The sequence below is a fragment of the Monashia sp. HAY1-2A genome, assembly GCF_056755315.1.
This window is the reverse complement of record NZ_JBNDHY010000017.1, coordinates 1-44,456: the sequence shown is the minus strand read 5'-3', so window position 1 is coordinate 44,456 and position 44,456 is coordinate 1. Positions and strand designations below refer to the sequence as shown.

The following is a 44,456-nucleotide window of genomic DNA, read 5'->3' as shown; positions in this document are numbered from 1 at the left end:
CGCCGACACCGTCCTGTTCATGGACGGCGGCCGCATCGTCGAACAAGGCCCCCCCACCCAGGTCCTGGGCAACCCGACGGAACCCCGCACCCGCAAGTTCCTCGACAAGGTGCTCTGAACCCACCAGCCCCGGACAGGAGGGGCACCGAACCACGGGCGTCCCGCGTGGACGTCCGTGGTTCGGCATGTCCGGCCGGGCCGGTCGCCCCGGGCCCGGTCCGGGATCAGGTCAGGGATCGCACCGTCCTGACGACGCGCCGGGCGGTGCGGCGCGCCGTCCGCCGCAGGCCCGCCCGGAGCGCCCGGCCGCGTGCACCGACCGGCGCGGCCTGCGTGTCGATGGTGGGGTTCCAGTAGGCCGTCGACTTCCTCAGAGTGGACGCGTCCGGCTTGCGCCACGGCTTGGTCAGCGTCAGGTGCGGACGCTCCCAGGCGATGTCACGCTTGACCACCCGTGCCGGGACGCCCGCGGCGATGACGTTGTTGGGGAGCCGACGCGTCACGATCGAGCGCATGCCGACGACGGTGCCGTCGCCGATGACCGCGCCCCCCAGCACGCACGACTGGAGGCCGAGCCAGACGTGGCTGCCGATGGTGATGTCGCGTGGCGTGTTGACCCGCCTGCCCGTGCGCACGTCGAAGATCGGGTGGCCGTCGTCAGCGCGCACCTGGACGTCGGAGGCGATCATGACGTCGTCGCCGAGCGTGATCGTCGCCCCTTCGGCAGCCGACATCGACACCGTGGTCGTCGTGGAGACGTTGCTGCCGAGGCGGACCGTCGCGCCGTCACCCACGCGGATGGCGCCCATGAGCGCGGGAACACCCTGGCTCGGCCCGATCTCGCACAGGCCGTCGTCGCAGTCGAAGTCGACGACCAGCTTGCCGATGCGGAAGGGAGAGGCGATGCGCAGGGTGTTGTTCGACCCGGTGAACTTGATCTTGACGTTCGCGTCGACGCGACCCTCGAACTCGATCCGGTTGCCCCGGTCGTCCTGCCAGGTCTCGAGCACGGTGACGACAGCCATGGCGGGGAGCATAGTGGCGCGGCCGAGTCGCCCCGCAGGCACGGCACGACTCGCGGCTCAGCCGCCCGCGCGGCCACCGCGCGAGCGGGCCCCGGCTCGCGCCTCCGCCCGGGTGCGTGGCGGGGCAGGGCCGCTCACGGCGCGCTCGATGGCGACCGCGCTCGGACCGTGCGCCCCTGTCCCGTCGCGGTCGTCCACCGCCGGCGAGGGCGTGCCGGCCGGCTGATCGGCGGCACCGACGGTGAGCGCGGCGATGGCCGTCGTGACGGGAACGGCGAGGACGAGGCCGATCGCCGACGCGAGCGTGCGCACGACCTCCTCCGAGAGCGACTCGGTCTGCAGCAGGTCGAGGACCGGCCGCTCATAGAGGAAGAGGAGCATGAGCACCGGCAGCGCGGCACCCGCATAGGCGAAGACGATGGTGTAGATGGTCGAGGCGATGTGGTCCCGACCGATGCGCATCCCGGAGCGGAACAGCTCGCGACGCCCCATCCCCGGCGCGGCGGCACGCAGCTCCCAGACGGCGGAGGACTGCGTGATCGTCACGTCGTTGAGGACGCCGAGCCCGGCCACGATGATGGCGCACGTCAGCAGCTCCTGCGGGTGCAGGGTCGTGACGAACGAGGACAGCGTCGCGCCCTCGTCGTCGGCGACGCCGCTCAGGCGGGCCAGGTCGACGCCGAGCAGGCCCAGAGCGGCCGTGATGCCGACGCCGAAGAGCGTGCCGGCGAGGGCCGTGCTCGTGCGAACGGACAGCCCGTGCGCCAGGTAGAGGACGACGAACATGATCGCCGAGCTGCCGACGACCGCCACGAGGAGGCCGGACTGCCCCTCGAGCAGAGCCGGGAGCATGAACCGGGCCACGACGAGCCCGCCGACTCCCAGCCCGACCAGGGCCAGGACGCCTCGCCAGCGCGCGACGACCGCGACCACGAGCACGAAGAGGCCGAGCATGAGCGAGAGCGGGGCACCCCGTTGGACCTGCAGGAACGAGAAGCCCTCCGGCTGGCCCTGCGCAGGGGGAGTCCTCAGCAGCTGCACGGTGTCGCCGGCGCGCAGCCCCGACTGGGACACCGCCGGAGGTACGGCGACGGTCACCGTCGGATGAACGTCCCCGGACGACGCGGTCGGGTGTTCCAGCTGCACCCGGACGGCCCCGCAGGTGGCGCCTGCCTCGGCGACGTCACCCCCCTGCCCGGCCGCCGGCCGGGCGCCGGTGGACGCGTCCTGACCCTCACAGGCGGGCAGCACCTCGAGCACCTCGGCCAGCGGGAAGGTGACCCCCGGCGCGGCGAAGTCGGTCGTGCCGACACGCCCCAGGGCACCGTGGTCGGAGGGCCAGAACCGCACGATGCCGAAGAGCGTCGCGGCCGCGGCGAGGACGACGAAGGTCGTCAGCGCGACACGGGCGAGGACGCCGACGGACACGTCCTGCTGCCGCTCGGGGGTACCTGGAAGGGCGCTGTGGCTGTGACCGCCGGACATGGTCCGGAGTGTCGCACAGCGTGTCCGGATCGATGCCGAGCGTGGCGCGCCGGGCCCGAGGGTGCCCGTTAGGCTGACCGCCGTGGGTGAGCAGAAGGACGCGGCGGACCGCGCGCACGTCGTGTCGAACGAGCTCCTGACCATCCCCAACGCGCTGTCCGTGTTGCGCCTCCTCGGGGTCCCGGTCTTCCTCTGGGCGATCCTCGCCGGACGCGACGGGCTGGCCCTGCTCCTGCTCGCGCTCTCCGGGATCACCGACTACCTCGACGGCAAGATCGCCCGGTCGTTCGACATGGAGTCGCGCCTCGGCCAGTTCCTCGACCCGATCGCCGACCGGCTCTACATCCTCACGACGCTGCTCGGGCTGGCCTGGCGCGATCTCATTCCGTGGTGGGTCGTCATCGTGCTCCTCGGGCGCGAGGCCGTCATGGGCGTCATGCTGCTGTTCCTGCGACTCCGCGGGCAGCTCGGCCTACCGGTCCACTACGTCGGCAAGGCCGCGACGTTCAACCTCCTGTACGCCTTCCCGCTGCTGCTGCTCGCCAACCGCGACGACTGGCTCGGTGACCTCGCCCGGCCGATCGGCTGGGGTTTCGCGTGGTGGGGCATCACGCTCTACTGGCTGGCTGCGGTGCTCTACGGCATCCACGCGCGGATCGTCCTGCGCGAGCGTGCCCGGGCGGTGAGCACGTGAGCACCGGCGCGCGGCGGCCCGACGCCTCGATGACGCTGATCACCTCGATGCTCGAGCGACCCCTCGACCCGGGGTACCAGCAGGCCGCCGAGCGACGGGCCGCGCAGGGACTGCCGAGGTCGACCTCGTACCGCACGCCTCTCGTCGTCGTGCTGGCCGTGCTCACCGGGTTCCTCTTCGCTGTCGCCGCCCTGTCGCTGAGGCCCAAACCCACCGCGGCGGCACAGCTCAAGGCCCAGCTCGTCAGCCGCATCGAGGACTTCCAGAAGCAGGCCAACGCGCAGGAGACCGCGATCACGACGCTGACGCGGCAGGTGCGTGACTACGAGGCGCTGGCCCTGCAGCAGAGCGGCGGCGGTGACCTCAGCGGCCAGATCGCAGCGCTCGAGGTCCAGGCGGGCACCGTGGCCCTCACCGGGCCCGGGCTGACGCTGACCCTCGACGACGCCGCGTCCACCGAGGCGGGCGGCGATGCCGGGTCGCGCCCGAGCAGCGGCTTCGAGCAGGGCCGGGTGACGTCGGCCGACCTCCAGATCATCGTCAACGGGCTGTGGGGGTCCGGCGCGGAGGCGATCTCGGTCAACGGACACCGGCTCAGCTCGACGGCCGCCATCCGGTTCGCCGGTCAGGCGATCATCGTCGACTTCCGACCGCTCGCCCGTCCCTACGTCGTCACCGCGCTCGGCGACGGCACCGGCATGCAGCAGCTGTTCGAGCAGTCCTTCGCGGGGGTCTACCTGTCGCAGCTGACCCAGGAGTTCAAGATCCGCTCGGTGCTCAAGGTCGCCGACAGCCTCACCGTCCCCGCCGACTCCGCGTCCCACCTCGAGGTCGCCCGGCCCCTGACGCCGTCGGGCTCGGCCACCACCTCGACGCCTGGCGTCACGCCACAGCGCAAGGCCGCGGCCGGCACGCCGCCGGCCGGCCCGGGCGCGGGCACCGACCGACCCGGCGGCATCGCCACCGATCGATCCGCCGTACCGACGACGAGCCTCGGCGGCAACAGTCAGGAGACCCCGTGATCCCCGTAGTCGGACTGCTCGCAGGCCTGGCGATCGGTCTGTTCCTGCACCCGTCGGTGCCGGTGTGGCTCCAGCCGTACCTGCCCATCGCCGTCATCGCGGCACTCGACGCGGTGTTCGGGGCCATCCGGGCCGTCCTCGACGGGATCTTCGACGACAAGGTGTTCGTCGTGTCGTTCCTGTCGAACGTCGTCGTCGCCGCCTTCATCGTCTTCCTCGGCGACCAGCTCGGCGTCGGCGCGCAGCTGTCGACCGGCGTGGTCGTCGTGCTCGGGGTGCGGATCTTCTCCAACGTCGCCTCGATCCGGCGGCACCTGTTCAGGGCCTGACGATGAGCCGTAGCCAACGCCAGCCCGACGGGACGCCCGAGTCGTCCCAGCCGTCCGCGTCGACTCCCGAGCCGGCAGCGGTCCCGGAGGCACCCGAGCCGGCCCCGGCAGCCGGGGCAGAGCTCGTGCCGGAAGCGCCTGAGCCGCCCGCTCCGCACGGTCTTGGCACCGGGACGTCGGCGGTGACCACCGAACCGGCCCGTCAGCCCGTCGAGGGCAGGGCGGCCTGGCACCGCCTCTTCGCGATGTCCCGCCCACGGGCCACGCGAGCCAACCTCCTCGGGGCCCTGCTCGCCGTGCTCCTCGGCGCCGGCATCGCGGCCCAGGTGCAGCTGACCAACGAGCGGGGACTGGACCAGCTGAGCCAGACCGACCTCGTCCGCGTCCTCGACGACATCTCGGTCAAGTCCTCGCGCCTCGACCAGCAGGTCCGCGAGCTGGAGGCGACCCGCGACCGGCTCAAGAGCGGGACCGGCACCGCCGCGGAGGCCCTCGACCAGGCCCAGAAGCGCGTCGACACGCTGGGGATCCTCGCCGGCACCATCGGCGCCACCGGCCAGGGCATCATCCTGACCGTCTCGGACCCCGACAAGCAGGTCACCGGTCCGGTCGTGCTCGACATCATCCAGGAGCTGCGCGACGCGGGTGCCGAGTCGATCGACGTCGGTGGCGTCCGCGTCGTCGCCTCCTCGTTCGTCGGTGACGCCGGCGGCGACCTGCTCGTGGACGGCAAGGCGATCACCCGCCCCATCGAGATCAAGGCCATCGGCGACGCCAAGACGCTCTCGTCCGCGATGACCATCCCGGGCGGGATCGTCGAGACGGTTCGCCAGAAGGGCGCCAACGCGAGCGTCATCGAGTCGGAGTCGATCCAGATCACCTCGGTCCACGAGCCGCGCCCGCTGACGCACGCGAAGCCGGTCGAGTGACCGCCCGGTCGCTGACGCGTCGCGGGCGACGTGGCATCCTCTCCCTTGCCGGTGGAGCGACGACACGTGTGCCTCACCCCCTGACCACCTCAGCGACGAGCTAGGAGCGACATGAGCGACCTCGAGTACCCCGCCGACCTGCGCTACACCAGCGACCACGAGTGGGTCCGGGTGGGCGACGACGGGGTCGTGCGCATCGGCATCACCGCCTTCGCGCAGGACGCCCTCGGGGACGTCGTGTACGTCTCGCTCCCGGCCGTCGGTGACTCCGTCGCGTCCGGGGACTCGTGCGGAGAGGTCGAGTCGACGAAGTCGGTCAGCGACATCTACGCCCCGCTCGACGGTGAGGTCACCGCCGTGAACCCGGCCCTCGACGCCTCGCCCGAGCTCATCAACTCCGACCCGTACGGCGAGGGCTGGATGTTCGAGATGCGCCCGAGCGACGCCGCGGCCGTCGACGGCCTGATGGACGCCCCGGCGTACACCGCCTCGCTGTCCTGACGTCCCACGTGCCCCACCGGAACGACCGGTAGCATCCGCGACACCCGCACGCCCCCTCACGTGCGGCCCGTCATGCCCGTCACGCCCGACCGGCCTGTACGCACCGACCGGCCCGTACACGCCGGTCGGTGTCCGGCAGGCGCGTCGGCGGGCGCGACGGGAACAGGCGTCAACTAGAGTGGTGACGCCCGCTTCGCCCCCACGACGGAGGAGGACGGCATGTCGAGCGACGACGATCACGGCACGCCTGACCGGGACGCCCCGAGCTCCGACTCCCAGAACCAGGAGGACCGCATGTCGAGCGACCACTTCGACTCCGACGACACGAACGTCGAGCCGCGCACCATGCGGTTCCAGGGCGTCCCGGCCCAGGACGCCGAGCACCTGGACCCGCGCGGGCTGACCGCCGAGGACCAGGCCACGATCGAGGCGCTGCGCCCGGGTACGGCCCTGCTCGTCGTCCTGCGCGGCCCCAACACCGGTGCGCGCTTCCTCCTCGACGACCAGGAGGTCGCGGCGGGGCGCCACCCCGACTCCGACATCTTCCTCGACGACGTCACCGTGTCCCGCAAGCACGCCCTGTTCGTCAAGCAGGGTGAGCGCTACGTCGTGCGCGACGCCGGGTCCCTCAACGGGACGTACGTCAACCGCGAGCGCATCGACGAGGCACCGCTGCACACCGGCGACGAGGTGCAGATCGGCAAGTTCCGCCTCGTCTACTACGCCGCCTGACCGACGGGATGCCCACGGGGACGACGGGCGAGGCCGACCCGGCCTCGGGGCCACGCCTGACCATCGGCAAGGTCATCGCCGCGCTCTCCGAGGAGTTCCCCGACGCCACGGCGTCCAAGATCCGCTTCCTCGAGGCCGAGGGCCTCGTGACGCCGCACCGCACGGCGTCCGGCTACCGCACCTACTCGGAGGCGGACGTCGAGCGGCTGCGGTACGTCCTCGCGGCCCAGCGCGACCGGTTCTGGCCGCTCAAGGTCATCCGTGAGGCGCTCGACGCGCTCGACCGTGGCCTGACGGACGCCGGCACCGGGGGAGGGCGGCCCCGCCCGCCCGAGTCGGTCACCGACCCCGACGTGCCGGACGCATCCGTCCTCCTCCCGCGATCGGGGGTCACGCTCACCGGGCCGGAGCTGCGTGAGGCCACCGGCATCGACCGGGCGACGATGCACGCCCTCGAGTCCTTCGGCCTGCTCGTGCCCGACGCCTCGGGGCACTACGCGCAGGACCAGCTGGCCGTCGCGGCGGCCGCGAACGCGCTGGCCGCGCACGGCCTCGAGCCCCGGCACCTGCGGCCCTTCCGCACCGCGGCCGACCGCGAGATCGGGCTCGTCGACCAGGTCCTGGCCACCCACCGCGACGACGACACCCGCCCCGAGCGGGCGGCCGAGATCGCGGCCTCGTGCATCGCCCTGCACGTCGCGCTAGTCAAGGCGGGCCTCGCCCGCTGAGCCGCCCGGAGCGGCTGGTCGATGGGCCGGTGCACAGTCTCTCTCACGCACATCGGCGGGTGGATCGGCTTGTGGCAGCGCGCCCGTGATCCCGCCGCCGACCCTCAGGACCCCCCGACGCGAGGGCACGCGCGGGGTACGGTGGAGGAGTGAGAGAGGTCGATGTCCTGGGCGTCCGGGTCGAGATGCCGACGAACAACCCGATCGTGCTGCTGCGCGAGCGCGACGGAGGCCGCTACCTGCCGATCTGGATCGGTGCTGCCGAGGCTGCGGCGATCACCTACGCCCAGCAGGGCGTCGTCCCGCCGCGCCCCCTGACGCACGACCTGCTTCGTGACGTCCTGGCAGTCCTCGGCCACGAGCTGACCGAGGTGCGCATCGTCGCCCTCAAGGACTCGGTCTTCCACGCGGCGCTCATCGTCGACGGCTCGATCGAGATCAGCTCTCGGGCGAGCGACGCCATCGCCCTCGCCCTGCGCACCGGGTCACCGGTGCTCGTCGACCCTGCGATCCTCGACGAGGCCGCCATCGTCGTCAGCTCCGAGGAGGACGACGAGGTCGAGCGGTTCAAGGAGTTCCTCGACCACGTCTCGGCGGAGGACTTCGACGGGCCCGCCGGCGACGAGCCGGGTGGGGACCCCGACCGGCCGGGGCAGCCGGGCCAGGGGGAGTGACCAACCTTCACGTTGAGGTCGAAGGTGAAAGTGGTCGACGGCAACGGCGACACGCCGACGCCGCAGCCGCCCGGTGATTGACGCCCACCTACCCGAGTCCTACCGTCGGATAACGACGTGTGTGTAGTTATCCCGATGTCGTCTGCGCACGTCGCGCAGGCTCAGCCCGAGGAGGACGGCATGGCCGCCATGGAGAACGCACCCGAACCGGGTCGCACGGTGCCCAGCGGCGCCCAAGGTCTGCTCTTCACCGACGACCTGCCCGTCCTCGCCGAGGACATCGGCTACCGCGGCCCCACGGCCTGCCGAGCGGCCGGCATCACCTACCGGCAGCTCGACTACTGGGCCCGGACCGGCCTCGTCGAGCCCTCGGTCCGCAGCGCGACCGGTTCCGGCACCCAGCGCCTCTACGGGTTCCGCGACATCCTCGTGCTCAAGGTCGTCAAGCGGCTCCTCGACACCGGCGTCTCCCTGCAGCAGATCCGGGTGGCCATCGGCCACCTGCGCGAGCGCGGCGTCGAGGACCTCGCCCAGATCACCCTGATGAGCGACGGCGCGTCGGTCTACGAGTGCACGTCCGCCGACGAGGTCATCGACCTCGTCCAGGGCGGGCAGGGGGTCTTCGGCATCGCCGTCGGACGCGTGTGGCGCGAGGTCGAGGGCGAGCTCGCCCAGCTGCCGAGCGAGCGGCCGGACGACGACGCCCCGGCCGAGCACCCCGGTGACGAGCTGACCGCTCGCCGCCACGCGCGCCGGATGGCCTGAGGGCGCGGCAGGCACCAGGCACCCCAGCACGTCGCGCCGTCCACGAGGGCCCACCCGGCACGTCCGGGACGGGCCCTCGGGCGTCGGCTGCTAGATTTGGTGTGCCGATCACCCTGCGTGGGAGAGTCCTCGAGGTGTCAACACCTGCGAGGCGCCGAAGGGGCAACATTCCCCGGAACCTCTCAGGCGCCAGGACCACGCGGGCCAGGCACCTCTGGAGCTCTCGGGCGACAGACGGGGAGCGTGTGTCATCCGCTCATCCCCACCAGGAGCCCCGCATGTCGACCGACCAGCTCGCCGCCGCGACCCCGACGCCCACCACCCCCGCCGACGGTTTCGCCGACTTCATCGGCCGGCACGTCGGTCCCCGCGCGGACGACGTCGCCCGGATGCTCGACGTGGTGGGCCAGCCGAGCCTCGACGCCCTCTGTGACCGGGCCATTCCCGGCGCCATCCGGGAGCAGACCCCGCTGCGCCTCGAGGCGGCCGCCAGCGAGAGCGCCGTCATCGACGAGCTGCGTCGGTTCGCCTCGCGCAACACCGTGCTCACCTCGCTCATCGGCCTCGGCTACTACGGCACCGTCACCCCGCCGGTCGTGCGCCGCAACGTGCTCGAGAACCCGGCCTGGTACACCGCGTACACCCCGTACCAGCCGGAGATCTCCCAGGGCCGGCTGGAGGCCCTGCTCAACTTCCAGACCGTCGTCACCGACCTCACCGGCCTCGACGTCGCCGGCTCGTCCCTGCTCGACGAGGCCACCGCGGCGGCCGAGGCGATGTCGCTGATGCACCGGGCCACCCGGGCCAAGGCCGAGGCCGTCGTCCTCGTCGACGAGCTCGTCTTCCCGCAGACCATCGCCGTCATGCGCACCCGTGCGGAGGCCATCGGGCTGCCCCTCGTCGTCACCGACCTGCGCTCGGTCAGCGATACCGAGGCGCTGGCCACGGCGGCCGGCGGCGCCCCGGTGGCGGGCGTCGTAGTCCCGTACCCCGACGCGTCCGGGCAGCTGCACGACTGGTCGACGCTCGCGGAGGCGGTGCATGCCGCGGGTGGCCTCGTCAGCGCGTGCGCGGACCTGCTGGCCCTGACGCTCGTCGCGGCTCCGGGGGAGTGGGGCGCGGACATCGCCGTCGGGAGCGCCCAGCGGTTCGGCGTGCCGATGGGCTTCGGCGGCCCCCACGCCGGCTACATGTCGGTCCACCGGGGTCTCGAGCGCCAGCTGCCCGGTCGCCTCGTCGGCGTCTCCGTCGACGCCGACGGCCACCAGGCCTACCGCCTGGCGCTGCAGACCCGCGAGCAGCACATCCGACGCGAGAAGGCGACCTCGAACATCTGCACCGCGCAGGTGCTGCTCGCCGTCATGGCGAGCATGTACGCGGTGTGGCACGGTCCGGCGGGCCTCGTCGGCATCGCACGCCGCGTCGGCGGCCTGACCGCGGGCCTGCGCGCGCGCCTCGTGGCCGGTGGCGTCGACGTCGAGACGACCGCCTTCTTCGACACCCTGACGGTCGTCGTGCCCTCCCGCGCCGACGACGTAGTCACCGCCTTCGCCGACCGGGGCATGAACGTGCGCCGCGTCGACACCGACCGTGTCTCGTTGAGCCTCGACGAGACCTCCACGGCCGCAACGGTGTCCGCCGTCCTCGCCGCTCTCGGCCTCGACGCGTCCGACGTCGCCGAGCCGGCATCGGACGGCGACGCCGGCGTGGCGACCGGTGTGCCGAGGCAGCTCGAGCGCACGTCCGAGTTCCTGACCCACCCGGTCTTCCATGCGCACCACTCGGAGACCGCGATGCTGCGCTACCTGCGCCGCCTCGCCGACCGCGACTTCGCGCTGGACCGCGGCATGATCCCGCTCGGTTCCTGCACGATGAAGCTCAACGCGACCACCGAGATGGAGGCCATCACCTGGCCGGAGTTCGCGAACCTGCACCCGTTCGCCCCGGCCGACCAGTCCGAGGGCATCCGCGCCCTCATCGACGAGCTCGCCGCGTGGCTGTGCGAGATCACCGGCTACGACGCCGTGTCGCTGCAGCCGAACGCCGGCTCGCAGGGCGAGTTCGCCGGACTGCTCGCGATCCACGCGTACCACCAGGCACGGGGCGAGGGCCACCGCCGGGTCTGCCTGATCCCGGCGAGCGCCCACGGCACCAACGCCGCGTCGGCGGTCATGGCCGGACTGACGGTCGTCGTCGTCAAGACCGCCGCGGACGGCACCGTCGACATGGACGACCTGCGCGCCAAGATCGAGGCGCACCGCGACGACCTCGCCGCGATCATGGTCACCTACCCCTCGACGCACGGGGTCTACGAGGACACCATCACCGAGCTGTGCGAGCTCGTCCACGACGCGGGCGGCCAGGTGTACGTCGACGGCGCCAACCTCAACGCGCTCGTCGGCCTGGCCCAGCCCGGCCGGTTCGGCGCCGACGTCAGCCACCTCAACCTGCACAAGACGTTCTGCATCCCGCACGGCGGCGGCGGCCCGGGCGTCGGACCGGTCGCCGTGCGCGCCCACCTCGCGCCGCACCTGCCCAACCACCCGCTCGCACCCGAGGCCGGTCCCGCGACCGGGGTGGGCCCGATCTCGGCGGCGCCCTACGGCTCGGCGAGCATCCTGCCGATCTCGTGGGCCTACGTCCGGCTCATGGGGGGTGCCGGCCTGCGGCACGCCACGCAGACCGCTGTCCTCAACGCCAACTACGTCGCCGCTCGGCTGCGTGAGCACTACCCGGTCCTCTACTCCGGCACCGACGGCCTCGTCGCGCACGAGTGCATCCTGGACCTACGGGCCCTCACGGCCCGCACGGGTGTCACGGTCGACGACGTCGCCAAGCGCCTCATCGACTACGGCTTCCACGCGCCCACGATGAGCTTCCCGGTGGCCGGCACCCTCATGGTCGAGCCGACCGAGTCGGAGAACCTCGACGAGCTGGACCGGTTCTGCGACGCGATGGTCGCCATCCGCGAGGAGATCGAGCAGGTCGGTCGCGGCGAGGTCGCCGTGGCCGACAGCGTGCTGCGGCACGCCCCGCACACCTCGATGCGCCTCGCGGGCGAGTGGGACCACCCGTACGACCGCGCCACGGCTGCCTTCCCCGTCGGCGTGTCCGCCCCGGACAAGTACTGGCCGCCGGTGAGCCGCATCGACGGCGCCTACGGCGACCGGAACCTCGTGTGCTCCTGCCCGCCGCCGGAGGCGTTCGAGGGCTGAAACACCCCGGGGGAATTTCTCGCGTCGAGCCCGCGAGTGTGGTTGTCTCGGCTCGTGGGCGCCGACGTCGAGCAGGCCAGGTACACCCGGGAGCAGCGGCAGCAGTACCGGGAGAAGGTCCGCCGCGACCTCGACGTGTTCGAACGGATGCTCGGCAAGAGCGAGTTCGAGTTCGACCGGCCCATGACCGGGCTCGAGATCGAGCTCAACCTCGTCTCCGAGGACCTCGGGCCCAAGCTCGACAACAAGGTCGTCCTCGAGCAGATCGCCGACGAGAACTTCCAGACCGAGCTCGCCCGCTACAACATCGAGCTCAACGTCCACCCGCGCCCGCTGCCCGGGGACTCGGCGCTCGAGCTCGAGCAGCACCTGCGCGAGTCGCTCAACCAGGCCTCGGCGCGCGCGGCCGACCTCGGCGTCGGCATCGTGGCCATCGGCATCCTGCCGACGATCATGGCCGAGCACTTCGAGGGCGACTGGATCAGCGAGAACATCCGCTACGCGGCTCTCAACAACGCCGTCCTCGACGCGCGCGGCGAGGACGTCTGGCTCGAGCTCGAGGGCCCGACCGGCGAGCGCATCGCCCGCTACTCCGACAGCCTGGCGCCGGAGTCGGCGTGCACCTCGATCCAGCTGCACGTGCAGGTGCAGCCGGAGCGGTTCGCCGACCACTGGAACGCCGCGCAGGTCCTCGCCGGCCCGCAGCTGGCCCTCGGCGCGAACTCGCCGTTCTTCCTCGGGCAGCGGCTCTGGGCGGAGACCCGCATCCCGCTGTTCACGCAGTCCACCGACACCCGTTCGGTCGAGCTGAAGAACCAGGGCGTCCGGCCGCGGGTCTGGTTCGGGGAGCGGTGGATCACCTCGATCTTCGACCTCTTCGAGGAGAACGTCCGCTACTTCCCCGCCCTGCTGCCGGAGATCTCGGACGAGGAGCCCGAGGAGGTGTTCGAGCGCGGTGAGGTGCCCGCGCTCAAGGAGCTGCGCCTGCACAACGGCACCGTGTACCGCTGGAACCGACCCATCTACGACATCGTCGGCGGCCGCCCGCACCTGCGGGTCGAGAACCGGGTGCTGCCGGCCGGGCCGAGCATCGCCGACGTCCTCGCCAACGCGGCCTTCTACTACGGGACGCTGCGCTACCTCGCCGAGGAGGACCGTCCGGTGTGGACCCGGATGAGCTTCTCGGCCGCGGAGGCGAACTTCGAGGAGGGCGCGCGGCTCGGGATCGACGCCCGGACGTACTGGCCCGGCTTCGGTGAGGTGCCGACGACCGAGCTGGTCCTGCGCCGGCTGCTGCCGATGGCCCACGAGGGCCTCGACCGCTGGGGCGTGTCGGCGGCGGTCCGCGACCGGTACCTGACGATCATCGAGCAGCGCTGCCTCAACGGCGTCAACGGCGCCTCGTGGCAGACCGAGTGCGTCGCCCGGCTCGAGGCGCAGGGCCTGACCCGCGACAAGGCGCTGCGCGAGATGCTCGCGCGCTACATCGAGGGGATGAGCGCCAACGCGCCGGTCCACACGTGGGAGCTGCCCTGACGCGTGGGCCTCAGGCGTCCTTGAGCAGCCGCCAGGGCGAGAGGTTGAACGAGCCGATGCAGCGCGTCGACCGGTGGTGGGTCAGGACGCTCATCGACCCGGCGTCGAGGACCAGCTGCTGGCCGAAGCGCGGGTCGACACCGAGGTAGACCGCGGTGAGGACGCGCAGGGCGTGGCCGTGCCCGAAGAGCGCGACGTTCCCCTCCTGGAGGTCGGGCCACACCTTGTCGATGACCTGCTGGCCCCGTGCGGCGACCTGCTCGACGGTCTCGCCGGGTGTGACACCGGGCTTCACGCCGTCGACGAACACCTCCCACGGGTGGCCGACCTCGGCGCTGATCTGCTTCGTCGTGATGCCCTCGTAGGCGCCGTAGTCCCACTCGCGCAGGAGCGGCTCGACCTCGAAGTCGCCGAGGCCGGCGAGCTCGGCCGTGCGACGGGCGCGCTGCAGCGGCGAGACGAGGACCCGCGTGAAGGTGCGCGCGCGGAGGATGTCGGCGAGCTCGCAGGCCGCCTGCTCACCCTCGGGCAGGAGCGGCAGGTCCGTGGTGCCGGTGTGCTGGCCGGTGAGCGACCACTCGGTCTCGCCGTGCCGGAACAGGTAGAGGTCGCCGGGAACGGCGCTGTCGCGCTGGGCCATGGGCGCCATCCTCGCACCTGCTCGGGCAGACTCGCCCCATGGACCTGCCGTTCGAGCTGCTCAACGTCTTCGCCGTCGAGGGCGACCCGTTCTCGGGCAACCCCCTGTGCGTCTTCACCGACGCCGGGGGCCTGGGGGAGGCCGCGATGCAGCGGTGGGCCCGCCAGTTCAACCTCAGCGAGACGACGTTCGTCACGGGGCAGGACGGCGCGGGCGAGGCGTCGGTGCGGATCTTCACCCCCGACCACGAGATGCCGTTCGCCGGCCACCCGACGCTCGGTACCGCGGAGGTCGTCGCCGGGCTCGTCAGCGGCCGTCCGCCGAACCGGGTCGACCTGACCATGCCCGCGGGGCGCATCCCGGTCGAGCGGGTCGAGGGCGGCTGGCGCCTCGACGCACCGACCGCCCGGACCCGTCCGGTCGACGCGAGCCCGGCCGACCTGGCCACCGCCCTCGGGCTCGAGCAGGCGGCCGTGGTCGAGGCGTCGTGGGTCGACGCCGGCGTCGAGCAGCTCATCGTGCGCCTGCGCGACGTCGAGGACGTGCGGGCCTGCGTCGCCGACCCGCGGCTCATGGCCCGGCACATGGCGTCCCCGGGTCACCCGCCGCACGTCTACGTGTGGGCCTGGACCGGCCCCGGCAGCATCGAGGCCCGGCTCTTCTTCACCCAGGGGTCTGCAGTCGCCGAGGACCCCGCCACCGGCTCCGCCTGCGCCAACCTCGGCGGGTGGCTGGCCGAGCAGGGCCGGCGCGACGCGGTGATCGAGGTGAGCCAGGGCGCCGCGGTCGGGCGTCCGTCCCGGCTCGTCCTCGAAGTGGACGCCGCCGGAGGGGTGCACGTCGGTGGCCGCGTCGAGCGGGTCGGCGCGGGCGCGTGCCGCGACGCCACCGCGGCGGGACGGGAGCGCTGAGGTGGGTGTCTACATCGGCTTCCTGCGGGCCGTCAACGTCGGCAAGCGCCAGGTGCGCATGGAGCGACTCCGACAGGTGCTGTCGGAGCACGGCTTCCGCGACGTCGAGACCCACATCCAGACCGGCAACGTCAAGGTCACCTCGCCGATGCGCAGCGCCGCCAAGGTCGAGAAGGAGCTGCACCGACTCATCAGCGACGCGTTCGGGTTCGACGTGCCCGTCGTCGTCCGGACGCCGGCGCAGCTGCGCCGGCTCGCCGAGGAGGCCGAGCAGCTGGACTCGCCCATCGCGCCCGACGCCCGACGCTACGTCACGTTCATGACCGGCGACCTGGATCCCGACGGCGTCGAGGCGCTGCACGCCTGGGACGTACCGACCGAGGCGGCCCGCGTCCTCGGCACCGACATCGTGCTGTTCCTGTCCGACGGCGTGCAGGGCGCCCGGCTGACCCACGCCCGCATCGAGCGGCTCACCGGCGCCGTCGGCACCGCCCGCAGCATCACCGTGGTCCGGGCCCTCGCCGACAGGTGGTGCCCCTGAGGCCCGACCGGCGCGGTTGCGCCTGAGCCGTGGCGCGCGTCAGAGGCGCGACCGGCGGACCAGCTCGAAGCAGACGACCGCCGCGGCCGCCGACACGTTGAGCGACTCGACCCCCGAGGCCATCGGGATCGAGACCCACGTGTCGACGAGCCGCGCGACGTCGGGGGACAGGCCGGCCGTCTCGCTGCCGAGGACGAACGCGACCGGCGTGGGCAGGTGCGCCGCGAAGAGGTCGTCGTCACCGGACGCGTCGAGCCCCACGACGTGGAAGCCGTGGTCCTTGAGGGTGGCCACGGCCTCGGCGGCTGTGGCGGTCTTGAGGATCGGCGCGCGGAACGCGACGCCGGCCGAGGCCTTGACGACCAGCGGGTCGAGGGAGGCGACCCCGCGACGGGGGACGACGACGCCGTCCACCCCGGCGGCCGTCGCGGACCGCAGGATCATGCCGACGTTCGCGGGCGTGGTGATGCCGTCGAGGACGAGGACGGCGCCGAGCGTGGTCGCGGGCTCCCCGAGCGCGCCGGCCGGGAGGCCCTGCCCCCCGACGAGCGCGGCGAGCGCCGCGCCGAGGGGACGCATCCGCGGCGCCACGACGTCGGCGAGCACACCCTGGTCCTGGCGCCCGTTGCCGGCCAGCTTCTTGACGCGCTCGGCGCTGGCCCGCTGAACCGGGACGCCGCGACGGCGGGCGGCCTGCTCGATCTCGCGGATGCCGGATCCGCGGACCCCCTCGGCGACGACGACCTTGTCGACGTGCAGGCCGGCGTCGAGGAGCACCTCGTGGACCGGGTTTCGCCCGTAGACGGTGATGAACCGGTCCTTGGGGGACACGGGCTCGGCCTGCCCCGGGTGGCCGGTGCCCGGGCGGGTGGTGCGTGGGTCCTGCGAGCTCACGGCGTCAGGATGTCACAGGCAGGGTGAGGGCCCGGCGCGTTCGGCACGGTGCCGGTGCCCGGCCCGTCCGTGGAGGCCGCCGACGCAGGCATGATGGGCCCGGACCCGAGGCCGGGAATGGGCCGGGGAGGTCCCGCGTTCTGCAAGTTGAATTCTCAACAACCAAGGAGCTGGGAGCCATGCAGTTCGGGATCTTCACCGTCGGCGACGTCACGACCGACCCCACCAGGGGACGGACGCCGACCGAGCACGAGCGGATCAAGGCCACCGTGGCCATCGCAAAGAAGGCCGAGGAGGTCGGGCTCGACGTCTTCGCCACCGGGCAGCACCACAACCCGCCCTTCGTCGCCCCGGGCAACCCGCCCGTGCTGCTGGCCAGCATCGCGGCCCAGACCGAGCGGATCATCCTGTCGACGTCGACGACCCTCATCACGACGACCGACCCCGTGCGCATCGCCGAGGACTACGCGATGCTCCAGCACCTGGCCGAGGGCCGCGTCGACCTCATGATGGGCCGTGGCAACACCGGCCCGGTGTACCCGTGGTTCGGCAAGGACATCCGCGAGGGACTGCAGCTGGCCATCGAGAACTACGCGCTCCTGCACCGGCTGTGGCGCGAGGACGTCGTCGACTGGCAGGGCAACTACCGCACCCCGCTGCAGGGCTTCACGTCGACGCCGCGCCCGCTCGACGGCGTGCCGCCGTTCGTCTGGCACGGCTCGATCCGCAGCCCGGAGATCGCCGAGCAGGCCGCGTACTACGGTGACGGCTTCTTCTCCAACCACATCTTCTGGCCCGCGAGCCACACCGCCCAGATGGTGCAGCTCTACCGCCGGCGCTTCGAGCACTACGGCCACGGCACCGCCGACCAGGCCATCGTCGGCCTCGGCGGTCAGGTGTTCATGCGCAGGAACAGCCAGGACGCGGTCCGCGAGTTCCGTCCGTACTTCGACAACGCGCCGGTCTACGGCCACGGGCCGTCGCTCGAGGACTTCACCGCCCAGACGCCGCTGACCGTCGGCAGCCCGCAGGAGGTCATCGAGCGCACCCTCGGGTTCCGCGACTACGTCGGCGACTACCAGCGCCAGCTCTGGCTCATGGACCACGCCGGCCTGCCGCTCAAGACCGTCCTCGAGCAGCTCGACATCCTCGGCGAGGAGGTCGTGCCCGTCCTGCGCCACGAGTTCGCCGCCCTGAAGCCGGCCCACGTGCCGGACGCCCCGACCCACGCCGGCCTCGTCGCGGCCGCGGGTGGCGCGCACGACGCCACCGTGTACGCCCCCGCCGACGACGTCACCGGCGCCTCGCCCGACGCGGCGCACGCCCAGCCCACCGAGACCACCGAGCCCACCGAGACCACCGTGGAGGTGACCCGATGACCACCCGTCCCACCGACCTGCGCCGGCCGGTCCACCTCGCCGTCGTCACGGCCGGACTGACCCAGCCGTCCTCGACGCGGCTGCTCGCCGACCGCCTCACCGAGGCCGTCGTACGCGCCCTCGCCCCCCGCGAGGTCGTGGTGGAGGTCGTCGAGGTGCGCGACATCGCCCACGAGCTGACCGACAACGTCCTCACGGGCTTCGCGGCGCCCGAGCTGCAGTCGCGGCTCGACGCCATCGCCGGGGCGGACGCCGTCATCGTCGCCACGCCGGTCTACGCAGCCTCCTACAGCGGGCTGTTCAAGATGCTCGTCGACGTGCTGCCGAAGGACGCCCTGCGGGACACGCCGGTCCTGCTCGGCGCCACCGGGGGCACGGCCCGCCACTCGCTGGCGATCGACCACGCGCTGCGGCCCCTCTTCGCCCACCTCGGCGCCCTCGTCGCCCCGGTCGCCGTCTTCGCGGCGTCCGAGGACTGGGGCAGCGTCGAGGCCGGCCGGCTCGGCGAGCGCATCACGCGCGCGGGTGCCGCCTTCGCCGGGCTCGTGTCGGGCGCGCCGCGACGCGAGCGCGTCGACCCCTTCGAGGACGTCACGCCGTTCGCGGCGCTGCTCGACGGGTTGAGCGCCTGAGGGCCTGACCGCCGAAAGCGGTGGACGCACGCCGGAGCCGCGGCCCACGACGGGTCGCGGCTCCGGTGCGTCGGCGGGACGGGCCCGGCCCATTCGGCGCAGAGGACGCGGGAACGGGCAGACTCGGGCCGTGACCTCCATGCCGGCGAGCCGACCCGGGCCCGCCCTCGCCCGCCGCCTGACGACGACCGACGCGACCCTCATCGGCGTCGGCTCGATGGTGGGCGCGGGCCTGTTCACCGCGTTCTCGCCTGCCGCCGCATCGGCCGGCTCCTGGCTCCTCGGTGCGCTGCTGCTGGCGGGGCTCGTCGCCATCTGCAACGCTGCGTCGTCGGCCCAGCTGGCGGCCCAGTACCCCACGTCGGGCGGCACCTACGTCTACGGCCGTGAGCGACTCGGACCGTGGTGGGGCTTCGTCGCCGGCTGGGGCTTCGTCGTCGGCAAGACGGCCAGCTGCGCGGCGATGGCGCTCGCCTTCGCCGCCTACGTCGTCCCACCCACCTGGCAGCGCCCCGTTGCCGCCGTCACCGTCGCCGCGCTCGTCGGCGTCAACTACCGCGGCATCACCCGCACGGCCGCCCTGACCCGCGCGCTCGTCACGGTCGTCCTCGTCCTGCTCACCGTCGTGCTCGTCTCGGCCGCCGTCCTCAGGTGGGACGCGCCGCCCGTCGACTCAGCACAGGTTGCCTCCGGCTCCGCCGGCCTCGGCGGTGTGCTCCAGGGCGCAGCCCTGCTCTTCTTCGCCTTCGCGGGCTACGCGCGCGTCGCCACGCTCGGCGAGGAGGTGCTCGACCCCTCGCGGACGATCCCGCGCGCCGTCGCCTTCAGCTTCGCCGTCGTCGTGCCGATCTACGCGCTCACCGGCGCGCTGCTGCTGCACGTGCTGGGACCGACCGCCACGGCGGCGTCGCCGGCACCCGTTCGCACCGCGGCTTCGGTCGCGCAGGGGCCGGACGGGTGGCTCGTGTGGGTCACCGCTGCCGCGGCCGCCGTCGCGACGCTCGGCGCGCTGCTCGCCCTCGTCGCCGGGGTCGGCCGGACGGCGCTGGCGATGGCCCGGGAGGGGGACCTGCCCCGCCGGCTGTCGGCCGTCCACCCCCGCTTCGCCGTGCCGCACGTGGCGGAGCTGACCCTCGGTGCCCTCGTCATCGCCCTCGTCCTGCTCACCGACCTGCGCGGCGTCATCGGCTTCTCCTCGTTCGGCGTCCTGACCTACTACGCCGTGGCCAACGCAGCGGCGCTGACCCAGACGTCGGAGCACCGGCGGTATCCGCGGGCCGTGGCGGTTTTCGGCCTCGTGGGCTGCCTCGCCCTCGCCTGGGCGGTCCCGCTGGGCTCCCTGGTCGCCGGTGTCGGGGTGCTCGCGGCGGGCCTGCTCGGCCGGCTCGTCGTGGTCCGCGCGAGGCGGGCCGGACCCTCCTGAGCGTCGTGCACGCCCAGGCGGCGACCGGATGGCACACGCCGGGGACCGCTCCCCATGGACCCGTGACCCCCGGGGCCCTAGCGTGACCGCACCGCTGCTGGAGGAGGTGCGTGCCGTGCTCTACCGCAAGGGGGCCGACCCGGAGGCGCTCGACCGGGTGGCCGTCGAGCTCGCCCGTAGTGCACGAGACGTCGACGGGGTCCGCATCGACGCGTCCCGTGCGGTCTCGATGCTCGGGCAGGCCTGGGGCGGCGACGACGCCGACCGCCTGACCGAAGACTGGCAGCGCGCGGCGGCCCAGCTGTCCCTGCTCGGGACGCGGCTCGACGACCTGGCGACCAGGCTGCGCGACAACGCCCGGGGCCAACGCGCCGCGAGCGGTCCAGCCGGACCGAGCACTGCCGGCGGTGCCATTGGTGCCGGAGGCCGCACCCCGTGGCCGCCCTGGCCGTTCGGTGGTCTCGGGCCGACACCCGGGCCCCCGCCGACCGGGCCGGGTGGACCCGAGCCACGGCCGCTCGCCGAGGAGACGCGCGGCACCGAGCCGCGTCCTGTCGACCTCGAGCTGGCCCGGCTGGCGCGGGGCGTCTACGACGGGACGGGCACCGAACGGTTCGTCGCAGTGGCCGACGACGACCTGCGCGCGCTCGGCATCGACCCGTCGCGGCTCACCGGACCGGGTGGCTTCCAGGCCCAGGTGTACGCCGACAGCGACGGTGGCTACGTCCTCGCGTTCGCCGGCACCGACCCGACGAGCGTCGGCGACTGGGCCACCAACATCCAGCAGGGCACCGGGCAGCTGAGCACCCAGCACCTGCAGGCCATCGGCCTGGCCCGGGACCTCGACTCCGCCGTCGGGCCGGACCACCTCGTCCTGACCGGGCACTCCCTCGGCGGCGGGCTGGCCAGCACGGCCGCGGCGGCCACGGGACAGCCCGCCGTCACCTTCAACGCCGCCGGCGTGCACCCCAACACGCTGCTCGCCGCCGCCGCGCTCGGGGGCGGGCACGTCGGCATCGCCCCCGACCAGGTGCGCAACTACCACGTGCGCGGTGAGCTGCTCACGACCCTGCAGAACCCGCTCGGCTCCTTCGTCGACCACGTGCCGTTCGGCATCGGCGACAACGTCCTGGCGCCCGACGCGCTCGGCACCCAGATCGCGCTCGACCCGGCCGAGCGGCCGCGCGTGTCCGTGTCCGGCTGGGCGGCCGTGAGCCCGGTCGTCGGTGTCGTCGACGTCGCCGTGGACCTCGGCAGCTGGTCGGTGCACGAGCACCAGGCGCCCTCGGTCATCGAGGCCATGGAGGCGAGCACCTGGTTCGGCAAGCAGTGAGCCCGCCGCCGCACGCGTGGTCAGGTCAGGCCGAGGCGGTCGACGACGAGGTCGGCGATGGCCAACGACGCGGTGGCGGCGGGGGAGGGCGCATTGCGGATGCAGAACACCGGGCCCACGCGGCTGAAGCGGAAGTCCTCCACGAGCGAGCCGTCGGCGTCCATGGCCTGTGCCCGTACGCCGGCCGGGGCCGTGAGGACGTCCGAGGTCCGCAGCTCGGGCACGTACCGACGGACCCGGGCGACGTACGTCCGCCGGCTGAGCGAGCCCGCGAGCTCGTGCAGCCCGGTGCGCACGTTGGCACGCGCGAAGCGCCGGAACCCGGGTGATGCCGCGAGCCGGCGCAGCTGGTCGAGGTCGACGTCGCCACGACGATAGCCCTCGCGGGCGGTGGCCAGGACGGCGTTGGGTCCGAGGAGCACCTCGCCGTCGGTGCGCCGCGTGAGGTGCACGCCGAGGAACGGGTACCGCGGGTCGGGGACCGGGTAGACGAGGCCCTTGACGAGGTGGCGCGCCTGCGGACGGAGGCGCAGGTACTCGCCACGGAAGGGCACGATGCGCGGGTCGGGGCCGTCACCCGCGAGCACCGCGAGCCGGTCGGCGCCCAGACCGGCCGCGAGGACCACGACGTCGGCGGTGACCACCCGGCCGTCGGGCGCGGTCAGCCGGACCGGTTCCGAGCCCCCTCGGCGCACGTCGACGACGTCGAAGTCGGTGACGAGCGTGGCACCCGCGCGCGACGCGTCCTCGAGGAACGACCGCGCGACCGCGCCGAAGTCGGTGACGGCGGTCGTCGGGGACAGCAGGGCGGCGCGTCCGGCGACGTGCGGCTCGACGGCTCGCAAGCCGTCGGGCCCCAGACGCTCGAGGCCGGGGACGCCGTTGGCGCGGGCCCGTCGCTCGAGCTCCCGCAGCCGCAGCTCCTCCTCGGCGTCGAGCGCCACGACGACCTTGCCCAGCTCGTCGTAGGGCAGGCCGCGCTCGCGGCAGTACGCGGAGAGCCTGCGCACGCCCTGACGCGAGAGGCGTGCCTTGTCCGAGCCCGGCGCGTAGTAGACGCCGGCATGGACCACCCCGCTGTTGTGGCCGGTCTGGTGCCGGCCGGGCGTGGCCTCCTTCTCGACGACCGTGACCACGGGACGCGGGGCGAGCGAGACGAGCCGGCGCGCCACCGCGGCACCGACGATGCCGGCGCCGACGACCGCGACGTGCGTCCGGCTCACACTCCGGTCACCCGCTCTGCTCGACGGCCTCGATGTCGGCCCGCGTGGCCGGGACGACGTGCGCCGCGTACGGCTCGCGGTGCCGAGCGACCCAGGCGCGGATGTACGGGCACAGGGCGACCACGACGCGTCCGGACTCGATCGTCGCGTCGAGGGCCGTCCGCGCCAGCCGGCTCGCCAGGCCGTGGCCCTCCAGCTCGGGGCGCACCTCGGTGTGGAAGAAGACGACGCGGTCGGGACGCCCGTCGTGGCCCGGCACGACCTCGTACTGGGCGATGCCGACGACGCGCTCACCGTCGCGCACCTCCCAGCGTCCGGCGGCGGTCGCGTCGACGACGGTGAAACGGTCGGCATCGACGTCCGGAGGTGCCGGTGCCGGGTCGGTGGCTGCGACGGGGCGGCCGTCCTCCGGGGGGCTGGCAGGCTCGGTCATGGGCCCAGCATGGCAGGGTGGCGTCATGGCGAAGTACTTCGACGTCCACCCGGTGGACCCCCAGCCTCGAGCCATCCGCCAGGCCGTCCAGGTGCTGCGCGACGGCGGCCTGGTCGCCTACCCGACCGACTCCTGCTTCGCCCTGGGCTGCACCCTCGACAACCCCGAGGGCAAGGAGCGCATCCTGCGGATCCGGCAGCTCGACGACAAGCACCACTTCACGCTCGTCTGCGCGGACTTCGCGCAGCTCGGCCAGCTCGTCCACCTCGACAACGCCGTGTTCCGCGCCGTCAAGGCCGCGACGCCCGGGCCCTACACCTTCATCCTGCCGGCGACCCGCGAGGTGCCGCGCCGCCTCCTGCACGCGAAGAAGAAGACCGTGGGCGTCCGCATCCCCGAGCATCCCGTCGTGCGCGAGCTGCTCCGCGAGCTGGGCGAGCCGGTCCTGTCGAGCACCCTGCTCATGCCCGGCGACGACGAGCCGATGACGGACGGCTGGCAGATCAAGGACCGCCTCGACCACGTGGTCGACGCCGTCATCGACTCGGGGGAGTGCGGACTCGAGCCGACCACCGTCGTCGACTGGTCCGAGGGCCACCCCGAGGTGACGCGGGTCGGGGCCGGTGACCCCTCGCCCTTCGAGTGAGCGCGTGCGGCGCGCTCCGGTCGCCGCTGTCGCGTTGCCGTCGACCCCGCCGAGACCAAGGACCTGGCTGCGGACCTGGCTGCGGACCTGGCTGCGGACCTGGCTGCGGACCTGGCTGCGACACGGGCCGCGCTCGCGTGGTCCCCACTGTCGCCGCGTCGCCGCGTGGGGTTCAATCGGGCCATGAGCCACGCGCCGACGAAGGAGTCGATGACGGCACTGCTCGCGGGGCTCGACCCTGCCGAGCGGGAGACGATCCGGCTGCGGCTCGACCGCTGGACCGACGACCTCGTCGCGGCGCTCGCCACGCTCTACCCCGGGCGCGACGTGTCCGCGCTGGCGCTGCGGCTCATCGGGCGGGCCGTCGCCGGCTTCCGCGACCGTGACCCCGAGCTGCGGCGCCTCGACCAGAAGCGCCTCCTGCGTCCGGACTGGCTCCAGCAGCCGGACATGTTCGGCTACGCCTGCTACACCGAGCGGTTCGCCGAGGACCTGCGCGGCCTCGCCGGCCACCTGGACTACCTGCGCGACCTCGGCGTCACCTACCTGCACCTCATGCCCTTGCTCCTGCCGCGTGACGGCGACAACGACGGCGGCTACGCCGTCGCCGACTACCGACGCGTGCGACCCGACCTCGGCGACGTCGAGGACCTTCGCGAGCTGACCCGCGCCCTGCGCACCGAGGGCATCTCGCTCGTCCTCGACCTCGTCCTGAACCATGTCGCCCGCGAGCACGAGTGGGCCCGGCGCGCCCGAGCGGGGGAGCAGCACTACCGCGACTACTTCCACATCTACCCCGACCGCGTCATGCCCGACGCGTTCGAGCGCACCCTGCCCGAGGTCTTCCCCGACTTCGCGCCCGGCAACTTCACGTGGGACGACGAGCTCGGAGCGTGGGTCTGGACGACGTTCAACGAGTGGCAGTGGGACGTCGACTGGGGCAACCCCGACGTCCTCGTCGAGTACGCGGAGATCGTCCTGCACCTGGCCAACCTCGGAGTCGAGGTGCTCCGGCTCGACGCCATCGCCTTCACGTGGAAGCGCCTCGGCACCAACTGCCAGAACCAGCCGGAGGTGCACGCGGTGGCCCAGGCGCTTCACGCGGTGGCGCGCATCGCGTGCCCGGCGCTCGCGTTCAAGGCCGAGGCGATCGTCGGCCCGCGCGACCTCGTCCAGTACCTCGGCCTGGGACCCCACGCCGGCCGGGTCAGCGACCTCGCCTATCACAACAGCCTCATGGTCCAGGTCTGGTCGATGCTCGCCACGGGCAGCACGACGCTGGCCCGGGTCGCGCTCGCCGCCCTGCCGCCGACGCCCCCGAGCGGCACGTGGATCTGCTACGTCCGCTGCCACGACGACATCGGCTGGGCCATCGACGACGAGGACGCCGCGCGGGCCGGGCTCGACGGCTTCGCGCACCGGCGCTTCCTGTCCGACTGGTATGCCGGCGAGTTCCCGGGGTCCTGGGCGCGCGGCCTGGTGTTCCAGGCCAATCCGCTCACCGGGGACAAGCGGATCAGTGGCACCGCCGCCGCCCTGACCGGGCTGCAGGCCGGGGAGGACGACGGCGACCGGCTCGAGCGAGACCTCGGCCTGGCGCGTCTCTTCCTCGCGCACGCCGTGGTGGCCGGCTGGGGAGGTATCCCCGTCGTGTGGAGCGGTGACGAGCTCGGCCTGCCCAACGACCCGCTGTGGGACCTCGAGCCGGGTCACAAGGATGACAACCGCTGGGCGCACCGTGAACGCCTCGACTGGGAGGTCGCCGCCCGGCGGGGGGATCTGTCGACCGACGCGGGGAAGGTGTTCCAGGGCCTGCGACACCTGGCCCGGGTGCGGGCCGGGCTGCCGCAGCTGCACGCCTCGGCGCCGGTGACCGTCGTCGCCGACACCGACGACGGTGTGCTCGTCGTCGTCCGTTCGCACCCGAGCGGGCCGATGGTCGGCGTCTACAACGTGACGCCGACGTGGCGCACCGTCGAGGTGCGCCACCTGCACGAGGCGGGCATCGCACAGCCGGTCGACGCGCTCGGCGGGCACCCCGTGTACGCCGGGCCGGACGGCATGGCCGCGCTGAGTCCGTATGCCGCGTGGTGGGTCGTCGACGCGTCCGTCTGAGGGCTCGCCGCCGCCGGGTGGACGCTGACCCCTGGCCACCTCCTTGGTAAAGGTTGTCCGATAACCTTTACCAAGGAGGTGGCGACATGGCGGTCAGCTGGCCCGCGCTCGGGTGGCGCAGCGTGCCCTGGCAGCCGATCGAAGGGCTGCTCGACCTGTCGCGCCGGGCGCTGCGAGCCACGCCCCGCACCTACGACGCGGCCCTCGTCCCGGCCGTGGCGGCCGCCACGCTCATGCTGCCGGGGGACCTGGCCGCGGACCTGGACGAGGCGACCCGGCTGCTGGCCGCGTTCGACGCCGGCGGAGCGGGGGAGATCGCCCCGTTCGCCGCGGTTCTGCTGCGCTCGGAGAGCGCCGCGAGCTCGCAGATCGAGAACCTCACGTCCTCGGCCCGAGCCCTCGCCGAGGCCGAGATCGGGGAGGGCGACCGCGCGAACGCCTCGCTCATCCTCGGCAACGTCCGGACGATGCAGGCCGCTCTCGACCTCGCCGGCCGCCTGGACGAGTCGGCGATCCTCGCGATGCACCGGGCCCTCATGGCCCAGCAGGTCCGCCACGCGGCAGGGGAGTGGCGCACCGAGCAGGTCTGGGTCGGCGGCTCACCCCTGCACCCCGGCCGGGCCGACTACGTGCCGCCCGTGGCCGCGGACGTCCCGGGCCTCGTGGCCGACCTCGTCGCCTTCATGGACCGCGACGACCTGCCGCCACTGGCCCAGGCCGCCCTCGCGCACGCCCAGTTCGAGACGATCCACCCGTTCACCGACGGCAACGGCCGGACCGGTCGGGCCCTGCTGCACTCGGTGCTGCTGCACACCGGCGCGATCCACCGGGTCACGGTGCCCATCTCCGCCGGCCTGCTCGCCGTCCGCGACGAGTACTTCTCCGCCCTGACCGCGTACCGGGCCGGTGACGCGGAGCCCATCCTGCGGTGTGTCGCCGGTGCCGCGCGCAGCGGGGCCCACATCGGCGAACGACTCGTCGGGGCGCTGCGAGACGTCCGTACGGAGTGGGAGGAGCGCCTCACGGCCCGTGCGGGGTCCACCGCTCGGGCAGTGCTCGACCTCCTCGTCCGCCAGCCCGTCGTCACGGCGCGCGTCGTGGCGCGCGAGCTCGGCGTCACGGCGCCGACCGCGCAGTCCGCGATCCAGCGACTCGTCGGCGACCAGATCGTCGTGGAGTCGACCGGACACCGGCGCAACCGCGTGTACCGGGCGCCTGATGTGCTCGCCGCGCTCGACGACTACGCCGCCGGCCTTGGCCGTCGGGTTCCGTGATCGAGTTCCATTGCGCCACAACATGATTCGCCCATAATCGACATTATGATGTTCGCTGGCAGGCGAACTCGAGGCTCACCAGGCGTCGATCCACGTGCCGTGCGGGTGCCCGACACCGAAGACGCTCGGCCGACCCTCGGCGCCGTCGACCCAGCATCGCAGTCCGAGCACCGTCGGGCCCTCGCCGCCCCGCGGGTCATCGGGCAGGCCGGGCACGCAGCCCGGCGGCTCCGCCGTGAACCACGTCAGCCGCGGGACCGACCCGGCGATCCGGGCCAGCTCGGCGCCGAGGGCCGCCCGCCGCTCGCGCTCGACGTAGGTCAGCGCCCACGAGCTGAACACGACGACGTGTTCGGCGACACCCGCGTCCGAGCCGGCGCGCGCGTCCTCCAGCGCCGCGCCCACGGCCCGGGCGACGTCCTCGACGATGTCGCCCCGCAGGACGAGGGGAGGGTCCGCGCGCAGCACCTGTCGGGCGGCCTCGAACCGCTCGACCCGGCCCGGCACGTCCGGCCACAGGCACGCGAGCAGCCAGCGCACGGCGTCCTCGTCCTCGAGCCCGACGGGGTCGCGGTCGAGGCCGGCGCGCCCCGCCACCTGCGGCAGCGGTCCGAGGGCCGGCCGGCGGGCCGAGCGGTCCAGGCCCTCGCACCGGACGCGCGACGCGGCGTCGCCGACCGTCGCACGCGCACCGTCCCGGGTGGTCGTCGTCACGGCGTACCGGTCGACACCGAGCAGCAGCCCAGCGCTCGCCCCGAGCTCGACGAGTGCCACGCGACCTGGTCCGGCCGCCTCGCGGGACCGCGGACCCGAGCTGCCCGCCGCTGCAGCGAGTCCCGCTGCCACGTAGACGCAGCGGTTGACCTCGTTGGTCTGCGTCGTCCGCGTGGCGACGGTCCGACGCAGCTCGTCGGCGTGGTCGAGGACGGTCTCGCGCACGTCGGGCCACGGGTCACCGGTGGCGACGGCATCGCGCCCGACCACGCTGGCGTACCACCGTGCAGCCGGCACGTCGGGCCGCTGCAGGACCAGGTCGTGCAGAGCCGCGAACCACAGCACGGGACGGGCCTGACCGGGCTGGGCCGCCACGAGCAGCCCGGCCGTCTGCGGGTCCTCCGCGACGCGTCGGCTCACCGTGCCGTACAGCGGCAGGGAGGCGTACTCGGCACCGAACTCGCGAAACCGCCGACGCACCCGGTCGAGGCGCTCCACGTCGGTCCCGCCGTCCTCGTCGCGCGCCCGGCCCGGCTCAGAAGCCGGTCGCACCGTCGACCCGTTCCCGGACGAGGTCGGCGTGCCCGTTGTGGCGGGCGTACTCGCCGATGAGGTGGAGGTAGACGAAACGCACCGAGAAGGGCTCGCCGCCGGAGGGCACGACCTCCTCGAGGTCGTGCACGGCTGCCACGGCGTCGGCCTCGCGCCACTCGTCGAGGAGGGCGGCGTAGTCGTCGGCGGCGCCCTCGGGGTCCAGCTCGTCGAAGTCGCGGTCGACGCCCTCGCCGAACCCGTGGAGGGGCGCGACGTCCTGGCCACCGACACGCTGGCGCCACCAGACCCGCTCCACCTTGCGCAGGTGGCGCAGCAGGCCGAGCAGGCTGATCCCGGACGGGTCGACCGCGCGGATGGCCAGCTGCTCGCCGGTCAGGCCGGAGCAGATCGCGAGCAGCGTGGTGCGGTGGTGGTCCAGCAGACCGGCGAGCAGCTCCGGCTCGCGCGCCACGAGCGAGCCGTCCGGCCGCTCGACGACCGGTGCCCTCCACGGGGCGTCGGCGCTCGTCGATGTCGTCGTCACGGGGCCTCCGGGGGTCAGGGTGCTCGCTCGAGCAGGACGGCGACCTCGTGGTGCGAGGTCTGCGGGAACATGTCGAAGAGGCGCGCCTCGCGCGGGCGCAGGGACGGCATCGCGGCGAGGTCACGGGCCAGGCTCTCGACGTTGCAGCTGGAGTACACCACGTGCGATGCCTCCGACGCCTCGAGCCAGGCTGCGAGCCGGGGGCCGATGCCGCGCCGGGGCGGGTTGACGACGACGAGCGAGGCGGAGGCCGGGGTCGCGGGCAGCAGGTGCACCTGCGTGGCGTCACCCACGGTGAACGCGAGGTCGGCCCGCGCCGCTCCCGACGCGGTGAGCCGCTGGGCACTCCGCCGAGCCGACGCGACGGCCTCCGGCGCCACCTCGACGCCCCGCACGACGCGGTCCCGGCGACCCGGCGCGACGGCTGCCTGGAGCGCGAACCCGCCCACGCCGCAGTAGAGGTCGAGGACGACCGCCGGGTCGACTCGCGCCACCCAGCTCCGGGCCTGTCGGTACAGGGCGCCGGCGACCCCGGTGTTCGTCTGGAAGAAGCTCGCCGGACGCAGGAACAGCTCGATGTCGTCGAGGCGCATCGGCAGGACGTCGGCGTCGGTCAGGATGATCTCTACCTCGCCCTCGGTGACGGCCTTGTGCTCGGGCTGGAGGTTCACGGACACGACGCGCACCCCGGGCAGGGCATCGAGGATGACGGGTAGCCGGGACCGCAGCAGGGCCACGTGCTTCTGCGAACGCAGGACGAAGCGGAACATGACCTCCCCGTCGGGGGAGTGGGTCAGCAGCACGTGCTTGACCTCGCCCCGCCGGGCGGGCACATGGTAGGGCTCGAGGCCGAGGGCGTCGAGGAGGTCGGCGACGCGCGGCACGAACTCGGCGAGCCCGGGCTCGTAGAGGCCGCAGTGGCGCAGGTCGACGCCGTGTCCGTCGCGGTCGAGGATGCCGACGGTCGTGGCACCGGGGGAGCCGCCGACGACGAGCTTGGCCTTGTTGCGGAAGTGTGACTCCGGGCCGGCGTGTGAGGGCAGCCACCGGACGCCCGGGGCGAGCGGAGCCAGGACGCCGGCGACGTGCCGCTGCTTGTCCGCCAGCTGGTCGGCGTACGGCAGGCCCATGAGGCTGCACGAGCGGCAGCGCGCGGCGTCGAAGTAGTCACACTGCATCGGGGTCAAGGCTACGGTCGCGGGCGGTGGTCTACCGCGAGGGGTAGAGGACCCGATCCTCTGAAGTGACATAATGTCGATTATCGGCGTTATGGGGTGGTCGTCGGGCATGCCGAGGTGGGCGTCAGGCGTGCCCACCCGACCCGACGACGCGAAGCCACGTCCGCAACGAGCGCTCCAGGGCGTCGCGCTGCCCGGGCGTCAGCCCGGCCAGCAGGGCGTCGTCGGCCGCCATGACCCCGCCGATGATCTCGTCGACGCGCTCGCGGCCTCGTGGCGTCAGCCGCACGTGCACGGTGCGTCGGTCCGGCTCCTCACGGACCCGCTCGACGAGCCCCAGCCGCTCCAGTGCCGCCACGCGCTGCGTCGTCGCGCCCGGCGTCACCCGGCAGCGCCTCGAGAGCTCACCGGCCGTCAGGCGGTACGGCGCGCCGGCCCGGCGCAACGTCGCGAGGACGTCGAGGTGGCTCTGGTCGAGCTCGTGGGCGGCCAGCGCCCGCGACCTGCCGTCGGCGACCATCGCGGCCAGGCGCACGAGCGGCGTCACGATGCCGACCGACGACACGTCGACGTCCGGGCGCTCACGCCGCCACGCGTCGACGACCGCCTCGACCTCGTCCCCCGTCACGTCCTCCACCACCAATACTTTAGCGCTAAATCGGCTGGCGGGCGCGGTCTCGCGGTGCGAACGTGCGTCGGCACCAGGCGTCAGGCCCCCGTCGGGGCCCGACGCACGAGGGTGATGCGGCAATGGAGCTGGCGACCTCCTACGCCGTCGTCTCGGCCACGTGCTTCACGCTCGTCGGCGCGGGAGACGGCTCCGCGGCCCCGTGGCCCGACGGCGTGTTGAGGCGGTGCCGGGGTCCAGCCCCGCCGCGTTGTGGGACGCTCCTGCCATGTCCGACGTCGCCGTCAACGCTGCCCGACCGGAGACGCGGGAGCAGCGGTCCTGGTACTGGTACGACTGGGCCAACTCTGCCTACGTGACGACCACGGCCACCGTGCTCATGGGTCCCTACCTCACGGCCATCGCGAAGCAGGCCGCCTGCCCGGGCATCGCCGACGGGGTCGACTGCACGACCGACCTGTCCGTCCTCGGCATCCCGGTGGCGGCGGGGTCGCTCTACGCGTACACCGTCACGGTCTCGACGATCATCTCCGCGCTGATCCTCATCGTCATCGGCGCGATCGCCGACCGCAGCGCCCACCCGACGCGGCTGCTGACCGCCTTCGCCTGGGCCGGGGCCGTCGCGGCGAGCCTCATGTTCCTCGTCGCCGGCACCAGCTGGCAGCTGGGCGTCCTGCTCATCCTCGTCGCGAACCTGTGCCTCGGCGCGTCCCTGGTCATCTACGACTCCATCCTCATCCGCATCGCCAACGAGAACGAGCGCGACCGGGTCAGCTCCAAGGGCTGGGCGCTGGGCTACCTCGGCGGCGGCATCCTGCTCGCCCTGAACTTCGGCCTGCTCACCTTCGCCGGGACGCTCGGCATCAGCGAGGGCACGGCGGTGCGCATCAGCCTCCTGTCCGCCGGCCTGTGGTGGGGAGCCTTCACGGTGATCCCCTACCTCGGCCTGCGCCACCTCACAGGAACGGTCACGACGCCGGTCGACCGTCCGGCCGGCGTCGTCGGGGGCAGCCTCAAGCAGCTCGCGAGCACCTTCCGGGACCTGCGCCACTACCCGCAGACGCTGCTGTTCCTCCTCGCCTACCTCTTCTTCAACGACGGCATCCAGACGGTCATCGGCAGCTCGAGCCTCTACGGCCAGGAGGAGCTCGGGTTCGGGCAGAGCACGGTTCTCGGCGTCTTCCTGTTCGTCCAGTTCGTCGCCTACGGCGGTGCGCGCCTCTTCGGCCTGACCGCCGCCCGCATCGGAGCCTGGCGGACCGTGCTCTACGGCATCGCGCTCTGGACCGTCGTGGTCGTCATCGCGTTCTTCGTACCGGCCAGGCAGCTGGTGCTCTTCGTCATCCTCGCGCTGCTCATCGGCATCGTCCTCGGCGGCACGCAGGCGCTGTCGCGCTCGCTGTACAGCCAGCTCATCCCGCGGGGGCGCGAGGCCGAGTACTTCAGCCTGTACCAGGCCATGGAGCGCGGCACGAGCTGGCTCGGCACCCTCATCTTCGGTCTCGTCTACCAGTTCAGCCACAGCTACCGCTGGGCCATCGTGGCGCTGGTCGTCTTCTTCGTCGTCGGTGGCGTCCTGCTCTCCCGGGTCCGGATGCGCGAGGGCATCGAGCAGGCCGGAAACCCGGTTCCGGCGGTCATCTGAGGCCCACCTACAATTCGCGACCCGGCGGGAACAAGTCAACCGTTTCGGTCGTTCATGCGTCTGTGAGGGTAAGACACCTGCAGGGGTGTCGTCAGAGGCAGGATGTCTGGAGGGGTCCACATGGCCGATCGAGCACTTCGCGGTTCCAACCTCGGGGCGAGGAGCATGGAGTCGGACGACAACGTCGTCCCGAGTGAGCGACAGATCACGGTCTACGTGTGCCCGGAGGGCCACCGTACGGAGCTCCCGTTCTCCATCGAGGCCGACGTGCCTGCGACGTGGGAGTGCCGCTGCGGCCTGGACGCCAAGCTCCAGGGCGGCGGCCCCGAGCCCGAGGCGAAGCCGGTCAAGCACCAGCGCACGCACTGGGACATGCTCCTCGAGCGTCGCTCGATCCCCGAGCTGGAAGAGCTGCTGGAGGAGCGCCTGACGCTGCTGCGCGAGTCGCGCGGTGAGAAGCCGCGGCGGCGCAAGAGCGCCTGACGCCCTCCCGCAAGGACCACCGAGGAGCCCGCCCCGTTCGTGGGGGCGGGCTCCTCGTCGCGTCGACCGTCAGCGGTCGTCGTCGATGATCTCGCCCTCGACGACCTCGTCGCTCGAGGTCGAGCGCGTCGGGCCCGTCGGTGGTGCCGTCGTGCCCCAGCCGGGCCGGGCCGTGACCGCCGGGCCGCCGAAGCGCTCCGCCGAGGCGAGCAGGTGACGGCTGACGACCGCCTCCACCAGGCGCCGGGCCACCGGCCGCGTCACGGGCAGCACGAGCAGGAGGCCGATGACGTCGGTCACGAACCCCGGCGCGAGCAGCAGCGTCCCGCCCACGAGGACGACGACGCCGTCGGCGAGCTCCCGGGCGGGCATCCGGCCGCTGCGCAGCGCGCGTACCAGGGCGTGCCAGGCCCGCGCGCCCTCGCGCCGGATGAACCACACCCCGAGCAGGGACGTCGCGAGCAGGAGCAGGAAGGTCCACCAGCCGCCGATGGCGTGGCCCACCGCGACGACGACCGCGATCTCGACGACCGGCACGACGAGCAGCGCCGCGAGCGCCACCCGGGAGGGACGCAGACGGCGACCGCCACCTGCACGGCCACGCGGCGGGGGCGTCACGTCCGCTCCCCCACCGGAGCCGGCGTCTCTCGACGGGCGGAGACGAGCCCCCGCACCTGTCCGACGCGGTGCTGGATCCCCCAGCGGGTCACCGACGTCAGCGCTTCACGGACGATGTCTCGCCCCATCTTCGACACGCCCACCTCGCGCTCGACGAAGGTGATCGGCACCTCGACCACCCTCAGGCCGGTCCGGACCGCGCGCAGGGTCAGGTCGATCTGGAAGCAGTACCCCTGGGACTGGACGCCGTCGAGGCCCATGGCCTGCAGCGCGCTCGTGCGGTAGACCCGGTAGCCGGCCGTCGCGTCGTTGACGTGCATGCCGAGCATGACCTTGGTGTAGACGTTGGCGCCGACCGAGAGCACCTTGCGGTGCACCGGCCAGTTGCGCACCTCGCCGCCGCGCACCCAGCGGGCCCCGATGACGAGGTCTGCGCCCGCGAGCGCCGCCAGCAGCGACGGCAGCTGCTCGGGCAGGTGGGAACCGTCGGCGTCCATCTCGACGGCGGCGTCGTAGCCCTCGTCCATGACGAGGCGGAAGCCGGCGAGGTAGGCCTGGCCGAGTCCCTGCTTGCGGTCGCGGTGCACGACGCGGACCTGCGGGTCGGACGCCGCCAGGGCGTCGGCGACGGCACCCGTGCCGTCGGGCGAGCCGTCGTCGAGGACGACGACGTCGGCCTCCGGCGCGCTGGCCCGCACGCGAGCGACGATGCCGGCCAGGTTGTCGCGCTCGTTGTACGTCGGGATGAGCACGGCCACCCGGGTGACCGGCTCACGCTGCGTCGTCGTCATCCTCTTCCTTCGTCTGGTGCGGCGCCCGGGTCGGCGCCGTCCGGCGGCCCCTCCGCACGGCCGGCAGGGGCAGGACGAGCAGGACGAGCAGCGCCGCCGCGGCGACCCCCTCGGGGACCTCCCCCACCCGGGTCGCCAGCGTCGTGGCGTCCCGCAATGGTAGGGCCCCGCGGACCACCGCCTGTGTGAACAACGACGTCACCTGGTGGGCGGTTCCGTCCGGGAGGATGAGGGCGCTCTGGCCGACCGTCGAGACGTGCACGACCGAGCGACCGAGCTCCATGGCACGGATCCGGCTGATCGCCAGCTGCTGCGGCGACTCGGCCGTGTACCCGAACGTCGCGTTGTTCGTCTGGACGACGAGGACGTTGGCGCCCGAGGTCACGACGTCGCGCATGATGTCGTCATAGGCCACCTCGAAGCAGATCGCGAGGCCGGCGCGGACCTGTCGGCCGTCCGCCGCCTCCACCGTGAAGACCCCCGGGCGGCTGCCCTTGGCGAAGTCGCGCCTGACGAGGTCGACCTCGCGGCTGAAGGTGCGCCAGAACGCCCGGTCCGGGATGTACTCGGCGAACGGCACCGGGTGGCGCTTGACGTAGCGGTCGGTGTTGCCGCGCCCGGGGGCGAAGAGCAGCGACACGTTGGACAGCTTGCCGGCCGGCTCCTCGAGCAGGCCGCCGACGACGAGCGGCCGGTCGAGGTACTCGACGGTCTGGAGGATGAGCTGCTTGGCGTCGGCGTTGCGCAGCGGGTCGATGTCGGAGGCGTTCTCGGGCCAGACGACGAGGTCGGGTGCCGGCGCCCGACCAGCGGTGACGTCCTGCTGGGCCTTGATCGTCGCTGCGACGTGGTTGTCGAGGACGGCCCGCCTCTCGGCGTTGAAGTCCAGACCCGGACGCGGCACGTTGCCCTGCACGCCGAGGAACTGCTCGGTGGGCCCGTCGGTCGGCAGCGGGACGGCCAGGCCGGCCAGGCCCAGCACGAGCGCGCCCGCGAGCGGAGCCAGGTCTCGACGCCGCGGGCCCGACGGGGCCGCCGCCGGGGTGCCGACCGCGTCGGCCCGGGCGCCCCGTGCGAGCAGCCGCTGGGCCGCGAGCGCGAGGAGGCCGCCCGTGAGCGCGACGACGAAGGCGACGAAGGGCGTGCCGCCGAGGGCGACGAGGCGACCGAAGGTGCCGTCGGCCTGCCCGAAGGCGATCTTGAGCCACGGGAACCCGCCGTACGGGGCGCGGGCGCGCAGGCCCTCGGCGACCACCCACACGAGGGCGAACGCGAGCGGTCGCACCCGCCCGGACCGGCTCAGCCAGCCGTAGAGCGCGCCGGCCAGCCCGAGGAACAGCGCCTCCAACGTCGCGAGGGCGATCCACGGGACGGCACCGACGTAGATGCCCGACCACGACAGGGTCGGGACGAAGAACACGAGGCCGGAGGCGGTGCCGAGCAGCAGGCCCCGACGGCCCGGCCGGAGCGGCCGGCGCCGATCCGCACCCCCGGGCAGACCCGCGGGCGCGCCGGTCCAGGCGCCGGCCATGAGCGCGAGCGCGAGCGGCGCCGCCCACCACCCGTCGAACGTGGGGAACGCGAAGCAGAGGAGACCCCCACCGGCCACCGCGAGGCCGAGGGGCGCGAGGTGACGCCGCACGGGCATCACCGTATGTCGTCGGGGCCCGGAGCGCGGAACCGGCTCGGCGCTCGAGCGAGGTCAGGGGACGACGACGACGCCGCGGGCCGTCGTCGCGACCAGGGGCGGGTCGAGCACGTCGGCGGCCGACGCACCGCGCTCGGGCGCCCCCCGGCCGACGACGCGGACCTCGAACTCCATCTCACGGCTGCGGTGCCCGACGCGGACGATCTCCGCCGAGACCTCGATGACGTCACCGGCCCGCACCGGTGCCCGGAACTGGACGTCGCTGTAGGAGGCGAAGAGGCCCTCGTCGCCGTCGGTCCGGATGCACATCTCGGTCGCGACGTCGCCGAACGCCGCGAGGGAGTAGGCGCCGTCGACGAGGTTGCCGGCATAGTGCGCGTGGCTGTACGGCACGTAGCGGCGGTGGGTGACGCGGCGTCCGACCTCCGCCGTCGTCGCGCGCGGGGCCGGCGTTCCAGCGCTGCTCGTGCTCGTCGTGCTCGTCGGGTCGCTCATCGTCTCGCCTTTCGCCGGGTCATCTCGTGCACGAGGTAGCTGGCGACCTCGCCGGGGGTCGTGCCGCGGCCGAAGACCCGGTCGACGCCGAGGGCCTTCGCCGAGCCCTCCTCGAACCGGGGGCCACCCGCGACGAGGATCGGCACCTCACCGGCCGGGTACGCCTCGCGGAAGGCCGCCGACATCTGGGTCGTGTTGTGCACGTGGGCATCCCTCTGGGTCACGACCTGGCTCACGAGGACGGCGTCGGCCCTCTCGGCGCGGGCCCGCGCCACGAGGTCGGGCACGAGCACCTGCGCACCGAGGTTCACGACCGTGATCTCGCGGTAGTACTCCAGGCCCTTCTCGCCGGCGAAGCCCTTGATGTTGAGGATGGCGTCGATGCCCACGGTGTGCGCGTCGGTGCCGATGCAGGCACCGACGACCACGAGCCGTCGGCGCAGCAGCCTCCTGATCGCGGAGTTGGCGTCCTTGGCCGAGAGCAACGGGTACTCGCGCTCGACGACCCGGACCGCGTCGAGGTCGACGAGGTGGGTGACGCTGCCGTAGACGACGAAGAAGGTGAAGTCCGGGCCCATGGGCTTGGCGTGCACGAGCAGCGCCGGGTCCAGACCCATCTTGCGGGCCAGCTGGAGGGCCGCGCCCTCGGCCCGCTTGTCGTGCGGCACCGGCAGGGTGAACGACACCTGCACCATGCCGTCACCGGTCGTGTCCCCGTAGGGCCGGACGATGCTGCCGTGCGGGCCTCTGCGCGGCTCCGCGGCGCGCGGTGCGCGGCTCATCGCGCGTCCCTGCCGGTCGTCCACGCGTCGAGCGCGGTGACGGCCGGGTTGTCGTAGCCCTCGGCCCGCCTGACGACCCCTTCGAGCCCCTTGCCCCGGTCGGGCGGCCGGCGCATGAGCCCGAAGGTCCCGTCGGCGATGGCCGCCAGTAGCGGGGGTTGGCCGGAGACATCGGTGTCCTCGACGATCCGCTCGAGGAGGTCGACGGCCTCGGACAGCACCTGCCGGGCCCGCGTCTGGATGAACCCGTCGCGAGGCGGGTGGAAGTCCTCGGTGAGCCCGCTCGCGGCATTCATGACGTACCGGACGTTCTGGAGGGCGAGGTCGCGGTCGGACAGGAACGGGGTGACGACGGCCTCGGTCATCATCCCGACGAGGAGGATCCCCTGCCCGGTCATGGCGCCGACGAGGTTGAAGAACCCGTCGAGCAGGTAGCCGCGGAAGACGTCGCCGGTCATGTGCTTGGTCGGCGGCATCCACTTCAGCGGTGCGTCCGGGAACAGCCGGCGGGCCAGCAGCGCGTGGGCCAGCTCCATGCGGAAGCTGTCGGGCAGGTCGGGGTTGATCTCGAAGGCGTGCCCGAGCCCGAGCTGCCAGTCCTCGAGCCCGGCCTCCTTGGCGAAGCGCTCGTTGAGCAGCTGGCTGACCGTCACGGTGTGCGCTGCCTCGACCGCGTCGGCGGTCGTGAGGTAGTTGTCCTCGCCCGTGTTGATGATGATGCCGGCTCGTGCGTGGATCTGCCGTGAGAACCGCTGGTCCACGAAGGTCCGGACCGGGTTGATGTCCCGGAAGAGGATGCCGTACATCGAGTCGTTGAGCATCATGTCGAGGCGCTCCATGCCCGCGAGAGCCGCGATCTCCGGCATGCACAGGCCGGATGCGTAGTTCGTCAGGCGGACGTAGCGTCCGAGCTCCCTGCTGACCTCGTCGAGCGCGGCTCGCATGAGCCGGAAGTTCTCCTGGGTCGCGTAGGTGCCGGCGAAACCCTCGCGCGTCGCGCCCTCGGGCACGTAGTCGAGCAGCGACTGCCCGGTCGAGCGGATGACGGCGATGACGTCGGCGCCCTCGCGGGCCGCGGCCTGGGCCTGCGGGATGTCCTCGTGGATGTCTCCGGTGGCGACGATGAGGTAGACCCACGGCTTGTGCGGGGGGTCGCCCAGCCGTCGGACGAGGCGCTCACGCGTGGCGCGGGCCCGGTCCACGGTCCGCAGCCCTGTCCCGACGCCACGCGCGGCCGCCCGCCGGGCCGCCGTGGCCGCGCGCCCCTCCGGGAGCCGGAACGCGACGTTCCCGCCGGCCGCCTTCTGGGCGAGCGTCAGGAGGTCGGGCGCCTCGCCGCGGAGCAGGGCGTCGTAGACCGGCGTCGTGACGCCGTGCTCGAGGCCGACGCCGGTGCGGACGGCGGCGACGAGGTGGTTGACCCACGGCACGCGCTCGTGGTCGGCACCGGCGAGGCCGGCGAGGCGCAGGGTGGCACGCTCGACCGAGACCGTCGTGTGGCTCCGCGCGAGCCGCACGACCGGGGCCGCGGCCCGGCGCGCCAGGGACCGCGCCCGCCGGACGACCGCCGGGTCGAGCTCGAGGACAGGTGCGGGGCGGCTCACGCCTCAGATCCTGCCGTCTCGCGCGCGAGCCGCGACTCGAACAGGGCCCGGACCGCCGGCACCGTGCGCACCAGCGACAGGGCGAGCTCGGCGTGGCCGGGCACGTACCCGTTGCCGATGAGCATCCGCACGTCGGCGGCGACGCCCTCGGCTCCGAGCGCCGCCGCCGCGAAGCTCGTGGCCATGCTGAAGAAGATGACGGTGCCGCCATCGGCGGTGGCCAGGATCGCGGGCTGCTCGCAGCCGGGCACGTCGACGCAGACGACCGTGACGTCGGCAGGTCCGCCCGCGGCCTCGACCGCCGCGGCGAGACCGAGGGGGCTGCGCGCGTCGGCGAGGACCACGACGTCGGCCAGGCCGGTCGCCTCGAGCAGGCGGCGCTCCCGCTCGACCGGCACGACGCCGATGGTGCGCGCGGCCCCCGACGCGCGCGCCGCCGCCAGCGACAGCGACCCGGACTTGCCGGCCGCACCGAGCACCGCGACGGTCGGCGCGGTGCCGCGGGCCGTGTGCTCCCCGACGACCCGGGACACGAGGGCCGGAGCCCCGCACACGTCCATGACCATGAGGGCCAGCCGGGGCTCGAGGTCGTCCGGCAGGACGGCGGCGATGCTGCGGCCGAAGAGGATCGCGTGGCCCCGCGCCGGCACCCGTTCGGATCGGCCGTCCCAGCGGGCGAGCCCGTCGCTGATGGCCAGCGGCGTCAGGGACAGCGAGACGAGGGTGGCGACCCGGTCGCCCACGGCCAGACCCAGTGGGCTCGCCGGGCCCACCTCCTCGACGGTTCCGATGAGCATGCCGCCCGAGCCGGTGACGGGGTTCTGCATCTTGCCGCGGTCGGCGACGATGGCGAGCACCTCCTCGCGGACCGCCTCGCCGTCGAGGACGCCCGCCCGCGTGTGCTTGTCGGCGAGCTGGCGGTAGGAGGCGGCGTCGAGGTTGAGGGTGTCGACCGTGATGCGGACCTCGTCCGGCCACAGCTGCGGGCGCGCGTCGAGCCGGTGGGCCGCCTGCGGGAGGGTCGGCCCCTCCTCCCCCACGGGGTCGAGAACGCGGTGCAGCCCCACGGGTGAGGTCTCACGCGCGTCCGTGGGCGGGGGTGGTGTGGTGGTCACGGCGGAGATCCTCCGGTCGCAGTGGATGCGTACGACAAATCCTTTCGCATCATAGGAGGTCGGAGGGTGATGCTTCGGTTATCGTCGGGACATGACACAGGTGTCGCAGCCGTACGCCTACCGCCGCCGCGAGCTCGTCGAGCCGGACTGGACCAGGCTGCCCGGCTGGACCGCCGTCACGCCATCCGACTGGGACAGCGCCCAGTGGCAGCGCGCCCACTGCGTCAAGAGCGTCGCGCAGCTGCGGGCCGTCATGGGCAACCTCCTCGAGGACCGCTTCTACGCCGACCTCGAGCGCGACCAGGCGCAACGGGCCACGATGTCGATGCTCCTGCCTCCGCAGATGCTCAACACCATGGTGCCCGCCACCGACGAGCCCGTGCCGGCGGCCGGCGCCGCCTTCACGGCGGCCTTCTACGCCGACCCCGTCCGCCGCTACATGCTCCCGGTGTTCTCCGACCGGCGCACGGACTGGCCCTCGCACCCGCACGCCACGCGCGACTCCCTGCACGAGCACGACATGTGGGTGGCCGAGGGGCTGACCCACCGCTACCCGACGAAGGTCCTCGCCGAGCTGCTGTCGACGTGCCCGCAGTACTGCGGGCACTGCACGCGCATGGACCTCGTCGGCAACTCGACGCCGCAGGTGGCCAAGCTGCGCTTCGGGCTCAAGCCGGTCGACCGCCAGGAGGCGATGCTCGACTACCTGCGCCGCACCCCGGCGGTCAGGGACGTCGTCGTCTCCGGCGGCGACGTCGCCAACATGCCGTGGAAGAACCTCGAGGCGTTCCTCGACCGGCTGCTGGAGATCGAGAACGTACGCGACATCCGCCTCGCCACCAAGGCCCTCATGGGTCTGCCGCAGCACTGGTTCGCCGGCGACGTCGTCGAGGGCGTGGCCCGGGTGGCTCGGACCGCCCGCGAGCGGGGCGTGTCCCTCGCCATCCACACCCACGTCAACAGCGCGCAGTCCGTGACGCCGGCCGTGGCGCGGGCCTCGCGGGCGATGCTCGAGGCGGGGGTCCGCGACGTGCGCAACCAGGGCGTCCTCATGCGCGGCGTCAACGACACCCCCGAGCGCCTCCTCGACCTGTGCTTCGCCCTCGCCGACGGGGCGATGGTCACGCCGTACTACTTCTACATGTGCGACATGATCCCGTTCGCCGAGCACTGGCGCGTCTCGCTCGCGGAGGCCCAGCGGCTCCAGCACGAGATCATGGGCTACCTGCCGGGATTCTCGACGCCCCGCATCGTCTGCGACGTCCCGCTCGTCGGCAAGCGCTGGGTCCACCAGGTGGAGCAGTACGACCGGGAGCGCGGAATCTCCTACTGGCGCAAGAACTACCGCACCTCCATCGAGGCTGACGACACCGAGGCGCTGTCGCGCGAGTACGTCTACTACGACCCGATCGACACGTTGCCGGCCTCCGGGCAGCAGTGGTGGCGCGAGACCGTCGACCACGAGGAGGTCCTGGCGGCCGCGGGCGAGCGGGCCGCGTCGAGCCGGGCGGCCGCGGAGTCGCAGCTCGTCTGAGGCCACCGGCACCGCACGTAGACTGCCGCGGTGACCTCCCGCTCCCCCGCCACCCGCGTCCGCATGCCCCGCGCCGAACGCGAGGCGCAGATGCTCGAGGTGGCCGAGAGCGTCTTCTCCCGGCGTGGGGTGCAGGCCGCGACGATGGACGAGATCGCCGAGCAGGTCGGGGTGACCAAACCCCTCATCTACGACTACTTCGGCTCCAAGGAGGGCCTGCTCGCGGCGACGATCGAGCGGGCCCGGGGCCAGCTCATGGCGGCGCTCATCGGTTCGTGGGCGGCGGCCGACGCCGCGGACACCCCGGTCCGTGAACGCGTCCGGCGGGTCGTCCACGCGTTCTTCACCTTCATCGACGCGCACGATGCCGCGTTCGCCCTGCTGCGCACCGAGGGCGCGCTCATCGGCGAGGCGTCCGACTCGGTCGAGCGGATCCGCCAGCAGACCGCCAAGGCCTTCGCGGAGGGCCTGCTCGCCCTGCCGGAGTTCGGGGCGCAGACCGCCACCCGCGTCACCGCGATGGCCGAGGTGCTCATCGGCGGCTGCGAACGGCTCGCCGTCTGGCGCAGCACGCACCCCGGCGGCATGGACGCCGACGAGGCCACCGACCTCGTCGTGACGACGATCTGGGACGGCCTGTCGAGCGTCGGCGCGGCGGGCCTCGACCCTCACGGGGACACCCTTGCGGACACCCCTCCGGACACCCCTGCGGACGCCCGGTGACGCCGCGTCGCAAGGGCGCCGAGGGGCCGACGACGCAGGCCACGCTCGCGCTCGACCGCGCGAAGGTCGCCTGGCGCGGACGTCCGTACGACCACGATCCGTCGGCCCCGAGCTACGGGCTCGAGGCTGCTGTGGCGCTCGGTGTCGAGCCGGCACGTGTCTTCAAGACGCTGCTCGTCGACACCGGTCGCGGCCTGGCCGTGGGCATCGTCCCGGTCGACGGACAGCTCGACCTCAAGGCCGTCGCCTCGGCGCTCGGCGCGAAGTCGGTGACGATGGCCGATCCCGCAGCCGCCGAGCGCAGCACCGGGTACGTCGTCGGCGGCATCTCCCCCGTGGGCCAGAAGCGCGCGCTCCCGACGGTGCTCGACGACTCGGCGTTCGAGCACGAGACCGTCCTCGTGTCCGGGGGCCGCCGCGGGTTCGACGTCGAGCTGGCACCGGCGGACCTGGCCGCCGTGACACGTGCCGTCCGGGCCCCGATCGCGCGGGGACCCAACGGATGAGGGCCGTACCCGCCAGCACGCGGCTCGGCCGCGCCCGGCTCGTCGTGATCCTCGCGGCCCTGACGATGGTGGGCCCGTTCTCCATCGACACGATCTTCCCCGCGTTCGACGTCATCGGCCGCGAGCTGGCGGTCGACGCGGTGACGATGCAGCAGACGCTCAGCGTCTACCTGGCGACGTTCGCGGTGGCGAGCCTCTTCCACGGCTCGTTGTCGGATGCGCTCGGGCGCAAGCCGGTGATCCTCGTCGGCTGTGGGCTCTACGCCGCGACGAGCGCGCTGTGTGCCCTCGCGCCGAGCATGCCGTTGCTGCTCGGCGCCCGCGCCGTGCAGGGCCTCGTCGCCGGTGCCGGGATGATCGTCGGCCGGACCGTCGTGCGCGACCTGTTCGACGGGTCGGCCGCGCAGCGGTTCATGTCGCACATCTCGGTCATCTTCGCCGTCGCGCCCGCACTCGCGCCGATGGTCGGCGGCTGGATCCTCGGGTGGGGCCAGTGGCGCACGATCTTCTGGGTGCTGACCGGCTACGGGGTCGCCCTCGTCGTGGCGACGCTCGTGGCCCTGCCCGAGACCCATCCGGCGTCCGAGCGGGTCCCGTTCCGCCCGCGCCCGCTCGTCGCGTCCTTCGTGTCGGTGGCCCGCGACGCGTCGGTCCTGCGCCTCGGCGCGGCGATCGCCCTCAACTTCGCGGGGCTGTTCCTCTACGTGTCCTCCGCGCCCGTCGTCGTCGTGGAGCACCTCGGTCTCGGGCCGCGCGACTTCGGGGTGCTCTTCGTCCCGCTCGTCGTCGCGATGATGCTCGGCTCGTTCCTCACGGGGCGGCTCGCCGGGCGGGTCCGCCAGGGCGCGTTCGTCCTCGCCGGCTTCGTGGTCTCGCTCGCGGGAAGCGTCTTCGCCGTGCTGTACCAGGGCCTGTCGGTGGCCCCCTCGACCGTGTGGACCGTGCTGCCGGTCGGCGCGATCTCGCTCGGTGTCGCGCTCGTCTTCCCCGTCCTCACCATCGCGATGCTCGACCTGCGACCGCGTGAGCGTGGCGCGGTGTCCTCGTTCCAGTCGTTCCTCAGCACGTGCGCGAACGCCCTTGTGGCGGGGGCCCTCTCGCCCCTCGTCAGCGGGTCGCTGACGACGCTCGCCCTCGTGGCCGGCTCACTGACGAGCGCCGCGCTGGCCCTGTGGGCCTGGCACCGTCGGACGCACCTGACCGCGTCACGCGCACCGGTCCCGCCCGACGCGTCGGCCGAGGAGCCCACCGACCGGCTGTGACGCGTCCGGCACGGCTTCCCTTGTGCCGCAAGGCCGCTCGGGCGGGCGCTACTCCTGCTCGCGCGGGATGGCTGAGGCGCTTCGACCCTCCCACGGCGTCGACAGGACGACGGTCGTGCGGGTCGAGACGTTGGCGGCCGAGCGGATCCGCGCGAGAAGGTCCTCCAGGTTGCCCGGTGTGCCGACGCGCACCTTGAGGATGTAGCTCTCGACCCCGGCCACCGAGTGGCAGTCCTCGATCTCGGCGATGTGCGCGAGGCGCTGGGGCACGTCGTCGGGCGCGCTGGGGTCGAACGGCGTGACGGAGATCAGCGCTGTGAGCGACAGGCCGAGCGCCTCGGGCGAGACCGTGGCCGCGTACCCGGTGATGACGCCCCGCTCCTCGAGCCGCCGGACGCGCTGGTGCACCGCGGACGTCGACAGGCCCGTCGCCTTGCCGAGGTCGGTGTAGCTCATGCGGCCGTCTGCGAGCAGCAGGCCGACGAGGCGACGGTCGAGTTCCTCCATGCCGGAAGGGTAGACCAGCAGTGCGGTGCCTGTCTCTTATACACATCTGACGCTGCCGACGACGGA

44 protein-coding genes and 1 riboswitch are annotated in these 44,456 nt (G+C 73.1%); of the genes, 26 read left to right on the top strand and 18 right to left on the bottom strand.

Going from position 1 to position 44,456, the window contains the following annotated elements; all coding sequences use genetic code 11:
* Window positions 1–224: 224 nt before the first annotated feature.
* Window positions 225–1,025 carry an acyltransferase gene (locus ACPYOM_RS04390; protein ID WP_481345030.1) on the bottom strand — a complete coding sequence of 267 codons (801 nt, stop codon included), beginning with the start codon at window positions 1,023–1,025 and terminating at the stop codon, window positions 225–227.
* 57 nt (window positions 1,026–1,082) lie between these two features.
* The gene (locus ACPYOM_RS04385) at window positions 1,083–2,510 is read right to left on the bottom strand and encodes a YibE/F family protein (protein ID WP_481341097.1); all 1,428 of its coding nucleotides are present in this window, start codon (window positions 2,508–2,510) and stop codon (window positions 1,083–1,085) included.
* An 82-nt stretch (window positions 2,511–2,592) separates the two neighbouring features.
* Between ACPYOM_RS04385 and clsA the strand changes: the two genes are divergently transcribed.
* From clsA to ACPYOM_RS04330, 11 genes are all read left to right on the top strand, one after another.
* Window positions 2,593–3,204: a cardiolipin synthase ClsA gene (clsA, locus tag ACPYOM_RS04380; protein WP_481341098.1), complete on the top strand. Its 612-nt coding sequence runs from the start codon at window positions 2,593–2,595 to the stop codon at window positions 3,202–3,204.
* Complete coding sequence (locus ACPYOM_RS04375; protein WP_481341099.1) at window positions 3,201–4,226, top strand: DUF881 domain-containing protein; 1,026 nt, start codon at window positions 3,201–3,203, stop codon at window positions 4,224–4,226. The genes clsA and ACPYOM_RS04375 overlap by 4 nt, the downstream gene beginning before the upstream one ends.
* Window positions 4,223–4,555, top strand: coding sequence for a small basic family protein (locus ACPYOM_RS04370; protein ID WP_481341100.1), 333 nt, complete (start codon window positions 4,223–4,225; stop codon window positions 4,553–4,555). The genes ACPYOM_RS04375 and ACPYOM_RS04370 overlap by 4 nt, the downstream gene beginning before the upstream one ends.
* A 182-nt stretch (window positions 4,556–4,737) precedes the next feature.
* A complete protein-coding gene (locus ACPYOM_RS04365) occupies window positions 4,738–5,484 on the top strand; it encodes a DUF881 domain-containing protein (RefSeq protein WP_481345029.1) in 747 nt (248 codons plus the stop codon).
* A gap of 111 nt (window positions 5,485–5,595) precedes the next feature.
* Window positions 5,596–5,985 (top strand): glycine cleavage system protein GcvH, encoded by a 390-nt coding sequence (gene gcvH / locus ACPYOM_RS04360; protein WP_481345028.1) that lies wholly within the window; start codon window positions 5,596–5,598, stop codon window positions 5,983–5,985.
* Window positions 5,986–6,279: 294 nt separating this feature from the next.
* A complete protein-coding gene (locus ACPYOM_RS04355) occupies window positions 6,280–6,717 on the top strand; it encodes an FHA domain-containing protein (protein ID WP_481341130.1) in 438 nt (145 codons plus the stop codon).
* An 8-nt stretch (window positions 6,718–6,725) separates the two neighbouring features.
* Complete coding sequence (gene ftsR / locus ACPYOM_RS04350; protein WP_481345027.1) at window positions 6,726–7,445, top strand: transcriptional regulator FtsR; 720 nt, start codon at window positions 6,726–6,728, stop codon at window positions 7,443–7,445.
* Window positions 7,446–7,594: 149 nt separating this feature from the next.
* Window positions 7,595–8,119 (top strand): bifunctional nuclease family protein, encoded by a 525-nt coding sequence (locus tag ACPYOM_RS04345; protein ID WP_481341104.1) that lies wholly within the window; start codon window positions 7,595–7,597, stop codon window positions 8,117–8,119.
* Window positions 8,120–8,299: 180 nt separating this feature from the next.
* A complete protein-coding gene (locus ACPYOM_RS04340) occupies window positions 8,300–8,884 on the top strand; it encodes a MerR family transcriptional regulator (protein ID WP_481341131.1) in 585 nt (194 codons plus the stop codon).
* A 108-nt stretch (window positions 8,885–8,992) separates the two neighbouring features.
* Window positions 8,993–9,092, top strand: a riboswitch (glycine riboswitch).
* A gap of 70 nt (window positions 9,093–9,162) precedes the next feature.
* Complete coding sequence (gcvP, locus tag ACPYOM_RS04335; protein ID WP_481345026.1) at window positions 9,163–12,099, top strand: aminomethyl-transferring glycine dehydrogenase; 2,937 nt, start codon at window positions 9,163–9,165, stop codon at window positions 12,097–12,099.
* A gap of 54 nt (window positions 12,100–12,153) precedes the next feature.
* Window positions 12,154–13,635 carry a glutamate-cysteine ligase family protein gene (locus tag ACPYOM_RS04330; RefSeq protein ID WP_481341106.1) on the top strand — a complete coding sequence of 494 codons (1,482 nt, stop codon included), beginning with the start codon at window positions 12,154–12,156 and terminating at the stop codon, window positions 13,633–13,635.
* 10 nt (window positions 13,636–13,645) lie between these two features.
* On the opposite strand, the gene ACPYOM_RS04325 is transcribed toward ACPYOM_RS04330, so the two are convergent.
* Window positions 13,646–14,275, bottom strand: coding sequence for a histidine phosphatase family protein (locus ACPYOM_RS04325; RefSeq protein WP_481345025.1), 630 nt, complete (start codon window positions 14,273–14,275; stop codon window positions 13,646–13,648).
* A 38-nt stretch (window positions 14,276–14,313) separates the two neighbouring features.
* On the opposite strand from ACPYOM_RS04325, the gene ACPYOM_RS04320 reads away from it, so the two are divergent.
* Window positions 14,314–15,186: a PhzF family phenazine biosynthesis protein gene (locus tag ACPYOM_RS04320; RefSeq protein ID WP_481345024.1), complete on the top strand. Its 873-nt coding sequence runs from the start codon at window positions 14,314–14,316 to the stop codon at window positions 15,184–15,186.
* Window position 15,187: 1 nt separating this feature from the next.
* Entirely contained in the window at window positions 15,188–15,727 is a 540-nt protein-coding gene (locus ACPYOM_RS04315) for a DUF1697 domain-containing protein (RefSeq protein ID WP_481341109.1), read from the top strand.
* 39 nt (window positions 15,728–15,766) lie between these two features.
* On the opposite strand, the gene ACPYOM_RS04310 is transcribed toward ACPYOM_RS04315, so the two are convergent.
* Window positions 15,767–16,621, bottom strand: a complete 855-nt coding sequence (locus tag ACPYOM_RS04310; RefSeq protein WP_481345023.1) for a TrmH family RNA methyltransferase — start codon at window positions 16,619–16,621, stop codon at window positions 15,767–15,769.
* Window positions 16,622–16,800: 179 nt separating this feature from the next.
* Between ACPYOM_RS04310 and ACPYOM_RS04305 the strand changes: the two genes are divergently transcribed.
* The 4 genes from ACPYOM_RS04305 (at window position 16,801) to ACPYOM_RS04290 (ending at window position 21,388) form a co-directional block, all read left to right on the top strand.
* Window positions 16,801–18,000, top strand: coding sequence for an LLM class flavin-dependent oxidoreductase (locus ACPYOM_RS04305; protein WP_481345022.1), 1,200 nt, complete (start codon window positions 16,801–16,803; stop codon window positions 17,998–18,000).
* Window positions 17,997–18,632 (top strand): CE1759 family FMN reductase, encoded by a 636-nt coding sequence (locus ACPYOM_RS04300; RefSeq protein WP_481345021.1) that lies wholly within the window; start codon window positions 17,997–17,999, stop codon window positions 18,630–18,632. Before ACPYOM_RS04305 ends, ACPYOM_RS04300 begins: the two co-directional genes overlap by 4 nt.
* Before the next feature lie 139 nt (window positions 18,633–18,771).
* Window positions 18,772–20,055: an APC family permease gene (locus ACPYOM_RS04295; RefSeq protein ID WP_481345031.1), complete on the top strand. Its 1,284-nt coding sequence runs from the start codon at window positions 18,772–18,774 to the stop codon at window positions 20,053–20,055.
* A gap of 82 nt (window positions 20,056–20,137) precedes the next feature.
* Window positions 20,138–21,388: a Tle-like phospholipase domain-containing protein gene (locus ACPYOM_RS04290; RefSeq protein WP_481345020.1), complete on the top strand. Its 1,251-nt coding sequence runs from the start codon at window positions 20,138–20,140 to the stop codon at window positions 21,386–21,388.
* A 20-nt stretch (window positions 21,389–21,408) separates the two neighbouring features.
* Here ACPYOM_RS04290 and lhgO read toward each other — a convergent pair whose 3' ends face one another.
* Window positions 21,409–22,611, bottom strand: a complete 1,203-nt coding sequence (lhgO, locus tag ACPYOM_RS04285) for an L-2-hydroxyglutarate oxidase (protein ID WP_481345019.1) — start codon at window positions 22,609–22,611, stop codon at window positions 21,409–21,411.
* 7 nt (window positions 22,612–22,618) lie between these two features.
* Window positions 22,619–23,044, bottom strand: a complete 426-nt coding sequence (locus ACPYOM_RS04280; RefSeq protein ID WP_481345018.1) for a GNAT family N-acetyltransferase — start codon at window positions 23,042–23,044, stop codon at window positions 22,619–22,621.
* 25 nt (window positions 23,045–23,069) lie between these two features.
* Here ACPYOM_RS04280 and ACPYOM_RS04275 point away from each other — a divergent pair, with 25 nt between their 5' ends.
* The 3 genes from ACPYOM_RS04275 (at window position 23,070) to ACPYOM_RS04265 (ending at window position 27,079) form a co-directional block, all read left to right on the top strand.
* Window positions 23,070–23,690: an L-threonylcarbamoyladenylate synthase gene (locus tag ACPYOM_RS04275; RefSeq protein WP_481345017.1), complete on the top strand. Its 621-nt coding sequence runs from the start codon at window positions 23,070–23,072 to the stop codon at window positions 23,688–23,690.
* Window positions 23,691–23,873: 183 nt separating this feature from the next.
* Window positions 23,874–25,805, top strand: coding sequence for an alpha-amylase family protein (locus tag ACPYOM_RS04270; RefSeq protein WP_481345016.1), 1,932 nt, complete (start codon window positions 23,874–23,876; stop codon window positions 25,803–25,805).
* Between the two features lie 86 nt (window positions 25,806–25,891).
* A complete protein-coding gene (locus ACPYOM_RS04265) occupies window positions 25,892–27,079 on the top strand; it encodes a Fic family protein (RefSeq protein ID WP_481345015.1) in 1,188 nt (395 codons plus the stop codon).
* A gap of 75 nt (window positions 27,080–27,154) precedes the next feature.
* Here the strand turns inward: ACPYOM_RS04265 and ACPYOM_RS04260 are convergent, their stop codons facing one another.
* From ACPYOM_RS04260 to ACPYOM_RS04245, 4 genes are all read right to left on the bottom strand, one after another.
* The gene (locus tag ACPYOM_RS04260; protein WP_481345014.1) at window positions 27,155–28,345 is read right to left on the bottom strand and encodes a DUF2332 domain-containing protein; all 1,191 of its coding nucleotides are present in this window, start codon (window positions 28,343–28,345) and stop codon (window positions 27,155–27,157) included.
* Window positions 28,329–28,871, bottom strand: coding sequence for a DinB family protein (locus ACPYOM_RS04255; protein ID WP_481345013.1), 543 nt, complete (start codon window positions 28,869–28,871; stop codon window positions 28,329–28,331). Before ACPYOM_RS04255 ends, ACPYOM_RS04260 begins: the two co-directional genes overlap by 17 nt.
* 14 nt (window positions 28,872–28,885) lie before the next feature.
* Window positions 28,886–30,049 carry a methyltransferase domain-containing protein gene (locus ACPYOM_RS04250; protein WP_481345012.1) on the bottom strand — a complete coding sequence of 388 codons (1,164 nt, stop codon included), beginning with the start codon at window positions 30,047–30,049 and terminating at the stop codon, window positions 28,886–28,888.
* Window positions 30,050–30,173: 124 nt separating this feature from the next.
* Window positions 30,174–30,686: a MarR family winged helix-turn-helix transcriptional regulator gene (locus ACPYOM_RS04245; protein ID WP_481345011.1), complete on the bottom strand. Its 513-nt coding sequence runs from the start codon at window positions 30,684–30,686 to the stop codon at window positions 30,174–30,176.
* Between the two features lie 259 nt (window positions 30,687–30,945).
* On the opposite strand from ACPYOM_RS04245, the gene ACPYOM_RS04240 reads away from it, so the two are divergent.
* Entirely contained in the window at window positions 30,946–32,322 is a 1,377-nt protein-coding gene (locus ACPYOM_RS04240; RefSeq protein ID WP_481345010.1) for an MFS transporter, read from the top strand.
* 120 nt (window positions 32,323–32,442) lie between these two features.
* Window positions 32,443–32,805 carry an RNA polymerase-binding protein RbpA gene (locus tag ACPYOM_RS04235; protein ID WP_481345009.1) on the top strand — a complete coding sequence of 121 codons (363 nt, stop codon included), beginning with the start codon at window positions 32,443–32,445 and terminating at the stop codon, window positions 32,803–32,805.
* Window positions 32,806–32,874: 69 nt separating this feature from the next.
* Here ACPYOM_RS04235 and ACPYOM_RS04230 read toward each other — a convergent pair whose 3' ends face one another.
* From ACPYOM_RS04230 to kdd, 7 genes are read right to left on the bottom strand one after another with little or no spacing between them, the layout of a single operon-like run.
* A complete protein-coding gene (locus tag ACPYOM_RS04230) occupies window positions 32,875–33,423 on the bottom strand; it encodes an FxsA family protein (RefSeq protein ID WP_481345008.1) in 549 nt (182 codons plus the stop codon).
* Window positions 33,420–34,214, bottom strand: a complete 795-nt coding sequence (locus ACPYOM_RS04225; RefSeq protein WP_481345007.1) for a polyprenol monophosphomannose synthase — start codon at window positions 34,212–34,214, stop codon at window positions 33,420–33,422. The genes ACPYOM_RS04230 and ACPYOM_RS04225 overlap by 4 nt, the downstream gene beginning before the upstream one ends.
* Complete coding sequence (gene lnt, locus ACPYOM_RS04220) at window positions 34,195–35,862, bottom strand: apolipoprotein N-acyltransferase (protein WP_481345006.1); 1,668 nt, start codon at window positions 35,860–35,862, stop codon at window positions 34,195–34,197. The genes ACPYOM_RS04225 and lnt overlap by 20 nt, the downstream gene beginning before the upstream one ends.
* Before the next feature lie 54 nt (window positions 35,863–35,916).
* Complete coding sequence (kal, locus tag ACPYOM_RS04215; RefSeq protein ID WP_481345005.1) at window positions 35,917–36,357, bottom strand: 3-aminobutyryl-CoA ammonia lyase; 441 nt, start codon at window positions 36,355–36,357, stop codon at window positions 35,917–35,919.
* The gene (gene kamE, locus ACPYOM_RS04210) at window positions 36,354–37,139 is read right to left on the bottom strand and encodes a lysine 5,6-aminomutase subunit beta (RefSeq protein ID WP_481345004.1); all 786 of its coding nucleotides are present in this window, start codon (window positions 37,137–37,139) and stop codon (window positions 36,354–36,356) included. The genes kal and kamE overlap by 4 nt, the downstream gene beginning before the upstream one ends.
* Window positions 37,136–38,743 (bottom strand): lysine 5,6-aminomutase subunit alpha, encoded by a 1,608-nt coding sequence (gene kamD, locus ACPYOM_RS04205; protein ID WP_481345003.1) that lies wholly within the window; start codon window positions 38,741–38,743, stop codon window positions 37,136–37,138. The genes kamE and kamD overlap by 4 nt, the downstream gene beginning before the upstream one ends.
* On the bottom strand, window positions 38,740–39,858 hold the full coding sequence (gene kdd / locus ACPYOM_RS04200) for an L-erythro-3,5-diaminohexanoate dehydrogenase (RefSeq protein WP_481345002.1): 1,119 nt from the start codon (window positions 39,856–39,858) through the stop codon (window positions 38,740–38,742). The genes kamD and kdd overlap by 4 nt, the downstream gene beginning before the upstream one ends.
* 91 nt (window positions 39,859–39,949) lie before the next feature.
* Between kdd and ACPYOM_RS04195 the strand changes: the two genes are divergently transcribed.
* Genes ACPYOM_RS04195 through ACPYOM_RS04180 form a run of 4 tightly spaced genes read left to right on the top strand, consistent with a single transcriptional unit; the run spans window position 39,950 to window position 43,883 of the window.
* Complete coding sequence (locus ACPYOM_RS04195) at window positions 39,950–41,392, top strand: KamA family radical SAM protein (protein ID WP_481345001.1); 1,443 nt, start codon at window positions 39,950–39,952, stop codon at window positions 41,390–41,392.
* A gap of 30 nt (window positions 41,393–41,422) precedes the next feature.
* Complete coding sequence (locus ACPYOM_RS04190) at window positions 41,423–42,115, top strand: TetR/AcrR family transcriptional regulator (protein ID WP_481345000.1); 693 nt, start codon at window positions 41,423–41,425, stop codon at window positions 42,113–42,115.
* Complete coding sequence (gene ybaK, locus ACPYOM_RS04185; RefSeq protein WP_481344999.1) at window positions 42,112–42,621, top strand: Cys-tRNA(Pro) deacylase; 510 nt, start codon at window positions 42,112–42,114, stop codon at window positions 42,619–42,621. The genes ACPYOM_RS04190 and ybaK overlap by 4 nt, the downstream gene beginning before the upstream one ends.
* Complete coding sequence (locus ACPYOM_RS04180) at window positions 42,618–43,883, top strand: multidrug effflux MFS transporter (protein ID WP_481344998.1); 1,266 nt, start codon at window positions 42,618–42,620, stop codon at window positions 43,881–43,883. Before ybaK ends, ACPYOM_RS04180 begins: the two co-directional genes overlap by 4 nt.
* Before the next feature lie 48 nt (window positions 43,884–43,931).
* Here ACPYOM_RS04180 and ACPYOM_RS04175 read toward each other — a convergent pair whose 3' ends face one another.
* Window positions 43,932–44,390: an Lrp/AsnC family transcriptional regulator gene (locus tag ACPYOM_RS04175; RefSeq protein ID WP_481344997.1), complete on the bottom strand. Its 459-nt coding sequence runs from the start codon at window positions 44,388–44,390 to the stop codon at window positions 43,932–43,934.
* Window positions 44,391–44,456 lie beyond the last annotated feature (66 nt).

Coding starts and splice junctions, on each gene's coding strand:
- ACPYOM_RS04390 (WP_481345030.1), bottom strand. CDS start 1,025: ATGGCTGTCGTCACCGTGCTCGAGACCTGGCAGGACGACCGGGGCAAC.
- ACPYOM_RS04385 (WP_481341097.1), bottom strand. CDS start 2,510: ATGTCCGGCGGTCACAGCCACAGCGCCCTTCCAGGTACCCCCGAGCGG.
- gcvH (WP_481345028.1), top strand. CDS start 5,596: ATGAGCGACCTCGAGTACCCCGCCGACCTGCGCTACACCAGCGACCAC.
- ACPYOM_RS04355 (WP_481341130.1), top strand. CDS start 6,280: ATGTCGAGCGACCACTTCGACTCCGACGACACGAACGTCGAGCCGCGC.
- ftsR (WP_481345027.1), top strand. CDS start 6,726: ATGCCCACGGGGACGACGGGCGAGGCCGACCCGGCCTCGGGGCCACGC.
- ACPYOM_RS04340 (WP_481341131.1), top strand. CDS start 8,300: ATGGCCGCCATGGAGAACGCACCCGAACCGGGTCGCACGGTGCCCAGC.
- gcvP (WP_481345026.1), top strand. CDS start 9,163: ATGTCGACCGACCAGCTCGCCGCCGCGACCCCGACGCCCACCACCCCC.
- ACPYOM_RS04325 (WP_481345025.1), bottom strand. CDS start 14,275: ATGGCCCAGCGCGACAGCGCCGTTCCCGGCGACCTCTACCTGTTCCGG.
- ACPYOM_RS04320 (WP_481345024.1), top strand. CDS start 14,314: ATGGACCTGCCGTTCGAGCTGCTCAACGTCTTCGCCGTCGAGGGCGAC.
- ACPYOM_RS04305 (WP_481345022.1), top strand. CDS start 16,801: ATGCAGTTCGGGATCTTCACCGTCGGCGACGTCACGACCGACCCCACC.
- ACPYOM_RS04300 (WP_481345021.1), top strand. CDS start 17,997: ATGACCACCCGTCCCACCGACCTGCGCCGGCCGGTCCACCTCGCCGTC.
- ACPYOM_RS04295 (WP_481345031.1), top strand. CDS start 18,772: ATGCCGGCGAGCCGACCCGGGCCCGCCCTCGCCCGCCGCCTGACGACG.
- ACPYOM_RS04280 (WP_481345018.1), bottom strand. CDS start 23,044: ATGACCGAGCCTGCCAGCCCCCCGGAGGACGGCCGCCCCGTCGCAGCC.
- ACPYOM_RS04275 (WP_481345017.1), top strand. CDS start 23,070: ATGGCGAAGTACTTCGACGTCCACCCGGTGGACCCCCAGCCTCGAGCC.
- ACPYOM_RS04270 (WP_481345016.1), top strand. CDS start 23,874: ATGAGCCACGCGCCGACGAAGGAGTCGATGACGGCACTGCTCGCGGGG.
- ACPYOM_RS04265 (WP_481345015.1), top strand. CDS start 25,892: ATGGCGGTCAGCTGGCCCGCGCTCGGGTGGCGCAGCGTGCCCTGGCAG.
- ACPYOM_RS04250 (WP_481345012.1), bottom strand. CDS start 30,049: ATGCAGTGTGACTACTTCGACGCCGCGCGCTGCCGCTCGTGCAGCCTC.
- ACPYOM_RS04240 (WP_481345010.1), top strand. CDS start 30,946: ATGTCCGACGTCGCCGTCAACGCTGCCCGACCGGAGACGCGGGAGCAG.
- ACPYOM_RS04235 (WP_481345009.1), top strand. CDS start 32,443: ATGGCCGATCGAGCACTTCGCGGTTCCAACCTCGGGGCGAGGAGCATG.
- ACPYOM_RS04225 (WP_481345007.1), bottom strand. CDS start 34,214: ATGACGACGACGCAGCGTGAGCCGGTCACCCGGGTGGCCGTGCTCATC.
- lnt (WP_481345006.1), bottom strand. CDS start 35,862: ATGCCCGTGCGGCGTCACCTCGCGCCCCTCGGCCTCGCGGTGGCCGGT.
- kal (WP_481345005.1), bottom strand. CDS start 36,357: ATGAGCGACCCGACGAGCACGACGAGCACGAGCAGCGCTGGAACGCCG.
- kamE (WP_481345004.1), bottom strand. CDS start 37,139: ATGAGCCGCGCACCGCGCGCCGCGGAGCCGCGCAGAGGCCCGCACGGC.
- ACPYOM_RS04195 (WP_481345001.1), top strand. CDS start 39,950: ATGACACAGGTGTCGCAGCCGTACGCCTACCGCCGCCGCGAGCTCGTC.
- ACPYOM_RS04180 (WP_481344998.1), top strand. CDS start 42,618: ATGAGGGCCGTACCCGCCAGCACGCGGCTCGGCCGCGCCCGGCTCGTC.
- ACPYOM_RS04175 (WP_481344997.1), bottom strand. CDS start 44,390: ATGGAGGAACTCGACCGTCGCCTCGTCGGCCTGCTGCTCGCAGACGGC.